Annotated in this window: 36 protein-coding genes and 1 tRNA gene (1 of these 37 only partly in view); 12 read left to right on the forward strand and 25 right to left on the reverse strand. The window is 43.4% G+C overall.

The annotated features are described in order from the left end of the window. From GQF63_RS04045 to GQF63_RS04055, 3 genes are all read left to right on the forward strand, one after another. Positions 1–392, forward strand: the final stretch of a protein-coding gene (locus GQF63_RS04045; protein WP_212592460.1) for a DUF6850 family outer membrane beta-barrel protein. 1168 nt of this gene lie to the left of the window's left edge; only the last 392 of its 1560 coding nucleotides appear in the window; the start codon falls outside the window, past its left edge; the stop codon is at positions 390–392. Positions 393–402: 10 nt separating this feature from the next. Continuing rightward, the gene (locus GQF63_RS04050; RefSeq protein ID WP_160367825.1) at positions 403–1542 is read left to right on the forward strand and encodes a cytochrome-c peroxidase; all 1140 of its coding nucleotides are present in this window, start codon (positions 403–405) and stop codon (positions 1540–1542) included. A 130-nt stretch (positions 1543–1672) separates the two neighbouring features. Next, entirely contained in the window at positions 1673–3847 is a 2175-nt protein-coding gene (locus GQF63_RS04055) for a S9 family peptidase (RefSeq protein ID WP_160367826.1), read from the forward strand. 75 nt (positions 3848–3922) lie between these two features. Here GQF63_RS04055 and GQF63_RS04060 read toward each other — a convergent pair whose 3' ends face one another. The 8 genes from GQF63_RS04060 to GQF63_RS04095 all read right to left on the reverse strand — a co-directional run bounded on the left by GQF63_RS04060 (position 3923) and on the right by GQF63_RS04095 (position 16084). Then, the gene (locus GQF63_RS04060; RefSeq protein WP_212592461.1) at positions 3923–4840 is read right to left on the reverse strand and encodes a sugar phosphate isomerase/epimerase family protein; all 918 of its coding nucleotides are present in this window, start codon (positions 4838–4840) and stop codon (positions 3923–3925) included. Between the two features lie 45 nt (positions 4841–4885). Continuing rightward, positions 4886–6157: an MBL fold metallo-hydrolase gene (locus GQF63_RS04065; protein WP_160367827.1), complete on the reverse strand. Its 1272-nt coding sequence runs from the start codon at positions 6155–6157 to the stop codon at positions 4886–4888. Positions 6158–6259: 102 nt separating this feature from the next. Then, the gene (locus GQF63_RS04070; RefSeq protein WP_160367828.1) at positions 6260–7723 is read right to left on the reverse strand and encodes a thioredoxin family protein; all 1464 of its coding nucleotides are present in this window, start codon (positions 7721–7723) and stop codon (positions 6260–6262) included. Between the two features lie 10 nt (positions 7724–7733). Next, on the reverse strand, positions 7734–9305 hold the full coding sequence (locus tag GQF63_RS04075; RefSeq protein ID WP_160367829.1) for a PKD-like family lipoprotein: 1572 nt from the start codon (positions 9303–9305) through the stop codon (positions 7734–7736). A 3-nt stretch (positions 9306–9308) separates the two neighbouring features. After that, a complete protein-coding gene (locus tag GQF63_RS04080; RefSeq protein ID WP_160367830.1) occupies positions 9309–10154 on the reverse strand; it encodes a DUF4843 domain-containing protein in 846 nt (281 codons plus the stop codon). Positions 10155–10156: 2 nt separating this feature from the next. Beyond that, the gene (locus GQF63_RS04085) at positions 10157–11638 is read right to left on the reverse strand and encodes a RagB/SusD family nutrient uptake outer membrane protein (RefSeq protein ID WP_160367831.1); all 1482 of its coding nucleotides are present in this window, start codon (positions 11636–11638) and stop codon (positions 10157–10159) included. A gap of 10 nt (positions 11639–11648) precedes the next feature. Beyond that, complete coding sequence (locus GQF63_RS04090; RefSeq protein ID WP_160367832.1) at positions 11649–14924, reverse strand: SusC/RagA family TonB-linked outer membrane protein; 3276 nt, start codon at positions 14922–14924, stop codon at positions 11649–11651. A 59-nt stretch (positions 14925–14983) separates the two neighbouring features. Then, a complete protein-coding gene (locus tag GQF63_RS04095) occupies positions 14984–16084 on the reverse strand; it encodes a FecR family protein (protein WP_160367833.1) in 1101 nt (366 codons plus the stop codon). Positions 16085–16158: 74 nt separating this feature from the next. On the opposite strand from GQF63_RS04095, the gene GQF63_RS04100 reads away from it, so the two are divergent. Then, positions 16159–16731 carry an RNA polymerase sigma-70 factor gene (locus GQF63_RS04100; RefSeq protein ID WP_160367834.1) on the forward strand — a complete coding sequence of 191 codons (573 nt, stop codon included), beginning with the start codon at positions 16159–16161 and terminating at the stop codon, positions 16729–16731. Positions 16732–16823: 92 nt separating this feature from the next. Here GQF63_RS04100 and GQF63_RS04105 read toward each other — a convergent pair whose 3' ends face one another. Continuing rightward, the gene (locus tag GQF63_RS04105) at positions 16824–17897 is read right to left on the reverse strand and encodes a DUF6807 domain-containing protein (protein WP_160367835.1); all 1074 of its coding nucleotides are present in this window, start codon (positions 17895–17897) and stop codon (positions 16824–16826) included. A gap of 16 nt (positions 17898–17913) precedes the next feature. Continuing rightward, entirely contained in the window at positions 17914–19257 is a 1344-nt protein-coding gene (locus GQF63_RS04110; protein WP_160367836.1) for a Gfo/Idh/MocA family protein, read from the reverse strand. Between the two features lie 305 nt (positions 19258–19562). Between GQF63_RS04110 and prpB the strand changes: the two genes are divergently transcribed. The 3 genes from prpB to GQF63_RS04125 are packed head-to-tail and all read left to right on the forward strand — an operon-like array spanning position 19563 to position 23086. Then, positions 19563–20459, forward strand: coding sequence for a methylisocitrate lyase (gene prpB, locus GQF63_RS04115; RefSeq protein ID WP_160367837.1), 897 nt, complete (start codon positions 19563–19565; stop codon positions 20457–20459). After that, complete coding sequence (gene prpC / locus GQF63_RS04120; RefSeq protein WP_160367838.1) at positions 20443–21597, forward strand: bifunctional 2-methylcitrate synthase/citrate synthase; 1155 nt, start codon at positions 20443–20445, stop codon at positions 21595–21597. Before prpB ends, prpC begins: the two co-directional genes overlap by 17 nt. A gap of 34 nt (positions 21598–21631) precedes the next feature. Continuing rightward, the gene (locus GQF63_RS04125; protein ID WP_160367839.1) at positions 21632–23086 is read left to right on the forward strand and encodes a bifunctional 2-methylcitrate dehydratase/aconitate hydratase; all 1455 of its coding nucleotides are present in this window, start codon (positions 21632–21634) and stop codon (positions 23084–23086) included. Positions 23087–23466: 380 nt separating this feature from the next. Here the strand turns inward: GQF63_RS04125 and GQF63_RS04130 are convergent, their stop codons facing one another. The 3 genes from GQF63_RS04130 to GQF63_RS04140 all read right to left on the reverse strand — a co-directional run bounded on the left by GQF63_RS04130 (position 23467) and on the right by GQF63_RS04140 (position 27416). Further along, positions 23467–25542 carry a 3-hydroxyacyl-CoA dehydrogenase NAD-binding domain-containing protein gene (locus GQF63_RS04130; RefSeq protein ID WP_160367840.1) on the reverse strand — a complete coding sequence of 692 codons (2076 nt, stop codon included), beginning with the start codon at positions 25540–25542 and terminating at the stop codon, positions 23467–23469. Between the two features lie 31 nt (positions 25543–25573). Then, a complete protein-coding gene (locus tag GQF63_RS04135) occupies positions 25574–26740 on the reverse strand; it encodes an acyl-CoA dehydrogenase family protein (protein ID WP_246163278.1) in 1167 nt (388 codons plus the stop codon). Between the two features lie 250 nt (positions 26741–26990). Next, positions 26991–27416 carry a hypothetical protein gene (locus GQF63_RS04140; RefSeq protein WP_160367841.1) on the reverse strand — a complete coding sequence of 142 codons (426 nt, stop codon included), beginning with the start codon at positions 27414–27416 and terminating at the stop codon, positions 26991–26993. Positions 27417–28165: 749 nt separating this feature from the next. On the opposite strand from GQF63_RS04140, the gene GQF63_RS04145 reads away from it, so the two are divergent. After that, complete coding sequence (locus GQF63_RS04145; RefSeq protein WP_160367842.1) at positions 28166–28909, forward strand: class I SAM-dependent methyltransferase; 744 nt, start codon at positions 28166–28168, stop codon at positions 28907–28909. 132 nt (positions 28910–29041) lie between these two features. Here the strand turns inward: GQF63_RS04145 and GQF63_RS04150 are convergent, their stop codons facing one another. From GQF63_RS04150 to GQF63_RS04175, 6 genes are all read right to left on the reverse strand, one after another. Next, positions 29042–29572: a GNAT family N-acetyltransferase gene (locus GQF63_RS04150; RefSeq protein ID WP_160367843.1), complete on the reverse strand. Its 531-nt coding sequence runs from the start codon at positions 29570–29572 to the stop codon at positions 29042–29044. Positions 29573–29729: 157 nt separating this feature from the next. After that, the gene (locus GQF63_RS04155; protein WP_212592462.1) at positions 29730–30767 is read right to left on the reverse strand and encodes a ThuA domain-containing protein; all 1038 of its coding nucleotides are present in this window, start codon (positions 30765–30767) and stop codon (positions 29730–29732) included. Between the two features lie 47 nt (positions 30768–30814). Next, a complete protein-coding gene (locus tag GQF63_RS04160; protein ID WP_160367845.1) occupies positions 30815–32062 on the reverse strand; it encodes an MFS transporter in 1248 nt (415 codons plus the stop codon). A 71-nt stretch (positions 32063–32133) separates the two neighbouring features. Next, complete coding sequence (locus GQF63_RS04165) at positions 32134–32979, reverse strand: sugar phosphate isomerase/epimerase family protein (RefSeq protein WP_160367846.1); 846 nt, start codon at positions 32977–32979, stop codon at positions 32134–32136. 337 nt (positions 32980–33316) lie between these two features. After that, on the reverse strand, positions 33317–36472 hold the full coding sequence (locus GQF63_RS04170; protein WP_160367847.1) for a PVC-type heme-binding CxxCH protein: 3156 nt from the start codon (positions 36470–36472) through the stop codon (positions 33317–33319). A gap of 145 nt (positions 36473–36617) precedes the next feature. Continuing rightward, positions 36618–36953 (reverse strand): phosphoribosylpyrophosphate synthetase, encoded by a 336-nt coding sequence (locus GQF63_RS04175; protein ID WP_160367848.1) that lies wholly within the window; start codon positions 36951–36953, stop codon positions 36618–36620. A gap of 150 nt (positions 36954–37103) precedes the next feature. On the opposite strand from GQF63_RS04175, the gene GQF63_RS04180 reads away from it, so the two are divergent. Together GQF63_RS04180 and GQF63_RS04185 are read left to right on the forward strand one after the other, a co-directional pair. Further along, entirely contained in the window at positions 37104–38162 is a 1059-nt protein-coding gene (locus tag GQF63_RS04180) for an endonuclease/exonuclease/phosphatase family protein (protein WP_160367849.1), read from the forward strand. Between the two features lie 77 nt (positions 38163–38239). Next, a complete protein-coding gene (locus tag GQF63_RS04185; protein WP_212592463.1) occupies positions 38240–39112 on the forward strand; it encodes an SH3 domain-containing protein in 873 nt (290 codons plus the stop codon). A 66-nt stretch (positions 39113–39178) separates the two neighbouring features. Here GQF63_RS04185 and bioA read toward each other — a convergent pair whose 3' ends face one another. From bioA to GQF63_RS04210, 5 genes are read right to left on the reverse strand one after another with little or no spacing between them, the layout of a single operon-like run. Then, positions 39179–40447 (reverse strand): adenosylmethionine--8-amino-7-oxononanoate transaminase, encoded by a 1269-nt coding sequence (gene bioA, locus GQF63_RS04190; RefSeq protein WP_160367851.1) that lies wholly within the window; start codon positions 40445–40447, stop codon positions 39179–39181. After that, a complete protein-coding gene (gene bioB, locus GQF63_RS04195) occupies positions 40432–41424 on the reverse strand; it encodes a biotin synthase BioB (RefSeq protein ID WP_160367852.1) in 993 nt (330 codons plus the stop codon). Before bioB ends, bioA begins: the two co-directional genes overlap by 16 nt. 12 nt (positions 41425–41436) lie before the next feature. Next, positions 41437–42036, reverse strand: a complete 600-nt coding sequence (bioD, locus tag GQF63_RS04200; protein ID WP_160367853.1) for a dethiobiotin synthase — start codon at positions 42034–42036, stop codon at positions 41437–41439. Next, positions 42029–43138 (reverse strand): aminotransferase class I/II-fold pyridoxal phosphate-dependent enzyme, encoded by a 1110-nt coding sequence (locus tag GQF63_RS04205; protein WP_160367854.1) that lies wholly within the window; start codon positions 43136–43138, stop codon positions 42029–42031. Before GQF63_RS04205 ends, bioD begins: the two co-directional genes overlap by 8 nt. Then, positions 43116–43742: a hypothetical protein gene (locus GQF63_RS04210; RefSeq protein WP_160367855.1), complete on the reverse strand. Its 627-nt coding sequence runs from the start codon at positions 43740–43742 to the stop codon at positions 43116–43118. The genes GQF63_RS04205 and GQF63_RS04210 overlap by 23 nt, the downstream gene beginning before the upstream one ends. A 64-nt stretch (positions 43743–43806) precedes the next feature. Here GQF63_RS04210 and GQF63_RS04215 point away from each other — a divergent pair, with 64 nt between their 5' ends. Then, the gene (locus GQF63_RS04215; protein ID WP_160367856.1) at positions 43807–45282 is read left to right on the forward strand and encodes an aminotransferase-like domain-containing protein; all 1476 of its coding nucleotides are present in this window, start codon (positions 43807–43809) and stop codon (positions 45280–45282) included. Here the strand turns inward: GQF63_RS04215 and GQF63_RS04220 are convergent. Next, positions 45279–45698, reverse strand: a complete 420-nt coding sequence (locus GQF63_RS04220; protein WP_160367857.1) for a hypothetical protein — start codon at positions 45696–45698, stop codon at positions 45279–45281. The genes GQF63_RS04215 and GQF63_RS04220 overlap by 4 nt on opposite strands. A gap of 527 nt (positions 45699–46225) precedes the next feature. Between GQF63_RS04220 and GQF63_RS04225 the strand changes: the two genes are divergently transcribed. Then, positions 46226–46299, forward strand: a tRNA-His gene (locus tag GQF63_RS04225). Positions 46300–46511 lie beyond the last annotated feature (212 nt).

The raw sequence follows: 46511 nt of genomic DNA on the forward strand, positions 1-46511 counted from the left end.
TTGGCGTCTATCAGCATAACCGAATGGATTATAGCATAGACCAGCGATCTTGGGATTACAAATCTATGGCCTATGGAATGGAAGGAAAATTTCAGAAACTGCAGCGTAGGAATAGGCTTTGGGAATTACAGATAGGCTATAAAAAACAAGTGCCTGAAACTAAAAATAAAGTCTTTAACCTCATTTTAGAAAACAAGGGTTTGGAGGCTTTGCAAAATCAGCAATTCGAATATTATACTGCTGCCTTTTCCAATTATAATCTTACCCTGAATTACCATCAGGCTTTAGCAAAATCTATGGTATTATTAGTTGGCTTGGAAAGCAATCTACAATACTTTAACGGGAAAGGTTACAATAAGGGTATTGGCCTTTCACTAGGGATTGCCATATAAGTATGAATTTATGTTTTCTACTAATCGCTTTATAAAAGTTTTACTGCCCATCTTTGTACCGGCCTTTTATTGTATTCAGCATCTTTTTTATAAACCAGGAAACCATTATGAAAATTTACGATCAAAGTATGCTCAACCTATTGATAAATGGCCTAAACCTTGGGTTGATTTAAATGTTCCGTGGGAAGAACTCGAAGGTTTACCCTATGATGTAAGTTTTTTTGAGGAACAAGAGCAACCCATAGCTGAATTAGGGAAATTATTATTCTTTGACCCGCGTCTATCGGGTTCGAATCAGATTTCCTGCAGTAGCTGTCATGATCCACAATTAGGTTGGTCAGATGGTAGGGATGTAGCCTTAGGAAATGATCACTTGCAAGGACATCGAAATAGTATATCCATATTAAATGTAAAACACCGCAGGCAGCTCTTTTGGGATGGTCGTGTGAAAGCTTTGGAAGATCAAGCCTTAAGTCCTATCCTAGCCCATCATGAAATGGCTAGTGATACGACACAGCTTATTGCAAAATTAAAAAGAATTAAGGGCTATACACCTCATTTTGAACTAGCCTTTAGGGCTAAGAAATGGGGTATAAACGAAATTCTGGAAGCCCTAGCTGCCTTTCAACAGACGATTAAAGGTAGGCAAAGTAGGTTTGATTTATTTGTTGCAGGTGATTATACCAAACTTTCAGACCAAGAGATTAAAGGATTACACCTTTTTCGTACCAAGGGGCGTTGCATGAACTGTCATTATGGCCCCTATTTTACAGATCATAAATTTCACAATATTGGTTTAACCTATTATAAAAGGGATTATCAGGATCTCGGTCGCTTCCATATCACACAGAATCCAGAAGATGTTGGTCGCTTCCAAACGCCCATGTTAAGGGATGTGATGAACAGTGGCCCATGGATGCATAATGGTTTATTTGATGATATGGAAGGGATCATTAGTTTATACAATACTGGGATGCAAACGATAAACCCCAGCAAGGAGGAAAAGCTTGCAGACCCGCTATTTCCGATAACAGACCCTTTATTAAAACCTTTGCAGCTAGATATCGAAGAAATTGAAGCGATTGCAGCCTTTATGCAAAGTATTACAGCTACAGCATATAAAATGGAGAGGCCTAAATTGCCGAACTAAAACGAGCTTAATCCAAACCCCTTACCCTACAAACGATTATTTCCCATTACCCCAAACCTTATGTAATAAAATTTTGATGAAAAATATTCAAACTATTAACTAATTTCGTGAGCAATAAGATTAACAATTAATGAAAAAACTAGTAATATTACTATTATTGAGCTCCAGTTATGCCTACGGTCAGCGCAATTTCACGATTGAAGAGACAGTATTTGGCCCTGGTAAATATGCGCCGAAAAATCTATATGCGCAGCAATGGATTTCAGGCACGGATGCACTCACCCACGTTGATAGCACCTTCCAAAACCTATTGGTTCGGAATGCGAAGGAAAATTGGCTGGCAAAATCCTTAATTACGGCCAAAGATCTGCAAGAAGCGGTTTCTAAAATCATTACGGACGAGAAGTTCATCATCCGTCGTTTTCCGATGGACTACCAATGGGAGGATGCTAAGCATATCAACTTTCAGTTGGAAGCAGAAAAAAACAGCTACGGCATTTCCTACGATTTAGCCAGTAAAACGGCCAAGATTACCTCTAAAATTCCGTCCGGACAAGAGGATGTAACCTATAGCGAGGCGAATACACAAACAGCCTACCTGATTGGTAATAATATTGAGATCTTAACCGCCGATGGGCGTAAAATTACCGTAACGCAAGATACGGTTGACGGCATTGTGAATGGAAGTTCAAAAACGCATAGAAATGAGTTTGGCGTAGATCGCGGTATGTGGTGGTCGCCGGACAGCAAAAAGTTACTATACTACCGTAAAGACGAGTCTATGGTGACAAACTATCCATTACCGCAATGGGACAGCCGCGTCGCCAGCATCAAAAACATCCGTTATCCGATGGCGGGTATGAAGAGCGAGGAAGTAACCTTGCATATCTTTAATACCGAAACCAATGCCTATGTGCAATTGCAAACTGGGGAACCCAAGGAACAATACCTAACGATCGTGACCTGGGATCCTTCTGGTGAATATATTTACGTTGGGGTATTAAATCGCGGTCAAGATCATCTGAAGCTGAATAAATACAATGCTAAATCAGGTGCTTTTATGCAAACCCTATTTGAGGAGAAATCGACTACTTGGGTGGAACCTCAAAAACCATTGACCTTCTTGCCAAATAATGCTAACCAGTTTTTATACCAAACGGATAAGGATGGCTACAACCAACTTTACCTTTATAAAACAGATGGCAGCTTGGTTCGTCACTTAGGTTTCAATGATGTAATTGTTGAGGAACTGCAAGGATTCGACCAGAAAGGCCAAAAAGCCTATTATATTGGCGCCTGCAATAATGGTATGGAACGTCAGCTTTTCGAAGTTGAGTTAAAAAATAGCAAAACACGCCAATTGACACAAACCAGTGCTGTCCACCAAGCTTCGGTAAGCCCGACAGGCAAATACATTTGGGATCAATATAGCAACCTGAGCACGGCCAATAAGATTCAAATAATCGATGGTAAATCGAATAAAAGTCAGGAGATTTTAACCGCAGCTAATCCTTTTGAAGGCAAGATCGCTCTTCCTAAAATTGAGTTTAAGGAATTCACTTCGGCGGATGGCAAAACTCCTTTGAATGCAAGGATTACATACCCAGCTAATTTCGACCCGGCCAAGAAATACCCGGTTATGGTTTATTTATATGGCGGATCGCATGCGCAGCTTGTCACCAACAGGTGGTTAGGCGGTGTAGGCTATTTCGATCTTTATATGGCGCAGAAAGGCTACTTAGTCTTCACACTCGACAACCGCGGTTCGGATGCGCGTGGTCGTGACTTCACCCGTGTTACACACCGTAAACTGGGCGAGGCAGAAATGGCCGATCAAATGGTCGGGATTTCCTACCTGCAATCGCTTCCTTATGTAGATCGTGAAAACATGGGCATCTTTGGATGGAGCTTCGGCGGATTTATGACCAGCTCTTTCATGACCAAGCATAATGACATCTTTAAAGCGGCTGTTGCCGGTGGTCCTGTAATCGACTGGAAATATTATGAGGTGATGTATGGCGAACGCTATATGGATACACCTCAGGAAAACCCTGATGGCTATGCTAAGACTTCCATGTTGAATAAAGCCGACAAATTGAAAGGTAATTTATTGATTATTCATGGTGCGCAAGACCCTGTGGTGGTGCAGCAGCATAGCATGGAATTCATTGAGCAATGTATTAAGGCCGGTAAGCAAGTCGATTACTTCTTGTACCCAACCCATGAACACAATGTGATGGGTAGAGACCGCATCCATATGTACGATAAAATTGCCAAGTATTTTGATTTACATCTAAAGAAATAACGGCAATAGCATTCCTTTATAAGCATAAAAAAGCAGGACCAAAAAGTCCTGCTTTTTTAATGTTCAGTATACTGTTTAAGCTTTACTATAACTGATAATTTTATCCAAGGCTTTAGAAAGTGCTGCCAAATGGGTTCGATCTCCTGCCGAGACCTCTAGGGTCATCCAACCACCTTGGTAATTAATCTCATTAATTTTCTTCATCACCAAAGGCCAGTTTATATCGCCTTCTGTAAGGGGCACATTAAAACCTTTTCCTAATCCCTGATTCATCATAATATCACGGCTAAATTCCTTAACATGCAACTTGACAATACGCTTATTTAAAGTTTCTATCCAGTGTTCGGGCCAGCCATAACGTAGCACATTGCCAATATCAAAATACCAACCTACGAGGGGATGGCCAATTTCATCGACAAAGCGTTTTGCTTCAACAGGACTTAGGATAAAATTATTCCAAACATTTTCCAACCCTATCTTTACCCCTGTTTTTTCAGCAGTAGGAATAAGCCGTTTAACCGATTCCTGCGCATTTTTATAGGCGGTTTCGTAAGATACCTTATCATTAACTACTCCAGGAACTACCAACACTGTATCTGCTCCTAATTCTTTCGCTTGCTGCAGGGTTTTAGCTACTGAATCAACAATAAAGTCGCGAACTGCTTGATCCGGATCGGATAAGGGTTTCGCCCAATGGTGGTGATTCACCATCGCCGGCACTTTAATTCCCGTCTGTTCGCTTGCTTTTATAATATCCCTCAATGGTTCGCCCATTGGGCCATTAAATTCAATGCCATCGAAGCCTAGGTCTTTCACCAGTTTAAACTTATCTAATAGCGGTATATCTTCTTTAATCATGCCAAAGCCGAGGGCTTTTTTCAAGCTTACAGCTTGTGTCTGCTGGCTGGGAATCATCGTGGCTCCCCCCATTTTAGGCAAAGCTTGTGTAGCCACAGCTAGACCAATGGCTTTTAAAAAGTCTTTTCGAATCATAGTTTAGATCAATAGCATTGTTATTAAAACCCTAAAATAATAAAATTATCGGGTTTCCTGTCGACTGGAAGCATCAGGTTGAAAAGGACCATAGACTGCTTTGATGCGATGATCGGGTTTTGTGGCATCTAACACATAAATGGTATAGGATTTCCCCTGATCTGCCACCTTCACGATGATATGCCCATCGGCTAGTACATCTTTCAAAAAAGGCTTAACAGCGGGCATTTGTTTTTTGCTTTCAGGGAAGTGGGTAAATAATAGCTTTGTATCTTTATTACTTGGTGAATTAGCGATCATACGGTTCATTACTTCCGGTTGAATATGCTCTTGATCCCATACGGGAATAATAAAGAATTTACTTTGTATAGCTTGCACAAAACCCGCGCTCATGGCATCGAGATAAGCGTGGTGGTTGGCCTTACTCACTTCAACTGGGCCACACATCTTTGCCGAATAGGCTTCTATATCCACTGTTTTTTTATCCTCATCTAAGAATGCTCCACTTAAATCGCCTCCAGAATAATAGCTAAACGGACCGTAATCGAGACGAATGCCACAGCTCATGGTATTCTCATTCCAACTGCTCTGATTGGTTTGGTTGGCCTGATAATACAAGGTATCTACCTCTTGGTTCCTGGGGTTCCAAACCATCCCATTACTAAATAGATTCCGGATGGAAAAGTTGGGGTATTTTTTATGGGATTTATTTAGATTGAATTGAGTAGTAGATCCCAATTGAAAAGCTTCTACCTGAAAGGATTTTTGCGAAAGCTGCCATTGAATAAAGTTCATATAATTCTGAATGTCTTCATTCTGTGTTAAATCGATCGGGAAATTATAATTCGGATAAGCCCGATCAACCACACGATTAAACTGAATGGTTTCGGCCACTTGGGCAACGCCTGAAAGTTGATAGTTAGGCTTTCTATGGCTGCTCATACCCTGCCCTTTCTTGGCACCCCCGATATGATCGTTATGGAAATGAGAGATTAATAGATAATCGACATTTTCACGCTTAGGATTCACCTTCTTAATGTAATTGGCCACCAAGGTTCCTGCTCTTTTCGATGAATCGGGCAATAATGGGGTCATCAAAGCATATTCTTCGGGGTCAGGATCAAAATCACCGGCATCAATCAGCATGCTGGTGCCATCGGGTAATATCAAAAAGCTAGATTCCCCCCGGCCGGTATAAATATGATGGATTTCGATTTCGCCGGGTTTCCAGGCAGGAAAAGCTTTTCCAATTTCCGTGTCTTGGCTTTTAGCTAAAAAAGGCATACAGAACAGCAGCCCTAAGTAGAATTGATTCATAAGCGTAATTGATAGTTCAGGTTTTATCAATTTACGGATCTTAATTTGAATAATAAAATGGAAAGGCCCGGCAGGTACCTAGACCTGCAAGGGCCTTTTATTTTACTGCATGAATGATTTCAACTTTTCGATAAAGGTATTTACGGCATAAACCCCAACTAAACGTCCTACTTCCTTGCCCTCTTTGTTAAACACTAAAAAGGTAGGATAAGCTGTAATGTTATGCTCTTTTAGGAAGGCTTTCCCTTCTCCGGACTCGCCATCCATTTTCAAAGGAACAACATGTTGATGCATAAATTCACCAACCTCATCCTTTGCAAAAACGTCCATATCCATTTGTTTGCATGGCCCACACCAAGTGGCATAAACATCAACAAAAAGATATTTATCCTTTAGCTTGGCCATACCTAATGCCGTTTTAAATGGCAGATGCTCAAATTGAACACCATTTTTTTGGTTTACATTCCGAATACTCGTCAAGGTGCGGTTTAAGCGTCGCTGGGCATAATCAGACTGCTCAGGGATATACTTCAACAACAAAGCTTCTTGCAATGCATTTACAGCGACAGAATCAGCGCTATGATCCGGTTTTAACCTTTCCAATAGCATCAATACCTGAATGGTATTAAGTTTAGGCAATTGCTGTTGCAAAACTTGTAGATAGGACATGCGGGGAAGCTTTTCCATATTGGCTTTAGCAATAGCTGCTAAAGGCATGATTTCAGGATGCTCCTGAATACCTGCTTCCTCAAAATAATGCAAAACATCCTGATACAACAGCTGATCCTTTTCCGTATCTAACGTGGTATTGGCCAAGACAAAATACATTAAATCGCGACGGATCATTTTGGTAAAGTAGTTATCTACCGCTTGGTCACCAAGAGACTGCCGGTATTCGGCTTGATGCGCGAATAGATCCGCAATCCGAGGGTGCTGCCGATCGATGGTATAGCGATTGAAAACAAACCAGTTTACGGGGTCTAAGCGTTGTTTGAGGGTTAAGTTTGCATAATAATCCGCAATAACCTCAAAACCACTGGCCTCCTCTCCTTTCTTCATCAATATAAAGGCATAGTCGTTTACCAATTCCGGACTACGTTCCATGGCGGCATAACGCTTGATGATCTGCTCGTCCGTACGATCTACATTGATGGTTTTCTTTATGTTTTCAGCAAATAAGCTAATCGGTTGCGCGCCGGTAACTCGTCCTACCTCCTGCTCATCAGGATTCAAAACCACAAAAGTGGGATAGGCTTGAATCTTATGCTTTCTGGCGAGAGGTAACCCCTCGCCTTTCTCAGCATTTAATTGCAACAGTATAAATTGACCAGCAAGAAGGTATGCTGTTTGCGGGTGCTGCAATACCTCTTTATCCATTTTCTTGCATGGCACACACCAATCGGTATAAAAATCGATTATGATGTATTTATGTTCCTTTTTAGCATATTGAACAGCATCGGCATAGACCTTGAACTTGCTGAAGCTAACCGTATCAAGTCTTCCTGCTGCCATTCCCATACTACACAGCATCATAAATCCAAGGAAACAAGCCCATTGCTTTCTCATCGTTTTCATCTTAGTTAGGCGCATTTTTCCAACTCATATTTTTTACCTTCGATAAGCCTGTCCATTTCAGACTCTCATCTTCCTTCATTTCAATGGTGTTGGTATTATTCTGAAGAACCATTTTATGTAAAGTGCCTTTGGTGGTTTGGTTGTAGGTGGCTACATACAAATCCACATAACTACCGGTTTGAATATCGCTATGAATCATGGTAATTTCATCTCCAAAGTCTTTTACAAGAACAATTTTCTCACTACCAATCGCATAATCATACGCATACAAGCGCGAGCCTTGCACAAAATATAGCGCCGTACGGGTACTCGCAAAAGCAAAATAAGGGGACTTATTGATTTCTGCGGAATGGGTAGAACTAATGGTATAGAAGTTTCGCTTCTGTGGAATTGTATAAGCATAGAACTTATAAATAAACAAGCCTTTATTATCCTTATTCTCCATTAAGGCGAAGGAATTGCCTTGGGAACTTCCGCCATCCGTATTCCGTGTATTTTCCCCATATTTCAAGGTTCGGTTCACCTCAGCCTGATTCCATGGGAATGGATCGGTAATACGATCGCTTAATAAGTTAACATTCAACGCTGTAGCACTTGCATACACAAAACGTCCATTTTCTTTATCAAACACGGTATACTGCGACCATAGGCCCGGCGCATTAAAGATGAAAGGAAAGCACTCGAACGTAGGCGTGTTAATACCGGCAAGACGATTGGTTGGATTTCCATAATAATCACCACCGCTACTACCAAGGTCAGCATAAAACACATCACCTGTATTGGTTATGACTACCCTGTTTAAACTACTTACCGCATTTCCTGCAATCCTGTTGATCCTTGGCGCAATCTCCACAGGGAAAATTGCTGTAGGCAACTCGTAGGTCGCAAATAATAGGTTTTTAAAGATGTTCTGCGGTTGGGTTTGGAAAGTAACAGGATCGACATAATAGGCCGTTTCCTGACCAATAATCCATTGCCGTGCGTGGGTAGGTCGTGGCGGATACACCCCGGTGTGAATAATATCGCGTGCTCCCTTCATTTTTGGAACACCATTATCACGTGCTAAGCCTTTTAAGATGGTAGTATCAGAAGCGCCCATGGCAATCATCTCCACTTCCACATAGCCTTCATCATCTTCCCCAATCAGCATAAATCCTGTCGCCGATTCAATGGTAATGGATAGAAATGTTTTCCCAACCCAAGTGACTTCGGTTTCTTTATCCTTTACCTTCAAATAAAGCGTATAGCTTCCTGGCAAAGCATTTACCGGGTACACCAAATCCTTGCTGTTGCTGATAATAGTACCCTTTTTAGTAATGGTATTAAAGTCGGCATTCGATACCAATTTCCATTCGTAGGTATACCGATCGGCATCCCCATTATCCATGGTAAATTCCAGTTGGGGGTTAATTCTTAAGGTATCCGTCTTAAACAGCATATCATAACTACTGTTCAGCGATGATATGGTAATTTCGTTGATATCATGATATTCATAAGTTCCCAAGTCTTTACTGCAACCGAATATCGTGTAGAGCAGGGACACATAGATCCCCCATGTTATTGATTTTTTCATTGTCTATGGTTTATAAGGAACACCAATAGTTGAACTCCAAGAAACGCCCATGGCCCACATTAAACGGCCATCATCCTCCAATATCGGCGTCTTCTTATCAAACATATCCTGCAAATAGGCCTTCAATGTTTGATTAACAATTTGCCGACGGATGGAGTGCATGGTTGCTGTACTTTGGAAATCTTCGTACTCCAAGTCCAATAATTCGCAGATCAATAGGAATTTCTTCACGGAGAATTCACCGAATAAGCCTGCTTCCAATCCATTAATATTTGCGCCATACCATACAGTGGGTTTGGTGATAAAATCGGACGATTCGATCTGATGGAAAGTTGCATTAAAGGTTTGTTCTCGATCGGATGCAAAATAAGGATCCAACGGATACCAAGTAGGAATACCGATGCTAAGGTCTGAACTTGGCACCAGGTCTATTCCTAAGATTCGCTTTTCCGTCAGCAAGGCTTCAGAGCGCAGCATCTTAATGGGGATATCCGTAAAGAGCTGTCCGGCTTTGATTTGATATTCTGGAAGGAAAGCCTCAAAATCTTCCCCTTCTACGGCTGAAGTACTATCTTTATTCACTTTAATACCAAAGCTACGATCGTAAGATTTAACATTCCCTGTCACTCTTACCCGCAGTTTAACCGTATAGTCAGTACCCCCTACTTTAATAAATTCTACGGGAGTATAGTTTTGGAATCCCCATTCGGTGGAGTCCGAAAAGGTCGGCCCCCATTGGACGGCAAAGTATATTCCTTCCGAGCCTTCGTATTTCATCGTTTCCTTCTCACAGCTACTTAGTGTAAGGAAGAGCCAAAGTAGGCTACATGCATACATTAAATTTTTCATAACTAATTGCGTTGGCTAATTTCACTATCAGGCAATGGCATCACATAAAATGTTTTGTCCATTGGCATTTTATCAATTCCAGGGCGTATCGGGCTAGGGATAGAAGTCATCCGTAATCGCTTAAAGTAAAAGAAGGTTTGACCTTCCCCGATAAATTCTTTGAGGTACTCGTTTTGAATAAGCTCCTGCAATTCGGCTTCACCCGAGATGTTAATCTCAGGCAGTCCACGATGTACCTGCAATATATTGTAGTAATGTGTTGCTTCGGTTAAATCGGTAGCAGTTTCCATCATGATTAAATACATTTCACTGATACGCATTAAAGGAAACATATTTTTATAACCATTCGCAACGCCCGTATTATCGGTTACTTCTAAATACTTCGTAAAATAAAGCACTTCATTACTTGCGTTATTTACCCGTTGTGCCCAATGTAATTTCCGTCGATAATCATTCTCGTTTGGATATAATTGAGGAACCCGACCTTCACTTAATGAACCAACAAAGGTTAAGATAAACTGAGGCGTTAAACTGTAAGAAAACAAGCTGTTTTGGATATTAACACGACGGGTATTGTAGAGCGCAAATAAAACCTCTGTAGAAAACACACGATCTGGTAGATTTGCATTGTTAACCGCTTCTAAAGTAACAAAAGGAAATATCTCTTTACCTGCGGCTTGTCCTACATCGATTACCTCCTTCGCATATTTCTTCGCCTCTTCTTTATTTTCCATCCATAGGTTAACCCGAGCCAACAAGCCAGTTACAGCGAAATAATTGAAACGATACTGTCTGTAATTAAGCAAATTAGAAAGCGGATCCTCCACATTCAAGGTACCCTTAGTTAAGATCGGATCGCTATCTTTTAATAGCTCTTTGGCTTGCTTCAAATCCTCATTAATTTTCTGCAACACTTCCGAAGCAGTCAATAAAGGTTCGATACCACGATCCGGCTTCGTCATATAAGGCATCACTTTTACCGCTGCATCTTCGGCATAGGTCGAACCGAATAAACGTAGTAAATCGAAATGCAAGAAGGCGCGCATGGCTAAGCTTTCACCTTTATAAAGCTTGTAATAGGGATTACCCAGCATATCTTGCTTCTCATCAACACGGGCTATAATGGCATTCGTATTGGCAATTAAGGTATACATGCGGCTCCAGATGCTTTCAATCCTATCTTTAAAGTTTACATTGTTGAAGTCATAGCCCGTATAGTACGCATAGACGTGCTCGCGGTCGCCCAAAAGATAGTATTGTGCCATCACATCAACCAAACCGGAAGTAAGGTTAGTTCCGTAGGTTTCCGTATTATTCATTTCGGCGTAAATACCATTGATAGCGATATTAAATCCGTTGACAGAAGAAAAGACTTGATCTTCTAGAATGTTGTCTTGGGGTTTTACTTCCAGAAACTTATCGCAACTGGATAACATAAGAACCGGGCAAAGATAAAATAGACTGTATTTAATTAACTTTATCATAATCAATAGTTTAAAATCTTCCACTAATAGAGAATGAAACCGTTCTGGCGAAAGGATAATTAATACCGCGTTCGTTACGAACGGTAGAAATCCGGAAAATTTCATTCATATACATACGTGCTTGAAAAGACGAAAGACCAAGTTTCTTTGTCCAAGGGTCTATACTTTCATAGCCAAGCGATACAGACTCGCAGGAGAAGGTATTTTCATCGGCCATAAAACGAGACGATATCGGTGAGATTTCCGACAAGGAAATTGATTTAAAGAGTGATTCGTCCCCAGGTTTTTGCCAACGATCGTATAGGGCTCTCTTGTCCTGATTGGTCCGCAGTCCTACCGTGCTAATATTCTCCACTTTGGAGTACAGGGTATTCAGGAAAATCTGACCACCATAGCGATACCTAAAGTTTGCTGAAAAGCTGAAGCCCTTATAGGCGAACATGCTTCCCACCACCCCTTCTGCCAATGGCGTAGAGTTACCTAATACCTGCTCATCATTATAATCATGGACAAAGGTTTGTGTGCCATCTTTCTTTTCGAATACCTCACGACCTGTTGCCGGATCGATACCTAAAGATTTTACAGACCAAAGGTCGGTGGTGCTAGCACCATCGTAATAGCGTTCTAGGTTTCTACTTTTGTTTTCCTCATTAAGGTTATCCAAGGAATTACCGATATCAAAATAGGTGGAATTCATATTCCGCACATTAAAGTTGATATTCCATAGCATATCATCGCGACGGATAGCGCGGTAATTGATGGATCCTGTAAATCCTTTCGTCTTTTGGGCTCCCACATTTTGTGCAATTTGACTCGTTCCGGTGGAAGTCGGAATCTCTACATAAATCAACAGTGGATCCGTAGTTTTATAGAAGTAATCAAAATTGATATACAGGCGTCTATTCAGAATTTCTAAATCAAGACCATAATTCTGATCCAATGTTTTCTGCCATTTCAAATGCGGATTCCCCCAGTTACTAATCAACGCACTTAACCCGAAGGGATTAGGGTAGCCCAGATTATAAGCATACGTATTCATGGTCATGTAGGCGTCGAAGTTTTGGTTCCCTGGCGTACCGATGGAGCTTCTTAATTTAAATAAGCTAATGTCTTTCGCGAGAGGCTTCATAAAAGACTCCTGGTGGATATTCCAAGCTAAACCAAAGGCCCAAGTCGTCGTATATTTATTCTGTACTGCGAATAATGAAGAACCATCTTTACGGAAGTTTAAATCAAATAAATACCGGTTTCTATACGAGTAACCTGCATTACTGTAAAAACTTAAAGAGCGTTTATCATTAAAGGAATATGTAGGGCGAGATCCTGGCAAATAGCCCATAGCGAATTTGGGTGCCCAATATTCTTCGTCGCGATATCCTGAAACCGTAAAGGCTGAATTCTCTGAACTCGATAAATTAGCACGCATACCGATTACTGCATTTACGTTATGATAACGATTGCTTCCTAAGGCCTTTCCGTAAATACTGCTGACATCAAAGTCGAATTGTTTCGAGCTTCCGTTTCCTTCATTATAAGTACCTCTATTTTCTGAAGTGGTATTTTCAAATCTGCTGGCAAACGGCGAGTTAAACACGCGGCCTTTATTACTCCCTTTAGCAAAGGAAAGTCGACCCCGTAATCTCAACTCATTCAGTACGCGCCAGTCAGCATCAAAGTTATTCCGAAAGTCTGTATTCTGATTGTTATTGAAGCTTTTCAAGTAAAAGTCATACATCGGATTATACAGATTCGTTGAACTGGTTAACGTAGGAAAGGTTTCGACAATCTTCAGGATATTCCCAAACTCGTCGTACTTTCTGTAATAAGGATTCATACTGGAAAAGGCAGAGAAATTCACCAAATTATTATCCGATTTATTATAATCGATGGTAAAATTGTTCGAGAAAGAGAACCGTTTTAAACGGTAAATAATCCGCACATTACCACCAATCAATTGGCGGTTGGATCCTTTCATTACCCCTTGGTTATTTCCATAATTAAAGCCAACACCATACCGCACGGTTTGATCGCCACCTTCGGCAAATAAGTTGTGTCGAGACGAGATAGCTTTTCTTAGCGGTTCATTCATCCAATAAGAATTTACACCACGTTTAATATCCGCCAAACGGGTATTGTAATTCACCGCCTCCATTTCATCGATAATGTTTCCGTTTTCATCAATGGGACCATAAAATCCTGCCAGACGCTCGAAAGTTAACTTCTCCGAAGCATCCATCAGGTTATAATCTGTTAAATCGGCAAAGCCATAACTGCTGTTATTGGAATAGGATAATTGCAGCTGACCACTTTTCGGTTTTACGGTTTCCACAACCACAACCCCATTGGCGGCCTTAGAACCGTAAATAGCGGTGGCTGCGGCATCCTTTAATAGCGTAATGGATTCCACACGATCCATCGATAAATCGAAAATCACATTGATGCTCGATTCAAAGCCATCCAAGATAAATAAAGGTTGATTCGGATCAGTTGAAAACTGCTGTCTTAAACCAATAACACTTGTTTTACCACGAATATTCACATCGGGCATGACATTCGGATCTGATCCCGACAAATTGTTCTCTTGAATACTAAAGGAAGGGTCTAATGTCCGCAAAGCTTGCAACACATTGGTATTACTTATCATTTTCAATTCCTTACCCGAAAAGGTGGCCGAAGAACCTGTAAAGCTTTCTTTATCGCGGGTATAAATACCGGTGATAACCGATTCTTCCAAGCGATTCTCCTTCACTTTTAACACGACATTGTAGGTACTCCGACGATCAATGGTAAGCGTCATTTCCTGGTAATTCAAGTGTCGAATAATCAAGGAGCGACAATTAGCAGGAACAATTAAGTTTATGGCGCCATTTTTATCGGTTTGACCTACCGCATTCGCATTTTCATCAGCGAATATGGAAGCAGCAGCAATAGGCAATCCTTCTTCGGATTTCACCAGGAGTTGAATGGCACGCTGGTTTCTTTGTTGGTCATCGTCCTCCTTATAAAGGGCAATAGTTTTATTCTTTATGGAATAAGATACATTTTGATTTCTCAATAAAGTCTCCAATGCATCGGCTAAAGGAATATCCTTCATGTTTTCCTTAACAGGCGCATGCAAATCAACCGTATTGTCTAAATAAATGATATTATACCCCGTTTGCTTTTTAATCTGCTGCAAACAAGCATCTAAATTTGTTTCTTTATTGGTAATAATTACGCGTTGGGTGGTCCCTGCCACGGCACTTTGAAAGCAAAGGGCAAGGCACAGACTTAAGATGTGATTCATATCTGTCTTATTATTTAGGTTATTATTTGGATAGAACTACGTTTATGCTAAGTATAGTTTTACTTCACGATGATCCTCCTTTCTTTGATTTCAAACTGATTCCCTTTTACCAGACTTAAGGTCTCCAAGAGGTCATGGATATCCGAGAATTTTGAGATTTCCCCCATATAAGTAATGTCCGTATTCGGATTTTCAAACTCGATATCTACATCATACCATGCGGAAACCTCGCCCATAATCTCCTTAATATTCTTCCCGTCCAGTTCAAACAAACCGTCTTTCCAGGCATTTCCTTTTTCGATATTAAAGCTGGCCACCCGGTAATTGCCGTCCGGCGTAACATGGATTTCTTTCCCTGGCGTCATCGTCACTTCGAACTTCGGATTACTAACCCGAATCCTACCTTCGTATAAGGCTGTCCGCATCGATTCGTTATCTATATTTTTAACGTTGAATTTGGTACCCAATACACGGATACGATTGTCGCCGGCTTTTACAATAAATGGTTTATGATTTTTATCCTTTTCAATTTCAAAATACGCTTCACCATGCACCTCCACCAACCTTTCCCTCCCATCAAACTTCGACGGAAATAGCAAGCTGGCATTTGCATTCAGCGTTACACGGGATCCATCCACCAGCTTCACCGTGATATTAGCACCACGAGGAGCTTTTAGGTATTGGGTTGTTACCAAAGCATTGGGCATTTCCAGCACTTGAAAAACATTGCTATCGATTCGCTGAATCTTCACATTATTCAATGCGTATACAGAATCCAGATGCAGGCGATTAATTTCTATATCCTCTTTCCCCTCCTGCCGAAGGATCCCATTATACTCCCCCGGCTCAATATCTCCCTTTCCCCCATCAGCGTGAACCAGTAATTCTTCTACCTCATGTGGCTTTTCAGGTTGCAATAGCCAAAAACTAAAACCTAGAATAAGAACAGCGGCAGCAGCGGCAGCCCACATTGGAAATGCCGGGCGAAACACCCTTCTATGGATTTTTTGTTTCAACTGGCTAAGCTCTTCCTCGGTCCAAGTCTCCTCCGTTTTTATATGGACAGTTTTAAACCAGTCTTCAAAAATATGCGCTTCATTATCTGTTATTTTCTTATTAATGATTTTTTTAATAATTTTAATAACTTTCTTTGTACTCATTATAATTGGTTTTGTGCTATAGTAACCTAGAACAGCCACAACACATAGAAATATTTTGCCTTTTTTAGAAGACTGTGATTGAATACGATTTATCATTTGAAAAACAAACCTTAGAGGTATTAGAACACAACCCGAACCTCGCATTCACCTTGATCTACGACAAATACAGCAAGGACTTACTACACTTTGTCTTAAGCAAGGTGGGCGACAAGAAAGTTTCAGAAGATATCCTGCAAAATGTATTCAGCGACTTTTGGAGTAATAAGCATAAAATCAATAAATCAATCTATGGCTATTTAATCAATTCCTTAAAGTACCAGATATTCAACTACTTCAGATCCGAAAAGGTCAAAGCGAAATACTTAATACACCTGAGTGTGTATCTTGATGAGATCAATAAGATTACCCCGCATAAATACCTGGAGGCAAAGGAAGTGATGGAGCATATTGAAAAGCTGATGGAACAACTGCCCAAACAGTGCCGACGTATTTTTGTGATGAGCCGGTTTGAACATAAAAGCAACGAGGAAATTGCCTTGGAATTGAACATCTCGAAAAGGACGGTCGAGAATTATATTACGCAAGCTTTGGCGTTTATACGTAAGAAAAATATCAGCGCCTATATTGCTTTAACTTTTACGGTCTAGTGTCGAGGGATCAACACTTACAAAAGAAAACAGGTTGTAATATCACCAAAGAAATTTAGCCACACTTACAACCTGTAATTTATAAACTTGAATTAAAATCCGGCAAATTCCTCTGCCATCTTTTTCACGCCTTCATTATCCAAATGCGACCCAGCATGAATAACAACCCGATATTTAAAGGCGGTAGAATCACCTTTTTTCAATTTAAAGTCCAAGGTTTCTTTCCCTTTGCTAAACTCCGCTTGGCCTAAGGGATTAGCGGCAAATAAGCCATAGCCGCGCGCATGCCAATAGGCAGGATAGCCCGGATTTTGCGGATGATCCAAAATCAATAGCGAGATTTCTTCATCGCCTATGGTTCCATTTAAATTCACCCATTTCGCACGGGTTCCCCAAACGGCATCACCCTCCAAGCCTTCGCTACTGATATAATGCCCCGTTACTCCGGTATTATCAGCTTTTTCAACCGTTGTGGCAATCCCATTGGCATCGGTGAAGGTGGCAGGTTTATCCGAAGGATGTTCCAGCTCCCGCGCCAGGCGGATACCGATGAGGCCTTCCTTGTTATCTTTCATCGCCACATCGGTTAAGGCCGATAGCTTCACATCCAAGGTAATGCTGGTACTGCTATCCGGAAGCACCGTAAAAATATATCGTGTATCTTCTTTTAACAAACTATCTCCTTGTGGACCTAGCCAGTATTTGGTCACATCGAGCACGCCTTCATTCCCCTTGCTTGTCAGCGCATTCACCGAAGACTGATTGATGTGTCCATATTTCATTTTTTTCTCCTCCGCAATGGCGGTCGAATTATTCCAAAAATCCAAACCATTCACGTCGCCATAATTAAACCATAGGCCAATATGATGCGGATGGTCTGTTCTTTCGTTGGCTCTTGGATCAACCGGCCAGCCCCGCGTCACCAAATGCCCACCTTTAGTCTGCAAGGGATATAACACCGCCTTCTTTAAACTGTCGGCAAAACGATAAGAAGTATAGGGCTTCCCATCCAATAAAATATCGATGCGCTTATTGGGTAAGTCTTCCACAAAACTGAAGCGGGCATCCCCCGCAGCAGTATTGTCTTTTTGTTGCCCTTGCCCACAGGACGCTAGCGTTGCACATAAGACAAACAGACCAGCCCCTCGGCCAATTATTCTTTTCATATTCATAGTATACGGTTTAGGATATAATTACATCTTGTTTCTTATCATCAAAGCTGATCCGTTTCCCTGTTTCATAAGCCAAACGGCCCATAATATTGGCAACAGAATGGTTATAGCCAGCAATAACATCGGCATTCGGGGTCTTCCTATTCCGCACACATTCCATCCAATTCAACATATGCAAGGAAGTCATCGGATCGCCACCCGTATTTGCAGACGTTTCCATTCTCGTGGCATTGGGCAAAGTAAAAGGATCTAATAAATTAGCTTGCATCCCCATTTCCGCAGCTGCCTTCTGACTTAAGCCACCTAAGGAATTCACCTCGTTGGTATCCAGATTTAAGGAGCCTGAATTGGAAAAATACAGCTCTTTCACATCCCCCGCCGAATTGGTAAACCGGGAGGAATATAACACCTGGAAGCCTTTGCTTTTATCATTTTCAGGACCATAATCCATCACGGCAGTAAGGGTATCTGGATTTGTGCGGCCATCATTCCATTGGTAAATGCCACCATTGGCAACCACACTGCGCGGATGCGCTAAGCCTGTAAACCAATGCACGGTATCAATTTGATGGGCCATCCATTGCCCGAATATACCGGAAGAATACGGCCAAAACAGGCGATACTCCAAATAATAACGGGGGTTCCAGGCAACCTTTGGTCGGTTCATTAAAAAGCGAGCCCAGTCGGTATCTTGCTCACGGATCTCCTTGGTCAATTGCGGCAATCGCCAGCGCCCCGGTTGATTGACATTCCAAGTCATATCCACCATTTTGATATCCCCAAACTTGCCCGAGCGGATAAACTCGTTGGCAGCAATGTAGTTTGGTGCACTGCGACGTTGCGAACCTACCTGCAATATCTTCCCGGTTTCTTCCACGGCCTTACGTACAATCTTGGCGTCTTCCAATGTTTCTGCCAAGGGCTTTTCTACATACACATCCATGCCATGCCGAACAGCATCCGCCGCAATAAGGGCATGCTGAAAATCTGCCGTGCTTATAATAACGGCGTCAACATCCTTTCGAGGGAAAAGCTCGTCATTATTTCTGTATTTCGCGATTTCCATCCCGGCCTTCTGCTTCACGTAAGCATAGGCTTCATCGCGCCGCCGATTCCATAGATCAGACACGGCAACAAATTCAAAATTCTGTGCCTTGGCATGCTCCATAAAGCAAGGAAACAAGGAGCTTCGGAAACGGTTTGAGAAACCGACAATGCCAACACGGACCCGATCGTTGGACCCTACAATCCGGGCATAGCTCTTGGCGCTAAAACCCATAGCCGATAAGCCTACCAGACCTACCGAAGCCTTCTTAATGAAATCTCGACGAGAATGCTGTGGATTATTTTCCATATGATTTGTTTTAGGTTTATGATGGTTATAAATGATAGGTTAATCCTATCAATTAAGTTAAGCATATATCACAAGCTAATCACCTACAAATCAACGCAATCGATGCCGTAACAAAATAATAGACAGAACAATTATTTAATCCCATAAGCAAATACCACCCCCCGTCCATCTGTTAAGGATTACTTCCCCCATTCTACCAACATTATCAACTAATTTCCTTATCTTTAGCAGAAGGCCAATCGCTTCAGAATCATAACATACGGCCTCAATAACGCATTTTATAAACTTATAAAGCCTATTACAAGATGATAAAATCTGCAGGAAAACGCTTGCGCGATGCCATGGAGGAAGAACAGCCCTTACAAATCGTCGGCGCGATCAATGCGAACCATGCCCTACTTGCCGAGCAGTCCGGATTTAAAGCCATTTACCTCTCTGGGGGCGGCGTTGCTGCAGGCTCTTTGGGCATCCCTGATTTAGGAATTACCAACCTCCAAGATGTCCTCATTGATGTTGAACGCATCAGCAATGTATGTTCCCTACCCTTATTAGTCGATATAGACACTGGATTCGGCCCTTCGGCCTTCAATATTGCCCGCACCATTCGCGCGCTAGAGAAAGCCGGAGCCGCAGGTATCCATATTGAAGATCAGGTAGGCGCCAAACGCTGTGGACATCGCCCCGGAAAAGAACTGGTTTCCAAACAAGAAATGGTCGATCGGATTAAAGCGGCGGTAGACGCCCGCAACGACCCCTATTTTGTATTGGGCGCACGCACAGACGCCTTGGCATCGGAAGGCCTAGACAAGGCCATAGAACGCGCCATTGCTTACCAAGAAGCCGGTGCCGATTTTATTTTCGCCGAAGCCATTGGCAGCTTAGCCGATTATGGCAAATTCGCTGAAGCCACCAGACTCCCCATTTTAGCCAACATTACGGAATTTGGACAAACACCATTATACACGGTAGATCAGCTTCGGGAGGCGCAAGTATCCATCGTTCTCTATCCGCTGTCTGCTTTCCGGGCCGCCAACAAAGCCGCCCTGAATGTCTATCAGCATATCCGAACAGATGGCAGCCAACAGGCCGTAATCGACAGCATGCAAACCCGCGAAGAACTCTACCAGAGCATTGATTACTATGCTTATGAAAACCGACTTGATCAATTATTTAAAAACGAACAAGATGAAGGAAGCAACTGAAAATGGATTTAAACCTAAAAAAAGTGTAGCCCTATCGGGGGTACCTGCCGGAAATACAGCCTTATGTACGGTTGGACGCAGTGGAAATGACCTGCATTATCGTGGCTATGATATCCTCGACCTGGCCGAACAAGCCAGTTTTGAAGAAGTAGCCTACCTGCTGATACACGAAAAACTGCCCAGCCAAAAGGAACTGGATGCCTATAAGCATAAGTTAAAAAAACTACGCTCCATTCCGCATGCCGCGAAAGAAATCTTAAAGCTAATCCCGAAAACGGCACATCCCATGGATGTCCTGCGCACCTACGTTTCCGTATTGGGAACCCTAGAGCCGGAACCATTAGCCCATAAAACCGAAAAAGCACGCGACATCATCGACAGGTTGATGGCCAGCATGCCTTCCGCCTTATTATTCTGGTATCATTTCTCCCATAATCACAAGGAAATTACCGTTGAAACCAATGACGATAGCATTGCGGCCCATTTCCTTCATCTGCTACACAGCGAAAAGGCCCCGGCATCCTGGATCAAAGCCATGAACATCTCCTTGAACCTCTACGCCGAACATGAATTCAATGCCTCCACATTTACCGCAAGAGTAATCGCCGGAACCGGATCTGATCTCTATTCCAGCATTTCAGGAGCAATTGGTGCCCTCCGCGGGCCGAAGCACGGTGGAGCCAACGAAGTAGCCTTTGAAATTCAAGAACGCTATGCCGACGCGGATGCCGCTGAAGCCGATATCCGACAAAGACTAGCCAATAAAGAAGTAATTATAGGCTTTGGCCATCCGGTATATACCATTGCCGACCCACGCAATCAGGTCATTAAAAAAGTGGCGCAGGAACTTTCCAAAGAGCAAGAGCAGCTCCTGTTATTTGATATCGCCGAACGCTTGGAAACCCTCTTATGGGAGGAGAAGAAGATGTTCCCGAATCTGGATTGGTTCTCAGCAGTGGCTTACCACCGCATGGGCATTCCAACCGATATGTTCACCCCACTCTTTGTCATGTCGCGCATCGCCGGATGGGGAGCCCACGTTATTGAGCAGCGCCAAGATGGTAAGATTATCCGGCCAAGTGCCAATTATACCGGCCCGGAAAACCAAACCTTTGTACCCATTTCGAAAAGAAAATAACATAAGCAATTAACGAATCGTATTTTAAAATTATATGTCATCTTTTATTTCAAACAACAGACCTCAACCCGACCAAGTATTAGTAGATATCGCAGACTACGTATTGAATTACAGCATCAACAGTGAACTCGCCCTGAAAACGGCGCACTATTGCTTCTTGGACACCATCGGTTGCGGATTTGAAGCCCTAACCTATCCGGCTTGTTGCAAATTATTAGGGCCCATTGTTCCCGGCACTATCGTTCCGAACGGCGCAAAGGTACCAGGCACATCCTTCCAACTCGATCCTATCCAAGCTGCATTTAATATTGGTGCCATGGTGCGTTGGTTAGATTTTAACGACACCTGGTTGGCCGCAGAATGGGGACACCCGTCCGATAATTTGGGCGGTATTTTAGCCGTTGCCGACTGGATCAGCAGAAATCAGATTGCCGCCGGCAAAGAGGCCTTAACCATGGATAAGGTTTTAGAAGCAATGGTGATGGCGCATGAAATACAAGGTGTTTTAGCCTTGGAGAACTCCTTTAATAAAGTAGGTCTCGACCATGTAATCCTTGTGAAAGTAGCCTCCACAGCCGTAGTGGGTAAATTAATAGGCCTAAGCCGCGACGAATTGATCAATGCCATTTCCCTGGCTTTTGTCGATGGCCAATCGCTACGTACCTACCGCCATGCACCAAATACAGGCAGCCGAAAATCATGGGCCGCCGGCGATGCTACATCCCGCGCGGTACGCTTAGCTTTAATTGCCCAAAAGGGTGAAATGGGCTACCCTTCCGTCCTAACCGCACCAGTATGGGGCTTTTACGACGTTTCCTTTAAAGGTAAAGCCTTTACCTTCCAACGTCCTTACGGTTCCTATGTGATGGAGAATGTGCTGTTCAAGATTTCATTCCCGGCAGAATTCCACTCGCAAACTGCTGTAGAAGCTGCCATGACCATTCATCAGCAATTGAAGGATATGGGCAAAACAGCTGCAGATATTGAAAGCATTCAAATCAGAACCCATGAAGCAGCCATCCGTATCATCGATAAAAAAGGACCGCTGCATAACCCTGCAGACCGCGATCACGCCATCCAATATATGGTAGCCGTGCCGTTAATCTACGGTCGCCTGACGGCCGCCGATTACGAAGATAATGTCGCCGCCGATCCGCGCATCGACGCCCTACGTGAAAGAATAACCTGCGTAGAAGACCCGCAATTCACCAAAGACTACCATGATCCGGAAAAACGATCCATCGCCAACGCCCTCACTGTAACCCTACAAGACGGAACTGTATTGCAAGAAGTAGTTGTAGAATACCCGATCGGCCATAAACGCCGCCGCGAAGAAGGTATCCCAAAACTAATTGAAAAGTATAAGATCAATCTTGCGAGGGTATTCGCTGAAAAACAGCAGAAAACAATTCTGGAAGATACATTAGAGTATAAGAGATTTAATAAGCTGAAGGTAAATGAGCTGGTTGATATGATGAGTTGGGGATAGATGTGAGAGTGTAGCAAGTGTTGTTAAAGTGTTGCCATCAATTTGTCATGGTGAGCGGAGTCGAACCACGAACGACTGGTACGTCAATGCAATCAACAATGCTTAACAGATTTATTACCAATGATACACTATGTAACACATTGTTAATAAACGTATTAAACATGCCGCCATGTATTGACGTACCAGTCGTTCGACTCCGCTCACGATGACAGCTCACCATGACAATGCGTTGACAATACTAACTACTAACTACTGATCTCCCCCCTTCTTCTCCCCTTTCTCACCCCTTTCTCACCCGTATCAATCCCCTTTGCAAAGGGCTGAACAACGTCTGAAAAAAGGGAGTAAATACACTCAAAAAAGCTACAGTCTAAAAACCTTTACAGCGAATTCCAATTTCCATGTAAACCCGTATAAAACTTAAAGTCTTGCTTGGCCAGTTGTTTTAGAGATTTTGGGATTTCCCATTGCTCGCCGTAGGAAGCAAAGGATTTGCAGTCTTTGGTAAATTGGTTAATGCCGATGTGATCGATATGGCCAAATACACCGCCATGCAGCGCAGGGTAGCCAAGTCCGAATACGGCACCTAAATCGCCATCGATGGGTTGTTTTAAAATACCGTCTGCTAAACAGCGGTAGCTATCTAAGGCAACCACATGCAACAACCTATTTTTGAGGATATCGGTTGTTGGGATATTTTTACTAAGTTTAATTTTCGGATCCTGCCAGTACAACTTCTTACCACCATCTGCCGGATAATCGTAGAATCCTTGTCCGGACTTTCTGCCGGAGCGACCTTGGGCAATCAGCTTTTCAAGGTATTTTAAGGCACGTTTCTGCGAAGCATGTAAGCTTGGCAATTGTTTGTATACATGCAGCATTAAATCCAAGGTTATTTCATCAAGCACGGCTAGTGGACCTACGGCGAAGCCGCCAAGGCGGGCCGCATCTTCCACCTGCTCCAAAGGGATGCCCTCCAGAATCATGCTGATGCCTTCCAGTAAATAATTGAAAAATATGCGGGAAGTAAAAAAAGCAGGGCCATCTTGAACCACAATAGGTGTCTTTCCTAAACGGCTAACAAAGGACAGGGCTTTATCTACAGTTTCCTGACTTGTTTCCTTTCCTTGGATAATCTCTACCAAAGGCATGCGGTCTACAGGCGAGAAAAAGTGGATACCAATAAATTGTTTAGGATCCATAGCGCCTTTGGCTAAATCAGTAATCGGCAAGGAGGTGGTGTTAGAAGCAAAGATTCCCTTATCGGTTAAAAAGCCCATACTATCCGCGATGACCTGATGTTTCAATGTTTTATCCTCAAATACAGCTTCTATTATTAAGTCTACACCATCAAAATCAGCATAATTTTCGGTCGGCATTATTCGTTTTAATAAGTCTGCCTGTTGCGCTTCCTCCATTTTCCCAAGGCTGATCAGCTTGCTGCATAACTTCTCTGCATGCGCCTTTCCTTTTTCAGCAGCCGCTGTATTCACATCTTTTAAAAACACCTGCAATCCCGCCTTAGCGGCTTCAAAGGCGATACCTGCACCCATCATACCTGCGCCAATAACGGCTATTTTTTGCATAGCAGGCGCCTTCACCTGCTTAGCGTTTTGTATAGCTTCTTGCACCGCATAATATTGCAAGCGGAGCATGGCTAAGGGTTCCTCTTTTTGCCATACGGTACGATAAGCTTCCGCTTCAATTTCATAGGCAAATGTTAAGCTTTCATTTTGCACATCCTGGAATATCTGTACCACAGCGAGGTTACCTGGAAGCTGCCGATTGACTAGGCTCAGCAAATTCGCATGATAGCCTGATGCCAATCCATTGCCATTGCCTTCCAGCGAACGCTGTGGCAAGGAACAGGTGCTAATCCAAGCTTTGGCCAAATCGATGGCATCCTTATCTTCCGTGAATAAGGCATCGATTAAGCCTATTTTCTTTGCCTCTTGTGGGCTATATAATTTTCCGGACGTTAATACTGGCAATGCCTGTTCACTTCCCATACGCATCATCAGGTTGATACTTGCCCCTAAACCCGGGAACAAGCCAAACTTGGATTCCGGGAAACCCAGTTTCAATGCTGCATCCTTTAGCAGAATATAATCGGCCAAGGAAGCTAAGGAAAGCGCCCAGGAGCTACAATCGGCATGAATAATGGCCACAATGGGTTTTCCGCAACAACGGATTCGGGCAATGCGTCGTCCTATAGAATCCAAACGATCTTGGAAAACTTGCCAGGCGGCCACCTGTTCCGATACCGACCGGTAGTCAGGGCCTTTTGCAGGGCATAGAAATTCGATCACTAGCCCTTTACACTGCTCTTCGGCCAAGCAGTCTATAGCCATTGGCAAGAGTGCATCGAAGCTATCTAAATCGATAAGGGTTGATTTCTCCGAAACCTTGCCCAGTTTATAATGGCAAATCGATCTATCGATTTTTTGCCGGTTCATTTCGCTCTTCATATACCTAATACAACAGCTATTACTTACCTGCGTATTGAACTTCATCAATACACATCTTTGCTAAAATCTCCTTCATGATTTCTGAAGTACCTCCAATAATAGTTCCAACCCGCACATCCCGGTATAATCTAGCGATTTTATAATCTTCCGTAAAGCCATAGCCACCAAAGAATTGCAAGCATTCATGCACCACTTTTATCGCTAATTCACTGGCCTGCAATTTGGCGATGGAGCATTCTTTTACGGCATAAACGCCTTGCTCTTGAAGCTGGCAGCAATGGTATATATAGGCTTTATTCACTTCGATATCTGCCATCATTTGTACCATTTGATGGCGTATAACCTGAAAATCCTTCAACTGCCTTTTAAAAGCCTCGCGTTGCCGAATATAATCCAAGGTATATTCAATGGCTGATTCCGCCGTGGCTAAACTATGAATGGCTGCCGTAAGACGCTCCAATTGCAAACCCGCCATTAAATACTTAAAGCCCTCACCTTCCACACCGATTAAATGACTTACCGGTACTTCGACCTGATTAAAACCAAGCTCGGCCGTATCGGAAGCATGCCAGCCCATTTTGTCTATTTTTGTGGCCGTTACGCCGGCAGCATGCCGATCAATCAAAAGTAGACTGATTCCATTTTTTCCGGCGTTCGGGTCGGTCTTTACCGCAGTAATGAAGAAATCGCCGTAATAGCCATTGGTAATAAATGTTTTGGCGCCATTCACGATATAATGATCGCCGGAGCGCACCGCCGTTGTCTGTATGTTTTGCACATCCGAGCCTGCCCCAGGCTCGGTAATCGCCACAGCACTCACCATATCACCCGCAATAACAGGCTTCAAATACTGCTCTTTCAATTCATCAGAACCATACTTTAATAAATAAGGCGCCGACATAAATTGAATAACCAAGGCGGAGATAGTAAATCCTCCCGAGAAACAATAGGATAATTCTTCGCAGAAAATGAGGGAATAAAAGAAATCTAAACCCAAACCATTCCACTGTTCCGGAACATTTAAGCCCATAAATCCCATATCGCCCATTTTCTTCCAAATTTGGCGGTCAATGGCACCTTCTTTTTCCCATTGATCAATATGTGGTATAATTTCTTTTTGAATAAAAGCACGTAGGCTCTCCCGAAAAATTTGATGCTCCGGGGTAAACGGCGTAGCAAACATCATGTTTATATTGGTTTTATAACGTCTAGAGCAAGGATTGTAGCTTCTTGCTCGATTGCTACTAATTTAGCCCTTTTTCCTGAATAAAAGGGAAGACCAAAACTTTAAATTATGTTAATATGATAAATTACAGACGTAAACAAACACCATAAAAACGATATTATTAATAAATCAATATATTCATTAGTGTTTTTGTAAAAAAAATCCTTCCGAATGGAAGGATTTCATAGTTTGCTGAATCCGAATTAATAAATTAAGAAAAATAGGTTTCTTTCACTTCCTTGAATTTTACATCGAATACCTCTTCCGGGCAGTTAACCAATTGGCGAATGCCATTAATTTGGTAGTAGCTGCGTTCATCCAAGATATTTAAAAATAAAAAGAGCTCTTTCAAGATTAGACGTTCGCGATCGTCGGAGCGACTGGAGAGGATTTCTAACACGGCGAGTTTAATTTCGTTTAAACTGAGGTTGTAATGGTTTAAACCGCCACCTAAGCTCCAGAAAGCTTGATCGATGATGTCTTTATACTGAATCTGATCAAAAAGAGCTAATAATGCCTGTTGTCGATCACTGGAAAAGTGCTCGATATTGAAATATCCGGAACAACAGTGGGTCAACAGTTCATTGATCTTACCGTTTAAATGCTCATCCATGAGGGATGGGTTTGAATTTTCCATATATATAGTTTGATTTTATGATGTGTATGAATACAATACATGCAACATGCCCCCCTGCAACAATATGCGAACAGAGAACAGCTATTAAATGCAATAAAAATTGAACAATTATAGATAGTGCGTAACGAAATGAACATGGGAATGTCCGGACTTTACACTGTATTTGAGAAAATTTAAAATCATGATATACATGCGACCCTTGGTTAAAAACCGTCACAAATATAATACAATCTCCTGTAATTTTTAGTTAAAATTTGTATAATTATTTAAACCTTAATCATTTATTGCTATAAACCTAGCAACATTAACCTAAAAAAATTGCCATCTATACGCTATAGATGGCAAAATACTTGTTTTCCCAGGTAGTTTAAATAGGGTTGCAATACGGGTTGCTTAACAAGTTTCAATCCAAGTTTTGTAAAACCCTCAGTTTTTGCCTTTGCTAAATCGAATATTGCTTTTCTTGTAGCCCTAACACTACGGGGGCTGTGGCTATAGCCCTAGAATGGCTTTTTTAAAATAGGCATAAAACCAGCTTTCCAAGCAAGATGTTGTCGCTAAGCAAAGAATAGTGATGACCTATAGCTATTGCGAACCGGAGAAATTTGGAACAGTCCGTCTAGCCTTACAAATTGTTAAAGCAAAGTAATTCTTTGGCTATCAAGCCTATTCCGAAAAAACTTTTAGCTTGAACTGCTATATTATTTTGTAACTTTAATAGGAATAATTGAGGTTAAATAATAAATGATATGGCGGCTTTTAACGATAATTTCTCTAAACAAGCTTCGATTTACGCGCAATACAGACCCTCCTATCCGCACGAATTATTTGATTATTTACAAAGCCTATGTCCTGAGCACGAAATGGCATGGGATTGTGGAACCGGGAATGGGCAATCTGCCGTTCATCTAGCTGAATTCTTTAAAAAAGTATATGCCTCCGACCCGTCTGAGGCACAAATTGAAAATGCTTTTCCACACGACCAAGTGGTTTACCGCGTAGAAAAGGCGGAGGAACCATCATTGACCAATCAATCTGTCGACTTAATTACTGTAGCACAGGCCATACACTGGTTTGAATTCGATCAATTTTACGAATCGGCAAAACGCGTATTGAAGAAGAATGGCATTATTGCCGTTTGGGCCTATGGGATCCCGAGCGTCAACCCAGAAATCGATAGCATCACCAAGCATTTTCACGATGCTGTTGTGGGGCCCTTCTGGCAAGACCAGAACAGACTCATCACCCAAGGATATGCCAGCATCCCTTTTCCTTTTCGCGAGATCGAACCGCCTTTGTTTTATATCCGGAAGCGATTAAGCCTGAGCGATTTCTTAGGGCACCTACGGTCCTGGTCGGCCACACAGCGCTTTATTGATCAAGAGCTGACGAATCCGATCGAGGAACTACAGCTACAAATAGCGCCCTTTTGGGGTAATCCGAATGAGATTAAAAACGTGAGCTGGGAGCTTGCACTGCGGGTTGGAAAATAAGAAAAAATCATCCATCCGCTTTTTTACCGATGGAACAAAACTATTTGACTACGAAGCTGTTTAATAGCCGTGGGCAAGTGACAGTGTAGTGTTTCCATAAAATTTTGAAGCAACTCGGTGGGGTTGCTTCTTTTATTTGGTCAACAATTTTTCGAATGCTTTTCGGGCGGAGCCCCGGAAGTACACTTCTCCACAATAGGTATAGCCTAACTTCTCTAAAATGCGTAGCATAGCGGCATTATCAAAATTGGTATCCACTTTAATGCTCTGAAATCCTGCTGCCAACACGATAGGTTCTATGGCTTGCATCAACCAGCTGGCCAAGCCTTTGATATGGGGTTGCTGCCGAACTGCAACCCGATGCACTACGGCAAAGGGCAGCGTACTTAACCATTGCCCTTCCAAAGCTTCATAGGCTGGCTCTCCCGTAAAAATTAAGGCCAAATAAGCAATCAGCTTACCCCTGCCATCCAGGCAAACATAGCCATGCCCTGCCTGTATATCTGCTTCAATACTGTTTGGGTTTGGATAGCCATCTTGCCATTGGCTGCTTCCTTCTTCGCGACGCTTGGCAATGGCTTGTTCAAAGATCGGCCAAATATGAGGTAAGTCCTTCGCTTCTGCTTTGCGTAAAGAAAAATTAGTGAAATCTTGTTTGTCCATAGGGTTTCAAATACTCAATATAATGGCTCAATAAACAAATAAAATCTCATAATTCTAAACTTGGCGGCATAAAAAATCCCCGATTCACATCGGGGATTAATCTTGTAGCATGTTCCCATACTACGGAACCAATTGAATTAATAAAAACAATTCTTTTTTATTGAAAATCTTCTGGATACTTTCCTTTATCGTAGGTGCCGAATCCAAACATCTTCGGAGTATAATTTCCAACAGGACTCACATCTAAGTCTGCACTAATGGAATTCTCCAATCCTACAGCCCATAAGCTGGCATTGAGAATTAAGCGACGCAAATCGGCAGATTGCAAATCCACGGAGGAGCCCATGGTGCTGGTAAAAACTTTACCTTTGCGCCCTTCCGGAAGCTGGTATTCCCGTGTCCAGGCAATAGGCATCAAGGTCTTTTGCCAATTCACCGGACTGCTAGCCGTCATTCCGGAGGTCGGCTGTCCGAAGACAAGGATATTCGCATCGTTCAAGGTATTCTTGATGCCATACACATCCGAAGGTACCCAGATATCTTTGACACCCCGTAAAATTGGGTTGTCTACATTCACCTGCAAGCCATTGATAAAGGCACGCGTGCCTTCCTTGCCATGGTCGCCATGGTGGTTTATCCAGGTTTCGCCAAGCACCAAGCCTCCAAAACCGCCTTTCCAGGGGCCTTCCTTTTCATTAAAGGAATAATGCTTATAGGCGCTTTTTACATCTTTGCCATAATTGAATGCATGTGTTGCTGTACGCAAGCCTATAACCGGCTTGCCGGCCTTTAAATAGCGATCGATATAGCTCATCTGCTCATCGGGCAAGGCGCGAAAGCGCGTCGCGATAATCATCAGATCAGCACTATTCAGCAGCGCTAAACCCGGAATATTAGTCTGATACTCTGGATTGACCTGTTTGGTCTTCGGATCGATAGCGAATAACACATAGGTTTCGAAACCATGCTTCGCTAAGAGCTTCGCCATCATCGGCATGCTTTCTTCCGAGCGATATTCTTCATCACCGGATATCAACAGCACCTTTTTACCATTGCTCGTTCCGGCTTGCGGTTTAAATTGCAACCATGGCTTATGCTGTGCACAGGCACTATGCAATTGCAACAAGATAAATAACAGCAGGCTGAAGCTGTACTTCAACATTCGGAACTTGGAAAAATAGGGTGTTTTAAGCATACTAAACATATTTTTTATTTCTATAGGTTTCTTTTTGAAGGCAGGGCTTACAAGGTATCTACTGCAGGATTAGCCTCTTCTGTGTGTTCCTTATGCACTTTTTTCTGCCAGAAATGGAAGAATAAAAACAGGACAATCAGAATGCCAGGAAAGATGGCAAGTTTAGCCAGGGTTGTTTGTCCAACAGCAAGATCTACATTCGCCACGGTATCGCCAGCCTGCATTACGGCTTCTTTTGATTTATCAATCCAACGACCTATGATTGGTTGGAAGATGGACGTAGAGAACATGCCTACACCACCAATAACCGACATGCCTAAGGCGCCACTGAGTGGCACACGCTGTGCCGTACTGGCAATCATGGTTGGCCAGAAGTAACATACCCCTACGGCAAATAGAATCGCCGCTAAATACACCATACTTCCGGTAACCACAGAAAACAAGTAGACGCCAATAGTTGCGAAAATCGCCGAGAATAACAAGACTCCCGTTTGTCCTAATACTTTCACCACAGGGCCTGCAAAGAAGCGTCCTACGGCCATAACACCGGTTACCAAGGCTAATACCAACATCGGGCTAGCGCCACTGTTGGCCATGATAATGCCTACCCATTGTTGCGGGCCAAATTCGGAAATAGCCGTCAAGGCCATGCAGCAGAATAAGAAGATAAAGGTTGGCGAGAACATGGCTTTCACGTTGTTCGACAAGGATGCAGCTTGTTCTTCCTTAGGCTCAGGGAAGGCTTTGCCAAAGAATAATATCGCATAGAGAATGGTAGGAATCATGATGACCCACATCTGCGTCTGCCAGGACGCACCGAAGTCTGTCATAAACTTGGAGATCAAACTCCCCATCACAATACCTCCGGGGAACCACATGTGAAAGCGGTTCAGCATTTTATCCATCTTTTTGCCAGCATATAAATCGGCAATCAGCGGATTACAAGCCGCTTCGGTACAGCCATTACCAAAACCAATAAACAAGGTCGAGATCAGTAAGGAACTATAGCCCGAAGCAAAAATCGTTAAGAGAATACCAAGGGTATGCGACACAAATGCAATCCGCATAATAGTGGCCGGCCCTACCTTATAGTAAAAGATTCCCCCCAGTATCATGGAGATGGGAAAACCTAAAAACCACATGGAATTAATAAATCCTAATTGCTCGGCATTGAGGCCGAAATTCTCGCCTAGCTGGGGTAATATCCCGGCGCGTATGGAAAAAGTTAATCCTGTTGTAATCAGGGCTAAGCAACTTCCCAAAAACAAGGCGCTACTGTTGACTTGTCTACTCATAGTTTTGGTTTATATTAGTTAAAAATCAAATTCAATCCAGGTTGGTTACTCCTGGATTGAACGTAGGTTTCTTACGGTTTTTGCAAGCTTTCCTGAATAAAGCGATAGCCTTCTTCGGCAATCTCCCAAGGATCGGAATACTCACGCCATACATTGATCGCATTGGCGAAATCAGGATCTGCTCGAGAAAAAGACTCAATCGTATACCAGCCCTCGTAATTCGCATCCTTGAGGGCTTTGAAAGACTCCTCCCAACGCACTAGCCCTTTCCCCGGCGTACCGCGGTCGTTCTCACTGATGTGCACATGGGCCAGGTAGGGTTGAATCTGCGCCACAGCAGTTGCAATATTTTTCTCTTCGATATTAGCGTGATGGGTATCATACATGGCGCGTACCTGCGGATGATTGCATAGGGCCATCAACTCGGCTAACTGCCCCATAGTATTGGCTAAATAACTCTCGAAACGGTTGACCGCTTCTAAAGCTAAGACCACATCGGCCTGCTGTGCGTAATCGCCGGCAGCACGTAAGGCTTCCGCGCTCCAGGCTAATTCTTGTTGGGTTGGAGCCGCCCGCGAAAAGGTGCCATGCGCCGAATGAAACGGACCACATATCACCTTTGCACCCAAATCATGCGCCCGATCTATGGCCCATTTTATTTTATCAAGCCCTTGTTGCCGAACGGCAGCATCGCTAGCAATAGGATTATCATTCGCTCCTAATACAAATACGCCGGTAATTTCAAGATCTAACGATTTGGCCTGGGCCGCTAATGCCCGATATTCTTGCGAATCCGGTGATCCGATCAGCACCTCGATGCCATCGTAGCCTATGGCTTTCAAGCGATCGAGTAAAGGAAAAACACTGGCAGATACACCTGCAGACCATGGTAATAAGTTAAATCCGATTTTATTCATAAGAACTGAAGTTTTAAGGTATTAGTGTTGTTGTAAGCTATGTTCTTAATCGATGGTTTCTAATTAGTTAGCCGTCATTGCTGCGGCCAAGCGTATTCTCCATCTAATTTAATTAAAAATCTAAAACGTAGGGAATGAGGTACTTCTTTTTTTATCGATGGCATTCCTTTGCTTTCTGTGTCGACAGTAATCCTCCCCAATGCTATTGGGGAGGCTGGGAGAAACTGTCGTTACTATAATATATGAAACTAAATAGCGTAGCAGGTGATGTTCAAGGGGGCGTGTTAAAGCCTATAAAAAATTCACTCCCCCTATTCCATCAGTATTTATGCCCATTTTAATCTTTTTCTAAAGGGTGCTCCTTCAATAAGTCATCCGGCGCATAGAACCCTTTTTTATCTTTTATGGCTTCACGAACAGCCTTCACCTTGGCCGCTGAAATGACCCCGGCCTTATTGCCGAAGGTATTTCGAACATAGGTGAGTACATCCGCAATTTCCTGATCGTTCATCATGGCGCCAAATGGGGTCATCGGCACTTGACCCGGATATTTCTTGCCATTCACCTCTATAGGTCCTAACAATCCATTTAGCGTCAGCTTTATTAAGCGATCCTCACTGCCTGTTACCCATTTACTGGCATGCAATGGCGGGAATCCCGATACATCTAAGCCTTTTCCATTCGGTTGGTGACAGGTGATGCAATAGCCTTCTTTCGCGTAAAGAATGGCACCGCGTTTAAACTGGGCTAAATCTTCCCCTTTTAAACTGGTTCGCAAGCTTCCCCCTTCTGCCTTCGGTTTCACCGACTTATTATGCAGGTGCGCCCAAGAGGTAGTATAGGCAGGTTTGTTCCATTTATCTAAACTGGTCGTATCGATGGCATTCATGATATCAATTCCTACGGCAGGCTGAAACCAGGAGGCAGCTGTAATAGCTTCCAATTTCACCCTTCCGTTATCATCTTTGGCCGCCTTTAACAGCAGGTCTTTGTAATTCGGAATCTTATTGCTGTTATAGCGAATGGCATGAACCGCAGCAGACCGTGCGTGGTAGTCATTTGACGCTAATAAGGTTTCAACTAATTTGGTATCGATTTTATTGGCACCCCAAGTCACCCACATGGCTTCCGTTAATAAATGCAGGTATTTCGGATCTTTGGTATCTAGGTTTTTTGCCCATGCGATCGTTTTCTTCGCAACTTCATCGGCATTACGCATACGAAGTTCTGAACGGGTTCTGTAGCGCGTGCGGTATTCCGGTAGATGTAGATTCTCTAACAGCTCGTCGATGCTTGCGCCATCAATCTTTGCTGGTTTTACCAAAGGACGTGAAGGATAGGTTACCCGATAAATGCGGCCATGCACATGGTCACGCAAAGGATCGCGAGCATTATGCTGCATATGCCCGATCAGCATATTATGCCAATCTACCACATACAAGGAGCCATCCGGAGCAAACTCTAAATCGACAGGGCGGAAGTTTTTATCATCCGACCAGAAGAAATCATGCCTGAAATGGGAGGCAAAGCCTGTGCCCTCATCGGTAAAGGTATGTTGTTTAGCGCCTAAGAATCCAATGGTATTATTGATCAAATAATCGCCTTGCACCTCATCCGGAAAGTGCCGTGAGGACACAAATTCCAATCCGGAGGTCGGACGAACGCGTTGGGTACTGTCTACTAAGGTAAAGGATTTATCATTGGCTTCGCCGTAGCGAGATTTCGATGATCCCGGCAACATCCAACGAACATCAGGTCCGGAGGTTTCCGCAAAGATCATCTGTCCCCAATTGTCGGTGGCTAATCCCCAAGGATTCGGGATGGAAACCTGCGCCATCCGCTCCAAGCGTTTATTCTGTGGCGAATAGCGGTAGAATCCTCCGTTCGTCGCACGTACTGGCCCATAGGATGTTTCTACATCGGTATGCAAGAATACGCCCTCGGCCATAATAATAGCACCCGAAGGATCCATGGTATAGGCACTATGCGCGTGATGGGTATCATGGTCGTCAAAGCCACTTAAAATAATCTCTTTTTTATCGGCTTTACCATCGCCATCGGTATCTTTTAATAGCACCAGGTTTTTCCCTTGGGAAACATATACCCCTTCAGGAGTAAATTCAAAACCGATCGGTAAGTGTAAGTTATCGGCAAAAACAGATTGCTTGTCTGCTTTGCCATCGTTATCTGTATCTTCTAGGATGATGATTTTATCGTTAGGTTTACCATCACCGGCTTTCCAATGTGGGTAGCTTGGCATGGTGGCTACCCAAAGGCGCCCCTTATTATCAAAAGAAAGCTGTACCGGATTGGCTAAATCGGGGAATTGCTCTTCCGATGCAAATAGCTCAATCTTATAGCCCGGCGCAGTATGAAACTTTGCCAATGCTTCCGCACCATATAAATAGCGGTCAGGACCATCGCCTACTCCGGCATAGTTGGTTTTTACTTCAGGCAGCTTTAGGGTATTTTTATCCATACTGGCTAAATCCACTTGCTCGCCATGTGCTGCTTTCCAAATGGCTGTATCGCGTATCTCGCCTAACTGGCGAAGCTTTTTGATTTCAAAAGGATAATTATCAGGGCCAAAAGGATTAAATCGACGGCCATAAGCATGCACGCCATTCGGAATTTTAAAGTCTTGATTCCAGATCCACTCTTTCTCTAAAACAGCTTGTTTAATCTGATCTTTATGGGCTGAAGGCTTTCCTTCTCCTTTCCCAAAAATGCTTGTTACGAGGTAATCAGCAAACTTAGCGTAGGCTGCTTCGGTCAGTTGGGAGCCATCAATGGTGAGGTCTTCGTTGTTATCTATATACCAGTTATTCGTTACGGAAAACACATCCAAAAAGGGAACTTCCTTTTCCTTGGCAATAGCAGCCATAGCATCTGCATACAACTTAATATTGGCGTTTATTTCTTTTCCATCGGGCAAATCATATTTTCCTGATAGGTTTTCAAAGGCTATTGGAGATACTAAAACCAGCGTAGTCCCTTTCCCTCCATTATAATCTTGCTTGCGGGTATGATCGATAAAGGCGGCGATTTCTCCTTTGAAATTCGCTAGCCCATCCTCGCCTTTAAACGATTCATTATAACCAAAGAATCCGATTATCACATCTGGTTTCAAGGTAGTTAACCACTGATCTTCGGTCGGGAAATGGCCTTCACTACCAGTATTGATATCGTAATCCGGATTAAAAGCTTCGGCACCATCGAATGCCCAAGGCGAATTGCGGGAGGCATGCGGCCTGAACCCGGCTGTATAGCCCGGAGTACACATATTGCGGATGTAGAGCAGGCTATCGGGAAAACGCGCGTGGAGTTCCGTATCAAAGTCGCCGTAGTTCATCATCCTAGATCCCAGGTTGTTACCAATCAGCACAATCCGCGATCCTTTATGGATGCTCACAGGTTCCATCGAGGGCTTCTTCGCACAGGAAAGCACAAAAAACAACGATGCAATTAAGAATAAGGAATTCAATAGGCGCATAAAGCAGTGTAAGTATAGGTTTATTTATTCAACACAAAAAAGATTGCTCTTTGTAGATGTTAAACTCAAATATATGCTTCCCCTGCCATATAGGTATCCTGTACTATCCTGATAGTCCCTTAAAGGTATAGAATTGTTACGAAGGCTAGTTTGTGTCGCGCGATCTGCGGTACAGTTCTTCCACCAACTTAGAGGAGCGGTAGCTAAAGTCAGCTCCAAAACTATTGATTACCAACCCTTTTATCAGGTTGTCTCGGGAGGATACCGCGAAAACAATGCTCTCATCCGCGGGATCAGTCATCCCTTCGAATCGGTAGATTCCATCAATTAAAAAGTCATCGGGCGATAATTCCATTTCATGGGAAGAACAGTAGAGGCACTCGCCATCTTCCCGGATTAAAAAATCAGCAGTATAACCTAAAGCCACTAAGTCGTTTACTGCTTCACTCAAGGTGTCATACGATTTTCTTTGAATAGCCATGGTCGGTAATATTAGGTAGCTTAAAGTTACTTAATAAAAGCTGAAAACATTGCTCGTCAAAAACCATCTTACAGCAAAATGACTTTATTAAGCAACAATAGCATGAAAATTGCAATCTGAACGAATAAATACGAAAATAACGTAGCATTTATGATCATCACTTTCTATTGCACTGGTATAATCTTACTCATATTCAGCCTCTTGCCTTTCATCCGCAAAGACCACTGGACGTTTCGGGTGTTCGAATACCCCCGAATCCAAAAGTTAGTCTTGACTCTACTATGGTTAGGGTTCTGGCTTATTTTTAGCCCAAAAGACCAAACCGGCTTATTGGTATTGGGTGTATTGATGCTGGCCAATACCATCTATTTGCTCTTTCAGATTCTGCCATTTACCCTATTTGGTAAAAAACAAGTCTTAAAGGCAAAGGCAATAAGCGAAGAAAACAGCCTGAAGATTATGATATCGAATGTCTATGAGGATAATGACAATTACCAAGGCTGTTTAACGGTTATCCGGCAGAACAATCCCGACCTTCTGTTGCTATTGGAGACTAACCATGCCTGGGCTAGAGAAATGGAAAGACTGGATCAGGATTATCCACATGCGATTAAAGTGCCAATTGACAATACCTATGGGATGTTGCTATTCTCCAAATTCCCGCTAGCCAATAGCGAGGTAAAATACCTCGTAGAGGAGCATATCCCATCTATCCATACCCAACTCAGCTTGCCTAGCGGGCAAGCCGTACAGATTTACGCTGTCCACCCGACTCCACCGGTTCCTAATGAGAATCCGCGCTCTACCGAACGTGATAAGGAACTGCTATTAGTTGCTGACATGGCAAAAGCCAGCGACTTACCCGTGGTGGTTATCGGCGATTTAAATGATGTCGCTTGGAGCTATACCACGGAGCTCTTCCTCAAGATGAGCGAGCTCTTGGATCCTCGCCGTGGCCGTGGATTCTTCAATACCTTCCACGCGAAGCAGCCGCTTCTTCAATTCCCTTTAGATCACGCGTTTATATCTGCTCACTTTAAGTTTATTGAGATGCGAAAGCTCAATAATTTCGACTCCGACCATTATCCTATTTTTGTTCATATTTCCTTTTCCCCGGAAAACGAAAAACAACAAGAGGATAAGCAATTGGACGCCAGCCAAGACGACAAGGAGCTCGCTGAAGAAAAGAAACAGGCAGACACCGATTAACTCCCTATTTTCAGGGATAGGCCAGCCACAATTTCTTACTTATCTTTAGCCTTTGAAACTATACGAATCACGTTGCTATGAAAACCAGCACACTAATAATCACTATACTTTGTTTGTTTAGAGTTTGCCAACAAGCACAGGCTCAGGATGAACCTGCAGCCTATGAGGTTTTAGCGAACCAAGCTAACTTTTGGAATCCGCATGCTGATAAACCGGCGAGCATCTTTGTGAATATGGCTTACATCCGTCAGGAGCCTTCCAGCCGAAGCCAACTGATCGATTCTCTTGCTATTGGAACTCCTATTACTTTTCTGGATGCGGAAGCCATAAACCCGACCCTCATCCGTGGGATGTTGCTTCCATGGCAGAGAATACGCTATCATAAAAATAACCAAGCAAAAGAAGGCTATATCTGGATTGGATCTGTAAGCTTAGATCAGCAAAAGGATGAGCAATCGGGGTTAACCTTTATGCATGGCTTTGCATGGGCAAGTGTGCAGGATGAAAACAACTACTATTGGGTAGAAGCAAAAGTATTGGACAAACAGAACCAATTACTTAACAGCAAAGGATTCGCATACTTCCCTAGCGATCAATCGTATACCACGATGGAGCTACACAATAACCGTGGCTTGCTGCATAGCAAAAACATCCTGGAGATCTTCTTCTCGGGAGAAGCCTGCGGCATTTCCACCGAAACTTTTACCCTCAGTTGGAATGGTAGCCAATTGTACGAACTGCCTAAAACCATGGGCGTATCGGACGCCGGTATTTTTTATTACGGCGAGGAACTGAAATACAGCAAACAAAAAGTAGAGGGCAAGCAGCTCATCTTTAAAGACATTATTCAAGGAGAAGTGATTGATGAAACTGCGGAAGAACCGAAATACAAGGAAACAAAAAAACAGGAACGCTATACCTGGGATGGCCAAAAGTATCAACTGCTTTAGTAAAGGCCTAAAGTGAGAACAGTTAAAAAATCCCGGAACTGCAAGAAGTTTGTTCCGGGATTTTGTTTATTTCCATCGCGCCAGCTCCTCGAGAACAGCCTCATATATACCCGCTAATGCAGTTTCGCTTATGCAGTATGGCGGTAAAATATAAACCGTATTACCCAAAGGCCGCAGCACAATACCTCGATCCATAAAGCGCTGGTACAAGATCACCTGAATGTTATTGAAATAAGAAGTCTCCCCGGCTTTCCAGTCAAAAGCCAGAATCGTCCCTTGCTGCCGCACCTGCTCCACCCCAGGGTTGGAGGCTAAGCGTGTAGCAAACGCCGCATGCTGCTTGGCAATACGCTGAATATTGCGAAGTGTATCCTCTTTAAGCAGCAGATCCATACTTGCCAAAGAAGCCGCACAGGCAATAGGGCTTGCCGTAAAGGAATGTCCATGGAAGAAAGCCTTCCGCTTCTCATCCTGATAGAACGCTTGATAGAGCTGTTCAGAACAGCTTGTAATCCCCATAGCCATGGTGCCTCCGGTTAATCCTTTAGAAAAACACATCACATCGGGTTGCTCCGTCAGCTGATCTGTGGCAAATAAAGTTCCTGTTCTTCCAAAGCCCACAAACACCTCATCCTGAATGAGTAAAACCCCTTCTTCTCGACATACCTTCATCAAGGCCGACAAGTCTTCCGGACGATGCATCAACATGCCTCCTGCCCCTTGCACCAATGGTTCGTAGATAAAACAAGCGATATCCGCAGCTTCCTTACGAATGAGTTCAGTTAAGCTAGCGAGGTTGTCCGCACTAGGCGGATCAATAAATAGCACATCGAATAGCAGGTCTTGGAAAGGTGCCGTCCATACTCCACGCTCGCTTACCGACATGGCACCGAAGGTATCCCCATGATAGCTATTTTTAAAGGCCAATATCTTCCGCTTTTGTTGCCCTTGATTATGCGCATACTGAATACACATCTTCAACGCCACTTCCACCGCCGTAGAACCATTATCGGAATAAAAGACTTTCTCTTGCGAAGAAGGAAGCAGCTTTAACAGGCGCTCACCCAATTCGATAGCAGGCTCATGCGTAAATCCCGCAAAGATAACCTGCTCCAAGCTTAACAATTGCTGATACACGCGCTCCGCGATATAAGGATGCGCATGCCCATGGATGGTGACCCACCAAGAAGATACAGCATCCAGATAAGCTTTGCCATCCGCCGCATAGAGGTAAGCCCCCTTTCCCGAAACAATAGGAATATGCTGTGTGGTTTTCATCTGGCTATAGGGATGCCAGTTTACTGCCCTATCGCGTGCTATTAATTCATCGAACATGTGTTCTTCACCTCCTTTTTCATCGGCTTTAAGCCCAGATTCTTCAATAATTGCATATCCTCATCCACGCCCGGGTTTGGTGTCACAAGCAAGGTCTGACGCTCGCCGGTAAAGATAGAGTTTGCGCCGGCCATAAAACACCAAGCCTGCTCTACCTCGGTCATTTCAATACGTCCTGCACTTAAGCGAACCATCGACGATGGCAATACGATACGGGCCGTCGCAATCATACGCACCATTTCCCACACATCCACCTTAGGCAAGTTTTCCAAAGGAGTTCCTGCCACCCGTGCTAGGGCATTAATTGGCACCGATTCCGGATGCTTCTCCATATTCGCTAGGGTCATCAGCATCGATATCCTATCAGTAGGCGATTCTCCCAATCCGATAATCCCACCCGAGCAAACCGTAATTCCTGCCTTTCGCACATGCTTAATGGTTTCCAAACGGTTATCAAACTTACGCGTCGAGATAATTTCATCATAAAACTCCTCTGAGGTGTCTAGGTTATGGTTGTAGGCATATAAGCCGGCCTCTTGCAAGCGCTGTGCCTGGCTTTCGGTCAACATCCCTAAGGTGCAGCATACCTCCAGGCCCATTTCATTTACCCCTTTCACCATATCGATAATGCGGTCGAAATCCCGATTATCCCGAACTTCGCGCCATGCCGCCGCCATACAGAAGCGAGACGAGCCCGCATCCTTGGCTTTCTGCGCATGGGCCAATACCGTTTCCGTAGGCAATAAAGCCTGCACCTTAATATCCGTATGATAGCGTGCCGCCTGCCCGCAATAGGAACAATCCTCCGGACAGCCGCCAGTCTTTACCGACAATAAGGTTGAAATCTGCACTTCATCGGCTGGATGCCATGCCCGATGTACACTCGCAGCTTGATACACCAAGTCCAGCAAGGGGCTATTGTAAATCGCCAATAATTCGTCTTTGGTCCAGTCGTGCCTTAATTCTTGTTTCTTCATTTCTTCTTAGTATTAAAATACGTGTTTGTTCAATTCTTCTGCGGATAGCTTATCGAGCCAAGGCAAATCCATACAAGTGGTCTCCGGCCCTACCTGTGCCTGGATAAGCTGTTTGGTAGAAGCTAAAAAGGGCCCGTTAAATAGCAAGTATGCCACAGGAATACCCCTGCTTTTTAGGGCTTCTAGCGATAATAGGCTATGGTTAATGCATCCTAAATAATCGGATAGCACCAACACAACCGGCAGGCGCAATTGCGCTATTAAATCGATCATAAAGTGCTGCTCATTAAGGGGCACAAAAAGTCCTCCTGCCCCTTCCACAATTAGGTTTGCTTCGGTTTCGGGCAGCTTAAATTCGCTTAGGTTTATTTCCAGCCCATCAATGGCTGCCGCGTAATGCGGCGAGGCCGGCGTTTGAAGCCTATAGCGCTCCGGATGAATACGCACCTGACCATCCAGCAGCTGATGAATCATCATGCTGTCGGAGGCTGCTAAATCGCCCGACTGCAGCGGCTTCCAATAGTCGGCATTCCATTTTTTCACCAACATGGCGGAGGCCATTGTTTTCCCAACCCCCGTTCCAATTCCACTTACAAATAGTTTCTTACTCATGATTCCAATGGTTTAGGATTGCTCCTAATGCGTTTATTTCTTCTATGCTATTATCGCTATGCAGGGTGATGCGCAATCGGGATGTCCCCTCAGCTACCGTAGGAGGCAAAATCGGGTACACCTGAAAGCCCTCCCTAAGTAAATGATTGCTTAATTCCTTCAGCTTGGCCGCATCAGCCATCAACCAAGGTTGTATGGGGCTATCCGTTTTTTGTGCATTCGGGCCAAGATTTAAAGCTTGATAAGCAGCGATATTCGCTTGCAATTGCCCTGATAGTTTAGGATGCTTCTCTATAAATCGATAGGCCTCCAAAATCGTAACAGCAGAAATGAGAGGCATCGCCGTACTGTAGATCAAGGGACTAGCGAAATTCAACAAGTATTCTTTCAGCGTTGCCCTTCCTAATACAGCTGCCCCGTGGCTGCCCATAGCCTTGCCATAGGTAACAACTGTAGCAAATACCTGATCAGATAGGCCCCATTGCGCCAGCAAGCCCACCCCATAGACCCCAATGGCATGTGCCTCATCCACAATAACCTGAGCCTGGTATTGCTTTGCCAAGTCGAGGATCGCTTGCAAAGGCGCCACATCGCCATCCATGGAATAGAGGCTTTCCACTAAAATCCAAATCTTACCGTTACAGCGTTGCAGCAGCGCTTCCAGATGCGCCAAATCGTTATGCTTAAACTTCCACTGCTGCGCATGGTTCATCCGACAGCCATCATGTACCGAGCGATGGATTTGTTCATCCAGCAGCACATAATCTCCTTTTTGAGGCAGGCAACTGAGCAGAGCCAGGTTTGCAACATAACCCGAAGGGAAAAGCAAAGCCGCTTCTTGTTGATGCCGATTCGCAATGGCCTTTTCGATATTTTCCAGCAAGTCGGAATTGCCGGATATTAACCGGGAGCCCGTTGCCCCATTCAAGAGCGCAGGATTTCCTTTCAATAGGTTCATCAAACGTTCCTGAAAGGCTGAGTTGCGAGTTAGGCCCAGATAATCATTGGAGCAGAAATCGCCCCCCGGAGGCATAACACGCAGCTTACGCAGGTTTCCCAGGGCTTGTCTTTCCCGTAATTTAGCCTGCCAATTGCTGTTCATGTTGTTTTACCTCCTGCCCAACCGCTAGCATCCAGGCCTCAAATAAGCGAGCTTCAATTGCCAAAACGGCATCAGCATGATTACGCCAGTCTGCATCAAATTGCTCCAGCTGGGCTATCATTTCTTCCAAATGGCCTTCTTCTTCCAGAATAATAGATTTCACCATCACCCTAGATCCTTGCGCTGTCAGCTGCTCTTGGTAAATGGGATATAACTCATCGGCACGAACCTCAATAGCATAGGTCACAAATAAGTAGGCCGCATATTTTAAGGCCTTGGCATCTAAATCAAAGTGCTTCTTTAAATAGCGACAGGCTTGGATATCCAGGCTATGTAAATAATACTGCGTATGCTTCGCTGCTAGCAAATCTTGCACTTCGTAAAAAGCAAAGCCTTTCACGGGCAGCTTCTGAATTTGCTTCTTCAAATAATAGGCATGCCGATGTTCTTCTGCGGCATGTTTCAATTGCATTAAATTGCAGCTCACCCGATCTTCGCAAGCCGATATCTTGCGGGCACCCGCATTTTCCATGAAAGAAAGGGTATTTAACCACTTGGCGTGGAGCTGATCTGTTTCGACAATTTGTTGGATAATAGCCTTCATATTTTCCTATTTCCAGCAAAAGTATTACCTTGCCGGCAGGTTAGCACCTACCAGTTTAGATATCATGAATAGTCCGGTTAGCATTCCATATAAAAGTTTCATTCAATTTGACCGCTATGCCAACCAGCCGATTTTCTTGCAGATTGCCCAGCAGCTTATCCAGGCTATTGCACGTGGCCAACTTCCTTCAGGCACCAAGCTATTGGGAACACGGCAGTTAAGCGAACTCTTGGACGTCCATCGCAATACCATTTCTGCTGTTTATGAAGATCTCTGCGCCCAAGGATGGGTGGAGGTGATACCAAACAAGGGTACTTTTATTTCCTCTGAGCTGCCATTATTTTCAGGCAGCAGCAGCACGAACTTTCAATACCCCAAGGAAACAGGTTATGCCTTTCAAAAGTCGATTTTGCTTGACAATCCCTATGAAAAAATTAATTGTGAACTGAGTTTTAACGATGGCAGTCCGGATATTCGCCTCACGCAGATCGATGACCTTTCCCGGATTTACAGCGCGAACTTAAAGCGGAAGATCAACCGGAAGAAAATGGGCTATTACAATCATGATGGCAGTGAATATTTAAAGGAGCAACTCACCCAATACCTGCAACTCTCGCGAGGCCTGGCCATTGGCACAGAAAACCTGTTGATTACCCGTAGCGTGGAGATGAGTTTGTATATTATTGCCGAGATTATCCTAGAACCCATGGACACCGTTGTCGTGGCAGACCTTGGCTATTTCTCCGCCAATATGATTTTTCAAAAAGCGGGCAACAAAATTAAAACCATTCCGGTGGATGCAGACGGCCTAGATACGAAAGCCTTGGCCGACCTATGTGCACAAGAGCCCATACGCATGGTTTATGTGACGCCCCAGCAACATTATCCCACTACCGTGAGCCTAAGTGCCCAGCGACGCCTAGAGTTATTGCAATTGGCGAAAACCTATGGATTCATTATTGTGGAGGATGATTATGACTATGATTTCCATTATGAAAAACAACCGCTCCTGCCCTTGGCCAGCAACGACCAAGCAGGCATGGTGATCTATGTTGGCTCGTTTGGAAAATCACTCGCCCCCGGATTCCGAACCGGCTTTATCGTGGCACCCGAAAATATTATGTATGAAATGCGGAAACACCTAGGTATAATCGATAGGCAAGGCGATATTCTCATGGAGCAAGCCTTAGGCGAATTGATCGAAGAAGGGGTAGTCGATCGGCATTTAAAGAAATCGTTAAAGGAATACAAGTTCAGGCGCGATAACCTGGCTGATTTGCTGGAGCAGCATTTTAAAGGCCTCATCAGGTTTCAAGTACCCAAGGGAGGCTTAGCCTTATGGCTAACTTGGCAACAGCCCATTAACCTGTATCAACTTAGCAGAAAATGCCAGGAGTTGAACCTTTTTCTACCTAAAAACCTGCTTTACCAAACACCCAGCGTTTGTGGAACACGCATTGGTTTTGGCAATCTCTCGCCCAATGAAATGGAAGCGAGTATAAAAATCTTACAACAGGCCTTGTGGAAGCTAAATGCTTAACTTTCTACTTCTTGGCTGGAAGCTTGGCGCGATAGGCCCTTTTTGCAATGGATGTACATACGCTTATACTTCACAATCTCCCGCGAGTTGGAAAGATAGGTCATCTTCGCGCCTTTGAAAACAATGTCTGCCGCCTTCTCTTCCAAACGGATGACAAAGTCTAAAAACTTCTTAAAGAGCAGCCTACGCTCCGTAGTGGTAAAGGTACTACGTTCACAAAGTTGAATAATCATCTCCTCATCGAAATGCAAACTAATGCGATTCGATTTTTTGTTCAAAAAATAAACAATAGGATCGGGACCATTATTTGGGAAAATGCCAAAGCCAATGAGCCCTTGCGGATTATTAAACACGTAGGCATAAAAATGGAAGGTACCAACTAATGCTGATTCAACCAATATATTTTTGCTAAACATGATTAAATAATTTAAGATTAAATTGTTTGTTGTTCAGTTTATAACCAAAGATAGTTGATTTTAGGTGTCCTCATATCCCGTCAATTTCCTGTTTTTATGATTTAAATCATATTACTATATTAAATATACTAGCAAATAGCGGTTTAAACTATAAAGATTTATTTTTATACAATCTGTTAATATTTCACAAAAATGTTACAGAAAATTAATAGACATAATCGATTTAATAAACTTTATACCAGCAGTTTATCAGGATACAACTTGCAATTACAAGTTTAAACATTTATTTAAAACCTGATATTGAAGTCCTCTGACCTCCTATACTCCAATTTTCATGCGTAATACTTGAAAAGTAGCAGGTATAATGGTTATAGGCCCATGGAATCCTTGAATTACGCCAACAAATCGAGCCTATTCCAAAAAATATCTTCTTAGAAATGAGCCTATTTGCAATTTAAACGCGATTTTTAACGAAAAAGATTTGGAGGATATAGAATATAGTCCTACTTTTGTATCACAAAATCACGGTAGGTATAGCTCAGTTGGTTAGAGCACTAGATTGTGGTTCTAGGGGTCGTGGGTTCGAGCCCCATTACTTACCCGCTTCTAAAGGCTTCTCTGAAAAGAGAGGCTTTTTTTTTATGGGCAAAATGGGGGCTAATGCGGGGCAGGGAAAGGAGAGGATCAGGATCAGTTTCAAAACCTGTGGACTAAGCAAATAATTTGGTCAATCTAAATAAGAAAAAGTTGACATCTCCTACACCTCTGAACTGACTTCTGAACGCCTTTATCTTAGCATTAAACGATTCTGCT

The sequence above is a fragment of the Sphingobacterium humi genome (genome assembly GCF_009768885.1).
GTDB classification, from domain to species: Bacteria; Bacteroidota; Bacteroidia; order Sphingobacteriales; family Sphingobacteriaceae; genus Sphingobacterium; species Sphingobacterium humi.

Coding starts and splice junctions, on each gene's coding strand:
- GQF63_RS04050 (WP_160367825.1), top strand. CDS start 403: ATGTTTTCTACTAATCGCTTTATAAAAGTTTTACTGCCCATCTTTGTA.
- GQF63_RS04055 (WP_160367826.1), top strand. CDS start 1,673: ATGAAAAAACTAGTAATATTACTATTATTGAGCTCCAGTTATGCCTAC.
- GQF63_RS04060 (WP_212592461.1), bottom strand. CDS start 4,840: ATGATTCGAAAAGACTTTTTAAAAGCCATTGGTCTAGCTGTGGCTACA.
- GQF63_RS04065 (WP_160367827.1), bottom strand. CDS start 6,157: ATGAATCAATTCTACTTAGGGCTGCTGTTCTGTATGCCTTTTTTAGCT.
- GQF63_RS04070 (WP_160367828.1), bottom strand. CDS start 7,723: ATGAGAAAGCAATGGGCTTGTTTCCTTGGATTTATGATGCTGTGTAGT.
- GQF63_RS04075 (WP_160367829.1), bottom strand. CDS start 9,305: ATGAAAAAATCAATAACATGGGGGATCTATGTGTCCCTGCTCTACACG.
- GQF63_RS04080 (WP_160367830.1), bottom strand. CDS start 10,154: ATGAAAAATTTAATGTATGCATGTAGCCTACTTTGGCTCTTCCTTACA.
- GQF63_RS04085 (WP_160367831.1), bottom strand. CDS start 11,638: ATGATAAAGTTAATTAAATACAGTCTATTTTATCTTTGCCCGGTTCTT.
- GQF63_RS04090 (WP_160367832.1), bottom strand. CDS start 14,924: ATGAATCACATCTTAAGTCTGTGCCTTGCCCTTTGCTTTCAAAGTGCC.
- GQF63_RS04095 (WP_160367833.1), bottom strand. CDS start 16,084: ATGAGTACAAAGAAAGTTATTAAAATTATTAAAAAAATCATTAATAAG.
- GQF63_RS04105 (WP_160367835.1), bottom strand. CDS start 17,897: ATGAAAAGAATAATTGGCCGAGGGGCTGGTCTGTTTGTCTTATGTGCA.
- GQF63_RS04110 (WP_160367836.1), bottom strand. CDS start 19,257: ATGGAAAATAATCCACAGCATTCTCGTCGAGATTTCATTAAGAAGGCT.
- prpB (WP_160367837.1), top strand. CDS start 19,563: ATGATAAAATCTGCAGGAAAACGCTTGCGCGATGCCATGGAGGAAGAA.
- prpC (WP_160367838.1), top strand. CDS start 20,443: ATGAAGGAAGCAACTGAAAATGGATTTAAACCTAAAAAAAGTGTAGCC.
- GQF63_RS04125 (WP_160367839.1), top strand. CDS start 21,632: ATGTCATCTTTTATTTCAAACAACAGACCTCAACCCGACCAAGTATTA.
- GQF63_RS04130 (WP_160367840.1), bottom strand. CDS start 25,542: ATGAACCGGCAAAAAATCGATAGATCGATTTGCCATTATAAACTGGGC.
- GQF63_RS04135 (WP_246163278.1), bottom strand. CDS start 26,740: ATGATGTTTGCTACGCCGTTTACCCCGGAGCATCAAATTTTTCGGGAG.
- GQF63_RS04140 (WP_160367841.1), bottom strand. CDS start 27,416: ATGGAAAATTCAAACCCATCCCTCATGGATGAGCATTTAAACGGTAAG.
- GQF63_RS04145 (WP_160367842.1), top strand. CDS start 28,166: ATGGCGGCTTTTAACGATAATTTCTCTAAACAAGCTTCGATTTACGCG.
- GQF63_RS04150 (WP_160367843.1), bottom strand. CDS start 29,572: ATGGACAAACAAGATTTCACTAATTTTTCTTTACGCAAAGCAGAAGCG.
- GQF63_RS04155 (WP_212592462.1), bottom strand. CDS start 30,767: ATGCTTAAAACACCCTATTTTTCCAAGTTCCGAATGTTGAAGTACAGC.
- GQF63_RS04160 (WP_160367845.1), bottom strand. CDS start 32,062: ATGAGTAGACAAGTCAACAGTAGCGCCTTGTTTTTGGGAAGTTGCTTA.
- GQF63_RS04165 (WP_160367846.1), bottom strand. CDS start 32,979: ATGAATAAAATCGGATTTAACTTATTACCATGGTCTGCAGGTGTATCT.
- GQF63_RS04170 (WP_160367847.1), bottom strand. CDS start 36,472: ATGCGCCTATTGAATTCCTTATTCTTAATTGCATCGTTGTTTTTTGTG.
- GQF63_RS04175 (WP_160367848.1), bottom strand. CDS start 36,953: ATGGCTATTCAAAGAAAATCGTATGACACCTTGAGTGAAGCAGTAAAC.
- GQF63_RS04180 (WP_160367849.1), top strand. CDS start 37,104: ATGATCATCACTTTCTATTGCACTGGTATAATCTTACTCATATTCAGC.
- GQF63_RS04185 (WP_212592463.1), top strand. CDS start 38,240: ATGAAAACCAGCACACTAATAATCACTATACTTTGTTTGTTTAGAGTT.
- bioA (WP_160367851.1), bottom strand. CDS start 40,447: ATGTTCGATGAATTAATAGCACGCGATAGGGCAGTAAACTGGCATCCC.
- bioB (WP_160367852.1), bottom strand. CDS start 41,424: ATGAAGAAACAAGAATTAAGGCACGACTGGACCAAAGACGAATTATTG.
- bioD (WP_160367853.1), bottom strand. CDS start 42,036: ATGAGTAAGAAACTATTTGTAAGTGGAATTGGAACGGGGGTTGGGAAA.
- GQF63_RS04205 (WP_160367854.1), bottom strand. CDS start 43,138: ATGAACAGCAATTGGCAGGCTAAATTACGGGAAAGACAAGCCCTGGGA.
- GQF63_RS04210 (WP_160367855.1), bottom strand. CDS start 43,742: ATGAAGGCTATTATCCAACAAATTGTCGAAACAGATCAGCTCCACGCC.
- GQF63_RS04215 (WP_160367856.1), top strand. CDS start 43,807: ATGAATAGTCCGGTTAGCATTCCATATAAAAGTTTCATTCAATTTGAC.
- GQF63_RS04220 (WP_160367857.1), bottom strand. CDS start 45,698: ATGTTTAGCAAAAATATATTGGTTGAATCAGCATTAGTTGGTACCTTC.